The sequence below is a fragment of the Paraburkholderia sp. D15 genome (assembly GCF_029910215.1).
Taxonomy (GTDB): Bacteria; Pseudomonadota; Gammaproteobacteria; order Burkholderiales; family Burkholderiaceae; genus Paraburkholderia.
On the sequence record NZ_CP110395.1, the window covers coordinates 2871350 to 2929020 of the forward strand.

The 57671-nt window shown below is 63.4% G+C and carries 46 protein-coding genes and 1 tRNA gene (2 of these 47 running past the window's edge); 15 read left to right on the top strand and 32 right to left on the bottom strand.

Annotated features, from left to right (window positions below; translation table 11 throughout):
• The 4 genes from recJ to LFL96_RS12340 form a co-directional block, all read left to right on the top strand.
• A protein-coding gene (recJ, locus tag LFL96_RS12325; RefSeq protein WP_280995521.1) for a single-stranded-DNA-specific exonuclease RecJ crosses the window boundary here: on the top strand, positions 1–1179 show its 3' portion. The gene continues 528 nt to the left of window position 1, outside the view; the window shows 1179 of its 1707 coding nt (coding positions 529–1707); its start codon lies off the left edge, out of view; the stop codon is at positions 1177–1179.
• A gap of 65 nt (positions 1180–1244) precedes the next feature.
• A protein-coding gene (prfB, locus tag LFL96_RS12330) for a peptide chain release factor 2 (RefSeq protein WP_280995522.1) occupies positions 1245–2349 on the top strand; the annotation gives its coding sequence in 2 pieces (ribosomal slippage) (positions 1245–1325 and positions 1327–2349; 1104 coding nt in all).
• Between the two features lie 186 nt (positions 2350–2535).
• On the top strand, positions 2536–4092 hold the full coding sequence (lysS, locus tag LFL96_RS12335) for a lysine--tRNA ligase (RefSeq protein WP_280995523.1): 1557 nt from the start codon (positions 2536–2538) through the stop codon (positions 4090–4092).
• Positions 4093–4428: 336 nt separating this feature from the next.
• Positions 4429–5175: a glycine zipper 2TM domain-containing protein gene (locus LFL96_RS12340; RefSeq protein WP_280995524.1), complete on the top strand. Its 747-nt coding sequence runs from the start codon at positions 4429–4431 to the stop codon at positions 5173–5175.
• Between the two features lie 181 nt (positions 5176–5356).
• Here LFL96_RS12340 and iscX read toward each other — a convergent pair whose 3' ends face one another.
• The 10 genes from iscX to LFL96_RS12390 form a co-directional block, all read right to left on the bottom strand.
• Entirely contained in the window at positions 5357–5554 is a 198-nt protein-coding gene (gene iscX, locus LFL96_RS12345) for a Fe-S cluster assembly protein IscX (protein WP_280995525.1), read from the bottom strand.
• Positions 5555–5569: 15 nt separating this feature from the next.
• Entirely contained in the window at positions 5570–5911 is a 342-nt protein-coding gene (fdx, locus tag LFL96_RS12350; protein WP_280995526.1) for an ISC system 2Fe-2S type ferredoxin, read from the bottom strand.
• A gap of 188 nt (positions 5912–6099) precedes the next feature.
• Positions 6100–7971, bottom strand: coding sequence for a Fe-S protein assembly chaperone HscA (gene hscA, locus LFL96_RS12355; RefSeq protein ID WP_280995527.1), 1872 nt, complete (start codon positions 7969–7971; stop codon positions 6100–6102).
• A 168-nt stretch (positions 7972–8139) separates the two neighbouring features.
• On the bottom strand, positions 8140–8667 hold the full coding sequence (gene hscB / locus LFL96_RS12360) for a Fe-S protein assembly co-chaperone HscB (protein WP_280995528.1): 528 nt from the start codon (positions 8665–8667) through the stop codon (positions 8140–8142).
• A 197-nt stretch (positions 8668–8864) separates the two neighbouring features.
• Entirely contained in the window at positions 8865–9188 is a 324-nt protein-coding gene (gene iscA / locus LFL96_RS12365) for an iron-sulfur cluster assembly protein IscA (RefSeq protein WP_280995529.1), read from the bottom strand.
• A gap of 64 nt (positions 9189–9252) precedes the next feature.
• Entirely contained in the window at positions 9253–9666 is a 414-nt protein-coding gene (gene iscU / locus LFL96_RS12370) for a Fe-S cluster assembly scaffold IscU (RefSeq protein ID WP_280995530.1), read from the bottom strand.
• A gap of 74 nt (positions 9667–9740) precedes the next feature.
• Positions 9741–10964, bottom strand: a complete 1224-nt coding sequence (locus LFL96_RS12375) for an IscS subfamily cysteine desulfurase (RefSeq protein ID WP_280995531.1) — start codon at positions 10962–10964, stop codon at positions 9741–9743.
• Between the two features lie 102 nt (positions 10965–11066).
• On the bottom strand, positions 11067–11597 hold the full coding sequence (gene iscR, locus LFL96_RS12380; RefSeq protein WP_280995532.1) for a Fe-S cluster assembly transcriptional regulator IscR: 531 nt from the start codon (positions 11595–11597) through the stop codon (positions 11067–11069).
• A gap of 161 nt (positions 11598–11758) precedes the next feature.
• A complete protein-coding gene (locus tag LFL96_RS12385) occupies positions 11759–12256 on the bottom strand; it encodes a low molecular weight protein-tyrosine-phosphatase (RefSeq protein ID WP_280995533.1) in 498 nt (165 codons plus the stop codon).
• A gap of 148 nt (positions 12257–12404) precedes the next feature.
• Positions 12405–12644 carry a hypothetical protein gene (locus tag LFL96_RS12390; RefSeq protein ID WP_280995534.1) on the bottom strand — a complete coding sequence of 80 codons (240 nt, stop codon included), beginning with the start codon at positions 12642–12644 and terminating at the stop codon, positions 12405–12407.
• Positions 12645–12921: 277 nt separating this feature from the next.
• Between LFL96_RS12390 and LFL96_RS12395 the strand changes: the two genes are divergently transcribed.
• Positions 12922–13473 (top strand): hypothetical protein, encoded by a 552-nt coding sequence (locus LFL96_RS12395; RefSeq protein WP_280995535.1) that lies wholly within the window; start codon positions 12922–12924, stop codon positions 13471–13473.
• A 19-nt stretch (positions 13474–13492) separates the two neighbouring features.
• Here the strand turns inward: LFL96_RS12395 and LFL96_RS12400 are convergent, their stop codons facing one another.
• Together LFL96_RS12400 and LFL96_RS12405 are read right to left on the bottom strand one after the other, a co-directional pair.
• Entirely contained in the window at positions 13493–14908 is a 1416-nt protein-coding gene (locus LFL96_RS12400; RefSeq protein WP_280995536.1) for a lactate utilization protein B, read from the bottom strand.
• A 159-nt stretch (positions 14909–15067) separates the two neighbouring features.
• A complete protein-coding gene (locus LFL96_RS12405) occupies positions 15068–15790 on the bottom strand; it encodes a (Fe-S)-binding protein (RefSeq protein ID WP_280995537.1) in 723 nt (240 codons plus the stop codon).
• A gap of 180 nt (positions 15791–15970) precedes the next feature.
• On the opposite strand from LFL96_RS12405, the gene LFL96_RS12410 reads away from it, so the two are divergent.
• On the top strand, positions 15971–16777 hold the full coding sequence (locus LFL96_RS12410) for an IclR family transcriptional regulator (protein WP_280995538.1): 807 nt from the start codon (positions 15971–15973) through the stop codon (positions 16775–16777).
• A gap of 165 nt (positions 16778–16942) precedes the next feature.
• On the opposite strand, the gene pbpG is transcribed toward LFL96_RS12410, so the two are convergent.
• Positions 16943–18127, bottom strand: coding sequence for a D-alanyl-D-alanine endopeptidase (gene pbpG, locus LFL96_RS12415; protein ID WP_280995539.1), 1185 nt, complete (start codon positions 18125–18127; stop codon positions 16943–16945).
• 776 nt (positions 18128–18903) lie between these two features.
• Between pbpG and LFL96_RS12420 the strand changes: the two genes are divergently transcribed.
• Positions 18904–19476, top strand: a complete 573-nt coding sequence (locus LFL96_RS12420) for a phasin family protein (protein ID WP_280995540.1) — start codon at positions 18904–18906, stop codon at positions 19474–19476.
• A gap of 348 nt (positions 19477–19824) precedes the next feature.
• On the opposite strand, the gene lpdA is transcribed toward LFL96_RS12420, so the two are convergent.
• From lpdA to aceE, 3 genes are all read right to left on the bottom strand, one after another.
• On the bottom strand, positions 19825–21624 hold the full coding sequence (lpdA, locus tag LFL96_RS12425; RefSeq protein ID WP_280995541.1) for a dihydrolipoyl dehydrogenase: 1800 nt from the start codon (positions 21622–21624) through the stop codon (positions 19825–19827).
• 272 nt (positions 21625–21896) lie between these two features.
• The gene (gene aceF / locus LFL96_RS12430) at positions 21897–23567 is read right to left on the bottom strand and encodes a dihydrolipoyllysine-residue acetyltransferase (RefSeq protein WP_280995542.1); all 1671 of its coding nucleotides are present in this window, start codon (positions 23565–23567) and stop codon (positions 21897–21899) included.
• Positions 23568–23653: 86 nt separating this feature from the next.
• Entirely contained in the window at positions 23654–26350 is a 2697-nt protein-coding gene (gene aceE, locus LFL96_RS12435) for a pyruvate dehydrogenase (acetyl-transferring), homodimeric type (protein ID WP_280995543.1), read from the bottom strand.
• A gap of 275 nt (positions 26351–26625) precedes the next feature.
• Here aceE and fixL point away from each other — a divergent pair, with 275 nt between their 5' ends.
• The 4 genes from fixL (at position 26626) to LFL96_RS12455 (ending at position 33601) form a co-directional block, all read left to right on the top strand.
• Complete coding sequence (fixL, locus tag LFL96_RS12440; protein ID WP_280995544.1) at positions 26626–29142, top strand: oxygen sensor histidine kinase FixL; 2517 nt, start codon at positions 26626–26628, stop codon at positions 29140–29142.
• Positions 29139–29783: an oxygen response regulator transcription factor FixJ gene (gene fixJ, locus LFL96_RS12445; protein ID WP_233830921.1), complete on the top strand. Its 645-nt coding sequence runs from the start codon at positions 29139–29141 to the stop codon at positions 29781–29783. The genes fixL and fixJ overlap by 4 nt, the downstream gene beginning before the upstream one ends.
• A 506-nt stretch (positions 29784–30289) precedes the next feature.
• On the top strand, positions 30290–31153 hold the full coding sequence (gene folD / locus LFL96_RS12450; RefSeq protein ID WP_280995545.1) for a bifunctional methylenetetrahydrofolate dehydrogenase/methenyltetrahydrofolate cyclohydrolase FolD: 864 nt from the start codon (positions 30290–30292) through the stop codon (positions 31151–31153).
• Between the two features lie 339 nt (positions 31154–31492).
• Positions 31493–33601, top strand: coding sequence for a M3 family metallopeptidase (locus LFL96_RS12455; protein ID WP_280995546.1), 2109 nt, complete (start codon positions 31493–31495; stop codon positions 33599–33601).
• Between the two features lie 121 nt (positions 33602–33722).
• On the opposite strand, the gene LFL96_RS12460 is transcribed toward LFL96_RS12455, so the two are convergent.
• Positions 33723–35015 (bottom strand): amidohydrolase family protein, encoded by a 1293-nt coding sequence (locus tag LFL96_RS12460; protein ID WP_280995547.1) that lies wholly within the window; start codon positions 35013–35015, stop codon positions 33723–33725.
• A gap of 298 nt (positions 35016–35313) precedes the next feature.
• Here LFL96_RS12460 and LFL96_RS12465 point away from each other — a divergent pair, with 298 nt between their 5' ends.
• Positions 35314–36012: an aspartate/glutamate racemase family protein gene (locus tag LFL96_RS12465; protein WP_280995548.1), complete on the top strand. Its 699-nt coding sequence runs from the start codon at positions 35314–35316 to the stop codon at positions 36010–36012.
• Between the two features lie 93 nt (positions 36013–36105).
• Here LFL96_RS12465 and LFL96_RS12470 read toward each other — a convergent pair whose 3' ends face one another.
• From LFL96_RS12470 to LFL96_RS12495, 6 genes are all read right to left on the bottom strand, one after another.
• Entirely contained in the window at positions 36106–36732 is a 627-nt protein-coding gene (locus LFL96_RS12470; protein WP_280995549.1) for a hypothetical protein, read from the bottom strand.
• Positions 36729–37346 (bottom strand): type VI secretion system amidase effector protein Tae4, encoded by a 618-nt coding sequence (locus LFL96_RS12475; protein WP_280995550.1) that lies wholly within the window; start codon positions 37344–37346, stop codon positions 36729–36731. The genes LFL96_RS12470 and LFL96_RS12475 overlap by 4 nt, the downstream gene beginning before the upstream one ends.
• Positions 37336–37908, bottom strand: a complete 573-nt coding sequence (locus tag LFL96_RS12480; protein ID WP_280995551.1) for a hypothetical protein — start codon at positions 37906–37908, stop codon at positions 37336–37338. Before LFL96_RS12480 ends, LFL96_RS12475 begins: the two co-directional genes overlap by 11 nt.
• A 547-nt stretch (positions 37909–38455) precedes the next feature.
• Complete coding sequence (locus LFL96_RS12485; RefSeq protein ID WP_280995552.1) at positions 38456–39148, bottom strand: hypothetical protein; 693 nt, start codon at positions 39146–39148, stop codon at positions 38456–38458.
• Between the two features lie 420 nt (positions 39149–39568).
• Positions 39569–39645, bottom strand: a tRNA-Met gene (locus LFL96_RS12490).
• A gap of 92 nt (positions 39646–39737) precedes the next feature.
• A complete protein-coding gene (locus LFL96_RS12495; protein WP_280995553.1) occupies positions 39738–40025 on the bottom strand; it encodes a hypothetical protein in 288 nt (95 codons plus the stop codon).
• 205 nt (positions 40026–40230) lie between these two features.
• Here LFL96_RS12495 and xth point away from each other — a divergent pair, with 205 nt between their 5' ends.
• Complete coding sequence (gene xth / locus LFL96_RS12500) at positions 40231–41007, top strand: exodeoxyribonuclease III (protein ID WP_280995554.1); 777 nt, start codon at positions 40231–40233, stop codon at positions 41005–41007.
• Between the two features lie 4 nt (positions 41008–41011).
• Here xth and LFL96_RS12505 read toward each other — a convergent pair whose 3' ends face one another.
• The 4 genes from LFL96_RS12505 to glnA form a co-directional block, all read right to left on the bottom strand.
• Positions 41012–43144: a prolyl oligopeptidase family serine peptidase gene (locus tag LFL96_RS12505; RefSeq protein ID WP_280995555.1), complete on the bottom strand. Its 2133-nt coding sequence runs from the start codon at positions 43142–43144 to the stop codon at positions 41012–41014.
• Positions 43145–43386: 242 nt separating this feature from the next.
• Positions 43387–44907, bottom strand: coding sequence for a nitrogen regulation protein NR(I) (ntrC, locus tag LFL96_RS12510; RefSeq protein ID WP_280995556.1), 1521 nt, complete (start codon positions 44905–44907; stop codon positions 43387–43389).
• Between the two features lie 45 nt (positions 44908–44952).
• On the bottom strand, positions 44953–46095 hold the full coding sequence (gene glnL, locus LFL96_RS12515; protein ID WP_280995557.1) for a nitrogen regulation protein NR(II): 1143 nt from the start codon (positions 46093–46095) through the stop codon (positions 44953–44955).
• A gap of 188 nt (positions 46096–46283) precedes the next feature.
• On the bottom strand, positions 46284–47699 hold the full coding sequence (gene glnA, locus LFL96_RS12520; protein ID WP_280995558.1) for a type I glutamate--ammonia ligase: 1416 nt from the start codon (positions 47697–47699) through the stop codon (positions 46284–46286).
• Positions 47700–48150: 451 nt separating this feature from the next.
• Between glnA and LFL96_RS12525 the strand changes: the two genes are divergently transcribed.
• Positions 48151–48615 (top strand): rhodanese-like domain-containing protein, encoded by a 465-nt coding sequence (locus LFL96_RS12525; RefSeq protein ID WP_280995559.1) that lies wholly within the window; start codon positions 48151–48153, stop codon positions 48613–48615.
• A 245-nt stretch (positions 48616–48860) separates the two neighbouring features.
• Here the strand turns inward: LFL96_RS12525 and LFL96_RS12530 are convergent, their stop codons facing one another.
• The 4 genes from LFL96_RS12530 to LFL96_RS12545 all read right to left on the bottom strand — a co-directional run bounded on the left by LFL96_RS12530 (position 48861) and on the right by LFL96_RS12545 (position 52767).
• Positions 48861–49712, bottom strand: coding sequence for a molybdopterin-binding protein (locus tag LFL96_RS12530; RefSeq protein WP_280995560.1), 852 nt, complete (start codon positions 49710–49712; stop codon positions 48861–48863).
• 31 nt (positions 49713–49743) lie between these two features.
• A complete protein-coding gene (locus LFL96_RS12535) occupies positions 49744–50577 on the bottom strand; it encodes an EI24 domain-containing protein (RefSeq protein ID WP_280995561.1) in 834 nt (277 codons plus the stop codon).
• A 141-nt stretch (positions 50578–50718) separates the two neighbouring features.
• Positions 50719–51738, bottom strand: coding sequence for a sterol desaturase family protein (locus LFL96_RS12540; protein WP_280995562.1), 1020 nt, complete (start codon positions 51736–51738; stop codon positions 50719–50721).
• A 42-nt stretch (positions 51739–51780) separates the two neighbouring features.
• The gene (locus LFL96_RS12545) at positions 51781–52767 is read right to left on the bottom strand and encodes a beta-propeller fold lactonase family protein (protein WP_281000720.1); all 987 of its coding nucleotides are present in this window, start codon (positions 52765–52767) and stop codon (positions 51781–51783) included.
• Between the two features lie 579 nt (positions 52768–53346).
• Here LFL96_RS12545 and LFL96_RS12550 point away from each other — a divergent pair.
• The gene (locus LFL96_RS12550) at positions 53347–55155 is read left to right on the top strand and encodes a YadA-like family protein (protein WP_280995563.1); all 1809 of its coding nucleotides are present in this window, start codon (positions 53347–53349) and stop codon (positions 55153–55155) included.
• 48 nt (positions 55156–55203) lie between these two features.
• Here the strand turns inward: LFL96_RS12550 and hrpA are convergent, their stop codons facing one another.
• Positions 55204–57671, bottom strand: partial view of an ATP-dependent RNA helicase HrpA gene (gene hrpA, locus LFL96_RS12555; RefSeq protein WP_280995564.1) — the 3' portion only. Its footprint extends 1825 nt past the window's final position; the window shows 2468 of its 4293 coding nt (coding positions 1826–4293); its start codon lies off the right edge, out of view; it ends in the stop codon at positions 55204–55206.

Genomic DNA, 57671 nt, shown 5'->3' on the forward strand with positions numbered 1-57671 from the left:
GTCAATCCGAACCAGCCCGGCTGCACGTTTCCGAGCAAGTGCATCGCCGGGGTCGGCGTGATGTTTTATGTGCTGCTCGCGTTGCGCGCGGAATTGCGCCGCCGCGGCGCGTTCGGCGACGACTTTCCGGAACCGCGCCTGGACGGCCTGCTCGATCTCGTCGCGCTCGGCACGGTCGCCGATGTCGTCAAGCTCGACGGCAACAACCGCGTGCTGGTCGCGCAAGGCCTGCAGCGCATCCGCAAGGGCAAGATGCAGCCGGGCATCGCCGCGCTGTTTCGCGCCGCCGCGCGCGAGGCCCGCAGCGCGTCCGGCTTCGATCTCGGCTTCGCGCTCGGTCCGCGGCTGAACGCGGCGGGCCGGCTGTCCGACATGTCGCTCGGGATCGAATGCCTGACCACCGACGACATCGGCCGCGCATGGGAACTCGCGCAGCAACTGGACACGATGAACCGCGAGCGCCGCGAGATCGAAGCCGGCATGCAGCAACAGGCGCTCGACGATCTGTCGACGATCGACCCGGCCGGCGCGACCACCATCACGCTGTTCAACCCGAGCTGGCATCAGGGCGTGATCGGCATCGTCGCCGGACGTCTGAAGGAGAAATTCCACCGGCCCTCGTTCACCTTCGCGCTGGCCGACGACAGCGGCGCGACCGTCAAGGGCTCGGGCCGCTCGATCGCGGGGTTCCATCTACGCGACGCGCTCGATCTGATCTCGAAGCGCGACCCCGGCCTGATCGTCAAATTCGGCGGCCATGCGATGGCCGCCGGCCTGACGCTCGCCGCCGCCGACGTGCCGCGCTTCACGGCCGCGTTCGAGGCGGTGGGCCGCGAATGGCTATCCGCCGAAGCGCTGTCGCGCACCGTCGAAACCGACGGCGAACTGGAGGACGCGTATTTCACGCCGCAGTTCGTCGAAATGCTCGACGCGGCCGTGTGGGGCCAGGGCTTCCCGGCGCCGGTGTTTTCCGGCGAATTCGAGGTCGCGTCGCAGGCGCTGGTGAAGGACAAGCACCTGAAGCTGCAATTGATCCGCGGCCGCCAGCGTTTCAACGCGATCTGGTTCAACCACACCGACACGCTGCCCGCGCGCACCACGGTCGCCTACCGGCTCGCGAGCGATACGTGGAACGGGGTGTCGCGCGTGCAGTTGATCGTCGAGCACGCAGCGAGCTAGAACGCCGGGCGCGCAGCCTCGATCGGCTATAATTTCCCCTTTTTACGAAGCTATAAAAGATCGACATGGAAGCGGAACGTCTCAACGCGATCGAAGCCTCTCTGGTGGACCTGCGCACGCGCGCGGCCGACCTACGGGGGTATCTTTGACTACGACGACAAAGCACTGCGTCTAATCGAAGTCAACCGGGAACTCGAAGACCCGAACGTCTGGAACGACTCGAAACACGCCCAGGCCCTCGGCCGGGAAAAGAAACTGCTCGACGACACGGTCGGCAAGCTCACGGCACTGCACGACGATCTGCGCGACGCGCTGGATCTGCTGGAAATGGCCCGTGAGGAAAACGACGACGACACGCTGATCGCCTGCGAGAGCGACGCGCAAGGCCTCGAATCGCGCGTCGCCGACATGGAATTCCGCCGCATGTTCGCGAACCCGGCGGATCCGAACAACGCGTTTCTCGACATCCAGGCCGGCGCCGGCGGCACCGAGGCGTGCGACTGGGCGTCCATGCTGCTGCGCCAGTACCTGCGCTACTGCGAACGCAAGGGCTTCAAGACCGAGGTGCTGGAACAGACCGACGGCGACGTCGCGGGCATCAAGAACGCCACGATCAAGATCGAAGGCGAATACGCGTACGGCTTCCTGCGCACCGAAACGGGCGTGCACCGGCTGGTGCGCAAGTCGCCGTTCGACTCGTCGGGCGGCCGTCATACGTCGTTCTCGTCGGTGTTCGTGTACCCGGAAATCGACGATTCGATCGAAGTGGACATCAACCCGGCCGATCTGCGCATCGACACGTACCGCGCGTCCGGCGCGGGCGGTCAGCACATCAACAAGACCGACTCCGCGGTGCGGATCACGCACATGCCGTCGGGCATCGTCGTGCAGTGCCAGAACGACCGTTCGCAGCACCGTAACCGCGCCGAAGCGATGGCCATGCTGAAATCGCGTCTGTACGAAGCGGAAATCCGCAAGCGTCAGGAAGAACAGGACAAGCTCGAAGCCGGCAAAACCGACGTGGGCTGGGGTCATCAAATCCGTTCGTACGTGCTGGACAACAGCCGTATCAAGGATTTGCGCACGAACGTCGAAATCAGCAATACCAAGAGCGTGCTCGACGGCGACCTCGATCCGTTCATCAGCGCCAGCCTGAAACAGGGCGTTTAAGCGCGGCGCGCGCCTGGGCCCCGGGCTCGGCGCGGGCAGAATCGGGTGCGACGAACGTTGCGGAGCACCATCGGCGCGGCGTGTTTTTCACGGCCGCGCCGCCTGTTTTTCACCGCCTGAGGTTTTTACACCGACTGGCCACCCGCACCGGGGTCGTCCCCGCGGGCTACCGAACACCACATCACCATGACCGAACCGACCCAGCCGAACGCGGCTCAGCCTAATGCGGCCCAGCCGACCACCGCCCCCGAGGTGGACGACAACAAGATCATGACCGAGCGCCGCGAGAAGCTGCGCGAGCTGCGCGAGCATGGCGTCGCCTATCCGAACGACTTCCGTCCCACGCATCACGCGGCCGATCTGCAAACGCAGTTCGCCGACACCGACAAGGAAGCGCTCGAAGCGAATCCGCTCGACGTCGCCCTCGCCGGCCGCATGATGCTCAAGCGCGTGATGGGCAAGGCCAGCTTCGCGACCGTGCGCGACGGTTCGGGTCAGATCCAGTTCTTCATCACGCCCGCCGACGTCGGTCAGGAAACCTACGACGCATTCAAGAAGTGGGACATGGGCGACATCGTCGCGGCGCGCGGCGTGCTGTTCCGCACCAACAAGGGCGAGCTGTCGGTGCGCTGTACCGAACTGCGTCTGCTGTCCAAGTCGCTGCGTCCGCTGCCGGACAAGTTCCACGGCCTCGCCGACCAGGAAATGAAGTACCGCCAGCGCTACGTCGACCTGATCGTCACGCCGGAAACGCGCAAGACTTTCGTCGCGCGCACCAAGGCGATTTCGTCGATCCGCAAGTTCATGGCCGACGCCGACTTCATGGAAGTCGAAACGCCGATGCTGCACCCGATCCCGGGCGGCGCGGCGGCCAAGCCGTTCACCACGCACCACAACGCGCTGGACATGCAGATGTTCCTGCGCATCGCGCCGGAGCTGTACCTGAAGCGCCTCGTGGTCGGCGGCTTCGAGCGCGTGTTCGAGATCAACCGTAACTTCCGCAACGAGGGCGTGTCGGTCCGCCACAACCCGGAATTCACGATGATCGAGTTCTACGCGGCCTACACCGACTACAAGTGGCTGATGGACTTCGTCGAGCAACTGATCCGCCAGGCGGCGATCGATTCGCTCGGCACCGCCACGATCACCTATCAGGGTCGCGAACTGGATCTGGCCAAGCCGTTCCACCGTCTGACGATCACCCAGGCGATCCAGAAGTACGCGCCGCAATACACGAACGAGCAACTGGCCGACGGCGCGTTCCTGCGCACCGAGCTGAAGAAGTTCGGCGTGGACGCGTCGCAGCCGCAGTTCCTGAACGCCGGCGTGGGCTCGCTGCAACTCGCGCTGTTCGAGGAAACCGCCGAGTCGCAATTATGGGAGCCGACGTACATCATCGACTACCCGGTCGAAGTGTCGCCGCTCGCGCGCGCGTCGGATTCGGCGCCGGGCATCACCGAGCGTTTCGAGCTGTTCATCACCGGCCGCGAAATCGCCAACGGCTTCTCGGAACTGAACGACCCCGAAGACCAGGCGGCCCGCTTCAAGAAGCAGGTCGACCAGAAAGATGCCGGCGACGAAGAAGCGATGTTCTACGACGCCGACTACATCCGCGCGCTCGAATACGGGATGCCGCCGGCGGGCGGCTGCGGGATCGGCATCGACCGTCTGGTGATGATGCTGACCGACAGCCCGAGCATCCGCGACGTGATCCTGTTCCCGCATCTGCGCCGCGAAGACTGATCCGATCGCGCGCGCGGTTTTGCGCTAGACACGATGCCCGGCTCGATGCCGGGCATTTTTTTTCCCGTCGCTCCCGGAGAGGATGGCTGGCCGGCGCGACGCGCCGCGCTTTGTTGTAACGATCGGTAAAAGCTGCATAACGCCCGCCCCGCCGCTCTTTCGCGCAAATCCTGCGGACGCTGAACAATCAAGGCGCCGCGCCGGTCGCGCCCGGCTTCGACGTCTTTTGGGTACGAAGATTGCTGCCAGTTGGTTACAAATTGAAACCCTGACGGAATCGATTTGCCCGACACTGAGTCTCAATAACAGTCGACTCTGCTTGAGACGGAGGCCAATATGGACAACCCGAACCCAACCACGCAATCACGCCGTATTCACCCGCTCGTCGCGACCGCGGCGGGCGCCGTCATCATCGCCAGTCTGGTCGCCACCGCGGCGGTGACGGGCGTATTTCCGAAAGCGTCGAGCAGCGGCGCGCAAAACGATCAGACGCAGAGCGCGCAGGTGACGGCGCAGCCGAACGTCGTCGATTCGGCCGCGCCTGCCAGCCCCACGCCGAATTCGGCGAGCGCCCAGCAGGCTGCCCAGCAGCAGGCTCAGACCGAAGCCACGCAGCAGCAAGCGGCACAGCAGCAACAGGCAACGATGTCGGCCGCGCAACAGCAGCAATACGCTCAACAACAGCAAGCCCAGGCGCAAGCTCAACCCGCGCCGCAATACGCGCAGCAAGCGCCGGCCCAACCGGCTTACTGCTCGACATGCGGTACGGTCGTGGGGATTTCCGCCGTGCGTCAGGAAGGTCACGGCACCGGGATCGGCGCGGTCGGCGGTGCGGTGGCGGGCGGTCTGGTCGGTAACCAGTTCGGCGCCGGCGGCGGCCGTGCGGCAATGACGGTGCTCGGCGCGCTCGGCGGCGGCCTGGCCGGCAACTCGGTCGAGAAGCACATCCGCAGCACCACGGCTTACTCGGTGCGCGTGCACATGGAAAGCGGCAAGACGCGCTATTTCACTTACCACGAAGCGCCGCCGTTCCAGCAAGGCGAACGCGTGCGGATCGAGAACGGCACGCTCGTCGCGGGCTAGGCGCCCGGCATCTCTGCCCCGCTTTTTCGCGGGCGATAAAAAAGGCGATTCCGGATGGAATCGCCTTTTGCATTTTTGGCGGCGGCTGGCCGGCGGTACGGCGTGACACGGTTGCCGCGCCACATCGTTCACATCGCTTCGCTGCCGCCAGTGGCGCGAACGCCATGACCACGAACCACGATCAATAATCCGCGTCTTCGATCCATGCAGCCTGAATCGCCTCGAGGATCTTTTCGTTCGACCGCTCGGGGTCGTCGTCGAAACCTTCCAGCTCGGTTATCCAGCGGTGCAGGTCGGTGAAGCGCACCTGCTGCGGATCGATGTCCTGGTGCTTGTCAGTCAGGGCCATCGCGATGTCTTGCGTATCGGTCCACTTCATGGCTGCAACCTCCTGTTAGTGGTTTTCCTTCGCGTGATTGATCGTGTAGCGCGGGATCTCGACGACCAGATCCTGCTCGGCCGGCACCATCGCCTGGCACGACAGACGCGAGGCCGGTTCGAGCCCCCACGCCTTGTCCAGCAGATCGTCCTCGTCTTCCCCGGACGGCGTCAAGGCGGCGAAACCCTCACGCACGATCACGTGGCAGGTCGTGCACGCACAGGACTTCTCGCACGCGTGCTCGATTTCAATGCCGTGTTCGAGCAGGCTGTCACAGATGCTCTTGCCGGGCTCGGCATCGATCACCGCGCCTTCCGGGCACAGTTCGACGTGAGGCAGCACAACGATTTGAGGCATACATTTTCCGTTTGGTTCTGCGGCACGGCGGCGGCCGACAGGCTCCGTGCCATTTTACTGGCGTCGCGCGGGGTTTTTAAGTCCGCGCGACGCGCATCGGTTTTCGACGAGTGATGAACGACGCGTGTTACGACGCGTGGAACGCCGGCGGACCGATCCGTGCCGGCCCTGGGCGCCCGGCGCCCCGCTCAGATCTCGTCGAGCTTGCGGCCCGCGAGCGCGCGGCGAATGCCCTTGTTCATGCGGCGGGCCGCGAATTCGTCGGTGCCTTCGGCGAGCGTTTTCGTGGCGGCTTCGATCGCGTCGGCGTCATCGCTTTGCTGCAGATCGCGCAGCGCGTTCAGCAGCGTGTCGAGTTCGGCGCGCTCGGCTTCGTCGAGCAATTCGGCGTCGGCGGCGAGCGCGGCGTCCGTCGCCTCGACGAGGCGGCGCGCCTCGACCTGCGCCTCGCGCAACGCACGTGCGCGCATGTCGACTTCGGCGGTCGAGAAACTGTCTTCGAGCATGCGGGCGATGTCGTCATCGGCGAGACCGTACGACGGCTTGACCACCACCGACGCTTCCACGCCCGAACCCTGCTCGCGCGCGAACACGGACAGCAGACCATCGGCGTCGACCTGATACGTGACGCGGATGCGCGCCGCGCCGGCCGCCATCGGCGGAATGCCGCGCAGCTCGAAACGCGCGAGCGAACGGCAGTCGCTGACGAGCTCGCGCTCGCCTTGCACGACGTGGATCGCCATCGCCGTCTGGCCGTCCTTGAAGGTGGTGAAGTCCTGCGCGCGCGCGACCGGAATCGTCGAGTTGCGCGGAATGATCTTCTCGGTCAGCCCGCCCATCGTCTCGACGCCGAGCGACAGCGGAATCACGTCGAGCAGCAGCCACTCGTCGCCGTCCTCACCGCGGTTGCCGGCCAGCAGATCGGCCTGGATCGCCGCGCCGAGCGCGACCACCTGATCCGGGTCGAGATTGACGAGCGGCGGCTGGCCGAAAAACGACTCGACCGCGCGGCGGATCACCGGCATGCGCGTCGCGCCGCCGACCAGCACCACGCCGTTGATCTCTTTGGTCGTGACCCGGGCGTCGCGCAGCGCCTTTTTCGTCGGGCCGAACGTGCGTTGCACGAGCGCCTGGGTGATCGACTCGAAGGTGGCTTCGTCGATCGTCAGATCGATGCGTGCGCCGCTCGCGAGCGTGACCGCGAGGGTTGCATAGGACGCGCTCGACAGCGCCTCCTTGGCCTCGCGTACGCTGTCCAGCAGCAGCCGCACGTCTTCGGGCGCGAGCGTTTGCGGCGCGATGCCCGCCTGCTCCAGCACGTGGCGGTACAGCGCGTGATCGAAATCATCGCCGCCGAGCGCGGAATCGCCGCCGGCCGCCAGCACTTCGAACACGCCCTTGGTGAGCTTGAGAATGGACAGGTCGAAGGTGCCGCCGCCGAGGTCGTACACGGCGAACAGGCCTTCCGAGCCGTTGTCGAGGCCATACGCGATCGCGGCCGCGGTCGGCTCGTTCAGCAGACGCAGCACGTTCAGACCGGCGAGCCGCGCGGCGTCCTTGGTCGCCTGGCGCTGCGCTTCGTCGAAGTACGCGGGCACCGTGATGACCGCCCCGACCAGCTCGTCGCCGAGCGTGTCCTCGGCGCGCTGACGCAGCGTCGCGAGAATTTCCGCCGACACTTCGACCGGGCTTTTCACGCCGTCGATGGTACGGATCTGCACCATGCCGGGCGCATCGACGAAATCGTAGGGCGCGTTTTCGGCGCCCTCCACTTCCGCCTTGCCGCGGCCCATGAAGCGCTTGACGGAGACGATCGTGTTGCGCGGATCGCTCGCCGCCTCGGCTTTCGCGGCGCGGCCGATCCGGCGGCCGCCCCTGGCCAGATAGCGCACCACCGACGGCAGCAGCGCATGGCCGTCCTCGTCGGGCAGCACGTCGGGCACGCCGCTGCGCACCGCGGCGACGAGGGAGTTGGTGGTGCCGAGGTCGATGCCGACCGCGAGACGCCGCTGATGGGGCGCCGGCGCCATGCCGGGTTCGGAGATTTGCAGTAGGGCCATCTGGATCTTCTCGGGGCCGTTTCGCCCCGTCCTGAATTTTTTCGCGTTACTGAATGTGGTGCCGCGCGTGGTGCCGCATGTGTTGCCGCGGCTAAACGACTGAACGACTGAACGACCGAACGACGCTGCGACTGCGCGGCCATGCGATGCCGGCGCGCGCGCCGGCGGCTAGTTGTCGAGCCGCTCGATCTGCGTGCCGATTTCCGACGCCACCCGCTCGATGAACATCAACTGCCGCACCGCCTCGCCCGCCGCCTGGTCCGCGCCGCTGTCGAGCAGCGCGCCGAGCTTCGTGAAACGTACGCGTTCCTCGTCGCGCAGCTCGGTGAGCAACGCGTCGAGCGCGTCGACGTTCCTCGCCGCGGCCGCGTCCTCGATCCCCTCGCGCCATTCCATCTGCTGCATCAGGAACGCCGGCTCCATCGCCGTGTTGTTCTCAGCGCCGACATCGACGCCGCGCAACGACAGCAGATACGTGGCGCGCTTCAGCGGATCGCGCAGCGTCTGATACGCCTCGTTCGTGCGCGTCGCCCATTGCATCGCGATGCGCTTCTGCGCGTCGCCGGCCGCGGCGAAGCGGTCCGGATGCACCTGCGCCTGCACGGTGCGGTACGCGTGATCGAGTGCGTTCGCGTCGAGCGCGAAGCGCGCCGGAAGATCGAACAGGGCGAAGTGGCTGTCGTTCAGCGAGGCCATCAGGTAGAGGGAATCCGTTCAGGAAAGCGCACCGCGGCGCGGTCTATAAAAAGCGGTTCGAAGGAGCCGTACGACTGCGCTCGAAAACCGGGCACGCCGAACATAACAACGCCGCGCTTGCGACACAGCAGCCGCCAGGCAAACTAAAAAGGCGGCACGCGCCGCCTTTAGTCCGCTGCACGCGGCAATGCCCGGATTTACACCCGGAACGACTCGCCGCAACCGCATTCGTCCTTCACGTTCGGGTTGTTGAACTTGAAGCCTTCGTTCAACCCTTCGCGCGCGAAGTCGAGTTCCGTGCCGTCGATATAAGCGAGGCTCTTCGGATCGACAACGACTTTCACGCCGTTGCATTCGAACACGGCGTCTTCAGGCGCGAGCTCATCCACGTACTCGAGCTTGTAGGCGAGCCCCGAGCAACCGGTGGTGCGCACGCCCACGCGCAAACCGACGCCCTTACCGCGCCGGGTCAGATACTTCTGGACGTGCTGTGCTGCTTTGTCGGTCAACGTAATTGCCATCGCTTTTCTCTTCGATTCACATCGTCGGCGCGGACAGCTGGACTGCGCCCGCGCCGGTCGGCCATTAGGCGTGTTGCTGGTCGCCCGCGACCGCCGCTTCGCCGTGACGCTGCTTGTAGTCGGCGACCGCTGCCTTGATCGCGTCTTCCGCGAGGATTGAGCAGTGGATCTTCACCGGCGGCAACGCCAGTTCCTCGGCGATCTGGGTGTTCTTGATCGACATCGCTTCGTCGAGCGTCTTGCCCTTCACCCATTCGGTGACGAGCGAGCTCGACGCGATCGCCGAACCGCAGCCGTAGGTCTTGAACTTCGCGTCTTCGATGATGCCGTCCGCACCCACGCGAATCTGCAGCTTCATCACGTCGCCGCAGGCCGGCGCGCCAACCATGCCGGTGCCGACCGCGTCGTCGTCTTTCGCGAACGAACCGACGTTGCGCGGGTTTTCGTAATGGTCCAGCACCTTTTCGCTATAAGCCATGATTACACTCCTTGATCCGTTTCAACCTGCAATTTGCAATTCGATAAAGCCGACGTTTTCCAGCCGATGGCGCGTCAGTGCGCGGCCCACTGGATCGTCGAAATATCGATCCCGTCCTTGTGCATTTCCCACAGCGGCGACAAATCGCGCAGCTTGGAAATCTTGGTCTTCAGCAGGTTGATCACGTAGTCGACGTCCTGCTCCGTCGTGAAGCGGCCCACCGTGAAGCGGATCGAGCTGTGCGCCAGCTCGTCGTTGCGACCCAGCGCGCGCAGCACGTACGACGGCTCCAGCGAAGCCGACGTGCACGCCGAACCCGACGACACCGCGACGTCCTTGACCGCCATGATCAGCGACTCGCCTTCGACGAAATTGAAGCTGATGTTCAGGTTGTGCGGCACACGCTTTTCCATGTCGCCGTTCACGTAGGTTTCTTCCATTTCCGACAGGCCGCGCAGCAGACGGTCGCGCAGCATGCGGATGCGTTCGTTTTCCGTGGCCATTTCCTCGCGCGCGATGCGGAACGCCTCGCCCATGCCGACGATCTGGTGCGTGGCCAGCGTGCCCGAACGCATGCCGCGCTCGTGACCGCCGCCGTGCATCTGCGCCTCGATGCGGATACGCGGCTTGCGACGCACGTACAACGCGCCGATGCCCTTCGGACCGTAAGTCTTGTGTGCGGAGAACGACATCAGGTCGACCTTCAACTTCTGCAGGTCGATCGCGATCTTGCCGGTGGCCTGGGCCGCGTCGACGTGAAAAATGATGCCCTTTTCGCGGGTGATTTCGCCGATCGCCTCGACGTCCTGAATCACGCCGATTTCATTGTTCACCGACATGACCGACACCAGAATCGTGTCCGGGCGGATCGCCGCCTTGAACGCGTCGAGGTCGATCAAACCGTCGTCCTTCACATCCAGATACGTGAGCTCGAAACCTTCACGTTCGAGTTCGCGGCAGGTATCCAGCACGGCCTTGTGCTCGGTCTTCACCGTGATGATGTGCTTGCCCTTGCTCTTGTAGAAGTGCGCGGCGCCCTTGATGGCCAGGTTGTCCGACTCCGTCGCGCCCGACGTCCAGATGATTTCGCGCGGATCGGCGTTCACCAGCGCGGCGACGTTCTCACGCGCTTCCTCGACCGCACGCTCCGCGTCCCAGCCATACGAGTGGCTGCGCGATGCGGGATTGCCGAACTGCTCGCGCAGGTAAGGAATCATCTTGTCCACCACGCGCGGATCGATCGGCGTCGTCGCGCTGTAATCCATGTAGATGGGCAGATGGAGAGAGTCGTTGTTCATCAATTGCTCCGGGGACGTCATGTGCTCTGGCTTCTTGGGTTCGTTCTGCGTGGCGGCTGCGCTTCGTGGCGCGTCATCTTCGTGATACGGCACGGCGCCGCGCTACGAACCGGCCATGTTGAAAACTGAGTTGGGCCCTTTCGGCGCGACGCGGACGGGTTCCGCCGCGGGCGCTTCGTTGCGCCGGTCGCGCAGCACCGCCGGCGCGCCTTCGCGCGAACGCTGCTGATCGACCAGATCCTTGAGCGAGACCGAATCCAGGTACTCGACCATCTTCTGGTTCAGCGTCGACCACAATTCATGCGTCATGCAGTGGCCGTCGTGCTGCTTGGTGCCCTCGCACGAGCCCTTGCCGCCGCACTGGGTGGCGTCGAGCGGCTCGTCGACCGCGATGATGATGTCCGCCACGGTCACGTCTTCGGCGCGGCGGGCCAGATTGTAGCCGCCGCCCGGCCCGCGTACGGACTCGACGATTTCATGACGACGCAGCTTGCCAAACAGCTGCTCGAGGTAGGACAGGGAGATATGTTGGCGCTGGCTGATACCCGCAAGCGTCACCGGGCCCTGCTCCTGGCGCAGCGCCAGGTCAATCATCGCCGTGACGGCGAAACGGCCTTTCGTGGTGAGTCTCATATGGTGTGGGGACCGCAATTCTCGACAAGTTTTGTCAAGTATAAATACATGAGCGATTTAGTCAAGTATCCCTATCGTGATTTGGGTCATTTGCTTAATTGCTGAAAATGGCGCGGCGCCTTGTCGGGCGGGGTCGCGCGGCCTGCTCGCGACGGCTCGCCTTAGTCGAGCAACTGGGGACGCAACGTCGCGATAAGCGCGCGGCACGCCGTCTCGCATTGATCCAGCACCTGCTCGAAGCCCTCCGCGCCGCCGAAGTACGGATCGACGACCTCGCGCGCGCCGCCCCACCGCGCATCCGTCTCGGGGACAAACTCCATCAGCAGACGGATCTTGTCGCGCTGCGCGGGCGGGCTGATCTGCCGAAGCGCGGCGACGTTCTTGTCGTCCATCGCGATCAGCAGGTCGAAACGCTCGAAATCCTCGGCGGCGATCTGGCGGCCGCGCAATGCGGTCAGGTCGTAGCCACGATTTGCGGCGGCCTGTTGCGCGCGCTCGTCGGGCGTCGCGCCGATGTGCCAATCGCCCGTGCCGGCCGAGTCGATCAGGATGCGGTCCGCCAGCTTTGCCTGCGCGACCAGGTGGCGCATCACGCCTTCCGCGGTCGGCGAACGACAGATGTTCCCGAGGCAGACGAAGCAGATGGACACGGTTTTCATCGGCGGCTTTTCAGGCGCTTGCGGGCGCGGTTGGTACGACGTGGAACGGCGGGCTGCCGGGTGGCCGGCGAACGGTGCCGCGATTATACAAAGCTGGCGAAAATCTCGCCGGAGGCGGCTCAGGGGCTTGCCTGCCTGCCCGTCGCGCTTACGACGCCTGCGCCGACGGCATCGTCACGACGGCACGCAGCGGCTTCGCGGGCAACGCCGACGCGTCGTCGATCATGCCGTACGAGACGGCGCGCGCCAGTTCGGCGGTCAGCTGATCCGCCGCGAGCGGCGCCTGCGATGCGCGCGACGCGACATCGCCGCAAATATGCAAATACGCTGCCGCTGCAAGCGTGACGACGACGGCAAGCGGCCAGTACACCAATATTGTCTTTTTCATGATGGGTTTCTTCCGCAATTCTTTCTGATTAGGGCGCCGGAGCTTGTGACCCACTATGCCCAGTCGAAATCCTATAGAAATTCACAATCGGGAAAAACCCATCGGGACGAGATACAGCGTTGCTTCAGATGGAACAGTGCGCGAAATGTCGCGCGGGTGGTGGATGACCTGATATGCCGCAGAAGAGAGACGTCCTTACAAACACATACAAAGCTGTTGCGACGCCGGGCGATAATGGCTGTCTTACAAACATGAAAACCTTCCGCCGGACGTTCACATGAAACTCGTCACTCCCATCGCTGGTCTCGCGCTCGTCGCTTTGCTCGGCGGCTGCGCGGTTTATCCGGACGGAACGCCGATGTACGGCAACGGTTATGGCGGCAGCTACGACGGCAATTATGGTTACGACGGCTACGCGCCGGGCGCCCCGGTCGCGCCGCAAACCAATGTGTATCTCGGCTATGGCGGCTACTCGGGCCCGCGTTACTACGACGGACCGGGCCGCTATTACGGGCCGGGGCCGGGCTATCCGGGATACAGAGGGGATGGGCCGAATAACGGCAATCGTGGACCGGGTGGCGGCTGGCATGGTCAGCCGAACGGTGGCGGACCCGGCGGCGCAGGTGGACCGCCCCCTCGGGGAGCCGCGGGCGGTCCCGGTGGACCGAGTGGTTCAGGCGCGCCCCGGCCGGGCGCTGGCGGACCCCCGCCTTCGCCGCCGCCTCAGCAGGCGGGCAACGGTGGCGGCCGCGGTTACGGAAATGGTGCAAGACCCGCCGGAGTCGGCAGACCAGCCGGTCGCGATCCGTCGGACATGACGAATCACTAGATAGCGTCACCGCCCCCACTCACCCGATATGACTGCGCTGCGCGGCGTACAACTCCCTGAACGTACGCCCCACCGGCGCCGGCATATCGCGCGTATCGGTCCAGCCCGCGCCGTCCAGCGGCAGCTTCGCGATCGACCGGTTGCGTCCACCCATCCGCTCCAGCACGCGAACGGTCAGCTTGGTGAACAGCGCATAAAGGTCGGGATGCAAGGCGAGAAATCCCCACACGGCCAGCCCCGCCCGCTCCTTCCACGGACGCAGCCGCCGCTCCACCTGCTTCTCGCGCAACTTGCGCAGGAGGTCGGACAACGGAATACCCACCGGACACACGCTGTTGCATTCGCCGCATAAGGTCGCCGCCTGCGGCAGATCGAGCGCCTTGTCGATGCCGACATAACTCGGCGTGAGCACCGAGCCCATCGGACCGGGATACACCCAGCCATACGCATGACCGCCGACCTTCTGATAAACCGGACAGTGGTTCATGCAGGCGCCGCAGCGGATACAGCGCAGCATCTCCTGAAAATCGCCACCGATCAGCCCGGTTCGCCCGCCATCCACCAGCACCACGTACATGTGCTCGGGCCCGTCCTGATCGCCTTCGCCACGCGGCCCGGTCAGCACGGAAAAATAGTTCGACGTGGCCTGACCGGTCGCGGAACGCGGCAACAGACGCATCGCCGTCGCCAGGTCCTCCAGCGTCGGCAGAACTTTTTCGATGCCCGTGACGGCGACGTGCACGCGCGGCATCACCGTGCACATGCCTTCGTTGCCCTCGTTCGTGACCAGCACGACCGAACCCGTTTCCGCCACGAGGAAGTTGCCGCCGGTCACGCCCATGTCGGCGGTCATGAAATGCGGGCGCAACACTTCGCGCGCTTCCCGCGTCATGTCGGTGATTTCCGTCAGACGCGGCCGGCCATGGGTTTGCGCGAACAGATCGGCGATCTCGTCCTTATCCTTGTGGACCACCGGCGCGATGATGTGGCTCGGCGGTTCGCCGCCGTTGATCTGCAGGATGTATTCGCCGAGGTCGGTTTCGATCGACTGCACGCCCATCTGACCGAGCACCTCGTTCAGACGCATTTCCTCCGTGACCATCGACTTGGTCTTGATCACTTTCTTCACGTCGTGCCGGCGCGCGATGTCGCCGACGAGCCTCGCCGCCTCCTGCGTCGTTTCCGCGAACAGCACGGTGACGCCGCGCCGGCTCGCCTCGCGCTCGAACGCTTCGAGCCACACGTCGAGGTTATCCAGCGCGCGGTTGCGGCGCTCCTTGAGCGCGGCGCGCGTGGCCGGAAAGTCGATCGCGTTCATCGCCGAGGCGCGCGCCGACACGAACTTGGTCGACAGTTTGGTCAGATTCTGCTGCAGACGCTGATCGGCCAGCTTCTGGCCCGCGCGCGCCTTGAATTGCATCGATTGGACTTGCATGGCGGCCTTGTGCGTAATCGGATAGGACTCGCGCGCGGCGAAGCGGGCGGGGTCAAAGTACGTGGGAATTCAACAACCAGGCGATGGCCGCGAACTGAGCGGCCGGACGGCCTTGAGCTGCCACTTCGAGCCGTTCACAACCGGCCGCGCTCGCGTCGCTCAAACGTCGCCCGCCAATACCTGCGCGATATGCAGCACGCGCGTGGTTGAGTCGCCGGTGCGCCGCAGGCGCCCTTCTATATTGAGCATGCAGCCGAGGTCGCCGAGCACCACGGTACCGGCGCCGCTCGCGCCGATGTTCGCGCATTTTTCGTCGACGATCGCGGTGGAAATATTGCCGTACTTGACCGCGAACGTGCCGCCGAAGCCGCAGCAATGCTCGCAGTCCTTCATCTCGGTGACGGCCACGCCGACCTGTTTGAGCAAGGCGCGCGGCTGGGCCTTGACGCCAAGTTCACGCAGACCGGAACAGGAATCGTGATAGGTGACCTCGCCGGCGAATTCGCCCGGCTTCAGCTCGACTTTCGCGACGTTGACGAGGAAATCGGTGAGCTCGAACACCTTGGCCCGCAGCCGGCCGAAGCGATTCATCATTTCCGGATCGTCGCCGAAAAGATCGCCGTAATGCGCGCGGATCATGCCGCCACAGGACCCGGAGGGGACGACCACGTAATCGAACTGCTCGAATTCGCGCAGCGTTTTCTCAGCCAGATCGCGCGCGAGACGCCGGTCGCCCGGGTTGTAAGCCGGTTGGCCGCAGCAGGTTTGCGCGGGCGGCACGATCACTTCGTAGCCGGCGTTTTCGATCAGCTTGATCGCCGAAAAACCGATTTCGGGCCGCATCAGGTCGATCAGACAGGTGACGAACAATCCGACTCGCATGAGCCCTCCTCCGGAAAAACGTCCCTGATTATCCGACGTTTTGCGCACAATACCAACGGCTAGAAGCCATCGGACGAGTTGCGCATAAAATTGGAATAGGTTTTCCAACCGCGTTCGCTTTTTTCACCATACGAGATACAATCAGTTTCCGCTGTTTGACGCGTCAACTGATTTCTTCCCATGAGCGACACGAACCCGGATCCCAAAACTTCGATCCAGGTGATCGAACGTATGATGCGCTTGCTCGACGCCCTCGCCGCGCATAGCGACCCGGTCAGCCTGAAAGAACTCGCTATCCGCACGGAACTCCATCCGTCCACCGCGCACCGCATCCTGAACGACATGGTGATGTGCCGGCTGGTCGACCGCTCGGACCCAGGCACGTACCGCCTCGGCATGCGGCTGCTCGAACTCGGCAATCTGGTGAAGGCGCGTCTGTCGGTGCGCGACGCGGCGCTCACGCCGATGCGCGAACTGCATCGCCAGACCGGGCAAACGGTCAATCTGTCGGTGCGTCAGGGCGATGAGATCGTCTACATCGAACGTGCGTATTCGGAACGCTCGGGCATGCAGGTGGTGCGGGCGATCGGCGGACGGGCGCCGCTGCATCTGACCTCGGTGGGCAAACTCTTTCTCGCCGCCGACGAATCCACCCGCGTGCGGGCCTACGCGACGCGCACCGGCCTGTCGGGTCACACGCAGAACAGCATTACCGATCTCACGAAGCTGGAGCGCGAACTGTCGATCGTGCGTGCGCAAGCCTGTGCGCGCGACAACGAGGAACTGGAACTCGGTGTGCGCTGCATCGCCGCCGGCATTTACGACGACACCGGCAAGCTGGTCGCGGGTCTGTCGCTGTCGGCACCGGCGGACCGCCTGCAGGATTCGTGGCTCGGGCAGTTGAGCCAGACCGCGCTGATGATTTCGACGTCGCTCGGCTATCGCCCGCAGTTGACGCAGGATCATTCGCATAACCATCACGCGTGAACGGCATGGGGCTTTAGTCGAACTCGATCGAGTCCTTGCCCGTCCGGTCGTGCCGCCGTCCGGCAAGCCGCAACCGCCAAAACAAAAAGCCTCGCGACATATGCATGTCGCGAGGCTTTTTCAATGGCGCGGCCGGATCAGGAAACCCGGCCTCCGTCGACCCTATCAGGTCCCCGCGCCGCCGGCATCCGCGCTGGTGATACGCGCCTGATCGCCACCGTTGTCCAGCCACGTGCGCAGACGCGTCGCATCCGCGAACCGCGAATACTTACCCGACGAGTCGAGCAGCACCATGATCATCGGACGGCCATGAATGGTCGCCTGCATCACCAGGCACTCGCCCGCTTCGTTGATGAAGCCGGTCTTCTGCAGACCGATGTCCCACGTCGGATTACGCACCAGCGCATTCGTGCTGTTGTATGCCAGCGAGCGCTTGCCGGTGTACACCTCGTAGCTGTGATCCGTCGAGAACTTGCGGATCAGCGGATACTGGTACGCCGCGTTGACCATCTTCACGAGATCGCGCGCGCTCGACACGTTCTGGCTCGTCAAACCCGTCGGGTTCTCGAAGTGCGTGTCGGTCATGCCGAGTTGCTTCGCCTTCGCGTTCATCGCCGCGAGGAAGGCCGGACGGCCGCCCGGGAAATAGCGCGACAGCGCGGCCGCGGCACGGTTTTCCGACGCCATCAGCGCGATGTGCAGCATGTCTTCACGCGACAGCACCGAGCCCACCGACAGACGCGAGCCCGTGTTCTTCTCGTAATCGCGGTCTTCGTCGGTGACTTCGATCTGATCGGTCATCGGCTCTTTCGAATCGAGCACGACCATCGAGGTCATCAGCTTGGTGATCGACGCGATCGGCACCACGGCGCGCGAGTTCTTGTCGAACAGCGATTCGCCCGAGTTCTGATCGATCACGTACGCGACGCTCGAACGCAGCATCAGCGCGTCCGGCGTTTCGTGCAGGCCGAATGCCTGGCCGACGGTCGGCTGACGCGGTTCGTACGCGACGCGGCGCACCACCGTGTGGCGGCGGCCGTTCATCGTATACGTCACGCGCTTGCGTTTGACGCCGGCGCGCGGCGCGTCGTCAGCGGCGGCCACGGCTTTGACGGCCGCGCCCTTGCTGGCCTTGGCCGACTTGCTCGCGACCTTGGCGGTCGCGGCAGCGGGCTTCTTGCCGGCTTTTGCGTGTTTGGTGGTTTTTGCAGGTGCTGCGGGCGTGGCGGCAAAAGCGCTCACGGGCGTGGCGAACGCCGCCGCGATGACCATGGAGGCGGCCACCGACAGAGCGGTGCTGCGGGCCGCGCCGTGGATCACTTTTAGCGACGAAAACATGTCGGTTTTCATGGGTGTTCGGTAGGGAGCGGCGAGAGGTTTCCGCAAGTGTAGTAAAACAACGAAAAATTAGCAATTTGAAGCACTTATACGCGCTCCTTAAACCGGCTTGTAAGCTCCGATCGCAAAAACACAAATAAGTGCCGCCGGTCGATCGAAAAAATCGATCGCGACCGCTCATCGCCTCGTCGTTGCCGTCACACGCCCGAATCGAGATGATTCTTTCAGCATAACGGCAAAATCGAGACAACCTTGATCAGGGGAAATACGGTCAGAGCACGGATGGGCCACGCATCGCCCGTGCCATGAGACGTCGCCGGGGCTCGACGCGGCGTTGTTAAACGCCTGCTGGAAACCGCCGACGCGCATTCGACTCGCATAGCGCATTAACGTTCCATGACAGTTTCCGGTTTACATCGAATGGATCGGGCGCCATTTTTTGATATGCCGGGTATTACCGCCTCGCAGCATTCGCGTCGGCGCGCGGTCAAAACATCTCATGATATCGGTAACAAATGCGGATTTTCCGCGCACCAGCACGGTGCGCCGGTTAATTCGACTTGCGTCATACGCGCGTCATGCCGAGTGCATAACGTATTGTTTTATCAGCAATTTCTTAATATTGTGCGACGCACAAAAAGCGCTTGACATTCATCGCAGTCATCCTAAAATAGGAACCATTGCTGCGATGCACCATACATCGCGGTCCGGGGGGACGAGCTTCAAGGCGTCTCGCCACTTACCCAAAGCGGTCCGCACAGACAGACCGCAACCCAGGAGCGTAAACCATGACTCTGCTGACCCCTGAGCAATTCGCTGCAGCCCAGAAAGCCAACTTTGAAACGCTGTTCGGCCTGACGACCAAGGCATTCGAAGGCGTCGAAAAGCTGGTTGAGCTGAACCTGCAAGTCGTGAAGTCGACGATCGCGGAAAGCCAGGAAAATGCCCAACGCGCACTGTCCGTGAAGGACGCGCAGGAACTGCTGGCCCTGCAAGCGAGCCTCGCGCAACCGGTCGCCGAAAAGGCGCTGTCGTACGGCCGTCACGTATATGAAATCGTCTCGGCAACGCAAGGTGAATTCACCCGCGTCGCTGAAGCGCAGTTCGAAGAACAGAATCGCAAGGTGCAGTCGCTCGTCGAAAACGTGGCGAAGAACGCACCGGCTGGTTCGGAAACCGCCGTCGCCGTGATCAAGTCGGCAATCACCGCCGCGAACACGACGTACGAAACGGTTCACAAGGCAACCAAGCAAGCCGTCGAAATCGCCGAAAGCAACTTCAACGCGGCAGCAACGGCTGCTTCGAAGGCTGCTTCGCAAGCCGCCGCGCAAGCATCGCGCTCGGCCAAGAAGGCTGTCTAAGTTTCAGCAGCAGGCAGGATCGGCAGCACAATGCGCCGGCATCGCTTAACGGTGGTGCCGGCGTTTTCGCAAGCAACAGCGTCGCGCCGTTGCCGCCCAAACGGCGCGAACAGGCCGGACGCTCCGATACGTTGAATGGCGTATCGTTTGCCCGGCGTAGCGCCGGGATTTTTTTATCCGCGCGCTGATGCGTTTTGCTTGGCCGGATTTCTCGGCCGACACACGAATTCGATGGTTGCGGAATATGCGCTCGAAAGAAAAACGGCGCGCCCTTTTCGGGGCGCGCCGTTTTTTATTGGCTCGCGCAGTCGCGAACCTGCTTGCGTCATGCAGGCAGGTTGCGCGCTCTTACTTCTTTTTCTGCGGCGGCAGGTCGGTACAGACGCCTTCGTACAACTCGGCGGCCATGCCGATCGATTCGCCGAGCGTCGGATGCGGATGGATCGTCTTGCCGATATCCGTTGCGTCCGCACCCATTTCGATCGCGAGACAGACTTCGCTGATCAGGTCGCCCGCATTCAGACCGACGATCCCGCCGCCGATCACGCGATGCGTTTCCTCGTCGAACAGCAGCTTCGTGAAGCCTTCGTCGCGGCCGTTGGCGATCGCGCGGCCCGATGCGGCCCACGGGAACACCGCCTTGCCGAACTTGATGCCGGCGGCCTTCAACTGGTCTTCCGTCTTGCCGGCCCACGCCACTTCCGGATCGGTGTACGCCACCGACGGAATCTGCAGCGCGTCGAAGTAAGCCTTCTCGCCATGCGCGACTTCCGCGGCGACGTGGCCTTCGTGCACGGCCTTGTGCGCGAGCATCGGCTGACCGACGATGTCGCCGATCGCGAAGATGTGCGGCACGTTGGTGCGCATCTGCTTGTCGACGTCGATGAAGCCACGCTCGGTCACCGCGACGCCGGCCTTATCCGCACCGATCTTCTTGCCGTTCGGCGTACGGCCGACGGCGACCAGCACGAGGTCGTAGCGTTGCGCTTCGGCCGGCGCCTTTTCGCCTTCGAACGACACGTAGATGCCGTCGTCCTTCGCTTCGGCCGCGGTGGTTTTGGTCTTCAGCATGACGTTGGCGAAACGCTTGCTGTTGTACTTTTCCCAGACCTTGACCAGATCGCGATCCGCGCCGGCCATCAGACCGTCGAGCATTTCGACGACGTCGATCTTCGCGCCGAGCGTCGCGTACACCGTGGCCATTTCCAGGCCGATGATGCCGCCGCCGATCACGAGCATGCGTTGCGGGATCTGACGCAGTTCGAGCGCGCCGGTCGAGTCGACCACGCGCGGGTCTTCCGGAATGAACGGCAGCTTCACCGCTTCCGAGCCTGCGGCGATGATGGCCTGCTTGAACTTGACGACTTTCTTGCCGCCTTCGGTCTGCACTTCCATGTGGTTCGGATCGACGAACGAGCCCGTACCGGTGACGACTTCGACCTTACGCGCCTTGGCCATGCCGGCGAGACCGCCGGTGAGCTTCTTGACGACGCTGGACTTGAAGTCACGCAGTTTGTCGAGATCGATCTGCGGCTTGCCGAACGTGATGCCGTGCGAGCCGAGCGCTTCGGCTTCGTCGATGACGAGCGCGGTATGCAGCAGCGCCTTCGACGGAATGCAGCCGACGTTCAGACACACGCCGCCGAGCGTCGAATAGCGTTCGACGAGCACGGTCTTCATGCCGAGGTCGGCCGAGCGGAACGCGGCGGAGTAGCCGCCGGGGCCCGAACCGAGCACGAGCATGTCGCATTCGATATCGGCGCTACCGGAGAAGCTACCTGCTTGCGGCGCGGACGCGGCGGCCTTGGGCGCGGCGGCGGGAGCAGCCGCTTGCGGCTTCGCTTCAGCCGGTGCCTTGACCGGTTCGCTGGCAGGTGCCTTGGGGGCATCTTTAGCGGCCGGTGCATCGGCGGCGGATTCGACTAGCGCGATGACGGTACCTTGCGAGACTTTGTCACCGGCTTTGACGCGAACTTCCTTGACAGTGCCGGCGATGTCGCTGGGCACTTCGATGGAGGCCTTATCGGACTCGAGGGTCATGAGAGCTTGTTCGTTCTCGATGACGTCGCCCGGTTTGATGTTGACTTCAATGACATCGACGTCCTTGAAGTCACCGATATCCGGCACTTTTACTTCGACGAGACTCATGGTGTCCCCTTCTCGTATTGATCGATGATGAAGAAAGAACCTGAAAAAGCAGCCTAAAAGCAGCCCCAAAGCTGGCAGCGCGACGGACAGAATCATCCTTTGCCGTCCGCCCAAGGACGCGCCTTTCTTTTGCCTACTTTTCTTTGGAAGACAAAGAAAAGTAGGTGCCGCCCCGCACAGGGGCGACGCTAATAGACCACTAACAAATCAGGTTCTACAGAGAGCCGCGAGATAACAGAAAAAAAAACCCCGCGCCCCCGCCCATCAAAAGATCACAGAATCACACGCCGAAAATCGGCAAGAATCGCACCCAGATAAGCATTAAACCGAGCCGCCGCAGCCCCATCAATCACCCGATGGTCATACGACAACGACAACGGCAACGTCAACCGCGGCACGAACTGCTTCCCATCCCAAACCGGCTTCATCGCGCCGCGCGACAGCCCCAGAATGGCGACTTCAGGCGCATTGATAATCGGCGTGAAGTTGGTGCCGCCAATCCCGCCCAGCGACGAAATCGAGAAGCACCCACCTTGCATCTGATCCGGCTTCAGCTTGCCGTCACGAGCCAGCTTGGACAGTTCAGCCATTTCCTTCGCGATCTCGATAAGACCTTTCTTGTCCGCATCGCGAATCACAGGAACGACCAACCCATTCGGCGTATCGGCAGCAAACCCGATATGGAAGTACTGCTTGAACACCAGGTTATCGCCGTCGAGGCTGGCATTGAACGTCGGGAACTGCTTCAACGCGGAAACCACCGCCTTGATCACGAACGCCAGCATCGTGACCTTCACGCCGGACTTCTCGTTTTCCTTGTTCAACTGCACGCGCAGCGCTTCGAGATCGGTGATATCCGCTTCGTCGTTATTGGTGACGTGCGGAATCATGACCCAGTTGCGATGCAGGTTCGCGCCCGATATCTTCTTGATGCGCGACAACGGCTTCGCATCGACCGGACCGAACTTGGTGAAATCGACCTTCGGCCACGGCAGCAGATTCAGCTCGCCGCCGCCTGCGGCCGCCGGCGCCGCGGCACCGGCCGGCGCGGCACGCTGGCCGCTCATCACGCCCTTGACGAACGCGGTCACGTCGGCCTGGGTAATACGGCCCTTCGGACCCGTACCCGGCACCTGCGCGACGTCGACCCCGAGTTCGCGCGCGAACTTGCGTACCGACGGCGACGCGTGGCTCGCCTGACGCGCACCACCCTCGCCTGCCTGAATCACCGGCGCCTGAGCGAGCGCCGACGGCTGCGCGGGCGCGGGCGACGGCGTGGCCGGTGCGTCGGACGGCTTCTCGGCGGCCTGCTTCGGCGCGGGCGCCGGAGCCGGAGCAGCGGCGCCGCCTTCGGCTTCCACCACCACGATCACCGAGCCTTCCGACACGTTGTCGCCGACCTTGACCTTCACTTCCTTGACGACGCCGGCGACGGAGCTCGGCACGTCCATGGTCGCCTTGTCCGATTCGAGCGTGACCAGCGACTGTTCCTTCTCGACGCGGTCGCCGACCTTCACCGACACTTCGATCACCGGAATGTCTTTGTAGTCGCCGATATCGGGAACCTTCACGTCCTGCAGACCGCCGCCGCTCGCGGCGGGCGCCGCGGCAGGGGCCGGTGCCGGCGCGGGCGCCGCGGCAGGAGCCGGTGCGGGCGCTGCCGCCGGTGCGGGCGCCGGAGCCGGCGCAGCCGCGCCGCCTTCAGCCGCTTCCAGCACGACGATCAGCACGCCTTCCGACACGTTGTCGCCGACCTTGACCTTCACTTCCTTGACGACGCCGGCGGCCGAGCTCGGCACGTCCATGGTCGCCTTGTCGGATTCCAGCGTAACGAGCGACTGCTCTTTCTCGACGGTATCACCCGCCTTCACCAGCACCTCGATCACAGGAATGTCCTTGTAATCGCCGATGTCCGGCACCTTGACTTCGATCGCTTGACTCATTGTTAGTGTCTCCTGGGCCGCGCACGCGGCCCGCCCCTGCCGATCAGGAGCGGGCGCGCACGCCGTGGCACACGGGGAATGATGCCTTAGACGGTCATCGGGTTGGGTTTGGCGGGATCAAGGTTGTACTTCTTGAGCGCCTCGGCGACGACCTTGCGTTCGATCGTGCCTTCATCTGCCAGTGCATTCAACGCGGCAACCGTGACCCAGTAGCGGTCGACTTCGAAGAAGTGACGCAGCTTCTCGCGGGTGTCCGAACGGCCATAGCCGTCCGTGCCCAGCACGACGAATTTCTGCGGCACGAACGCGCGGATCTGTTCGGTCAGCGCGCGCACGTAGTCGGTCGATGCGATGACCGGACCTTGCGCGTCCTTCAGCAGCTTCTCGACGTGCGAGAGCTTCTTCTCTTCGGTCGGGTGCAGCAGGTTCCAGCGCTGCACTTCGTGGCCTTCGCGCGCCAGCTCGGTGAAGCTCGGCACGCTCCAGAGGTCGGCAGCGACGCCCCAGTCGTTCTTCAGCAGGTCGGCGGCGGCGATCACTTCGTTGAAGATCGTGCCCGCGCCCAGCAGTTGCACGCGCGGCGCCTTCTTGTCGGCCTCTGCCTTGCGGAACGCGTACATGCCCTTGATGATGTCGGCCGCTACGGCATCGCCCTGCGGAATCGCCGGGTGCTCGTAGTTTTCGTTCATCACCGTGATGTAGTAGTACACGTCTTCCTGATCCGCGACCATGCGGCGCAGACCGTCCTGCATGATGACGGCGAGTTCGTAACCGAACGTCGGGTCGTAGCTGATGCAGTTCGGCACCGAAGCCGCCCACAGCAGCGAGTGACCGTCTTCGTGCTGCAGGCCTTCGCCGTTCAGCGTCGTACGGCCGGCCGTGCCGCCCAGCAGGAAGCCGCGCGAACGCATGTCGCCCGCGGCCCAGCACAGGTCGCCGATACGCTGGAAGCCGAACATCGAGTAGAAGATGTAGAACGGGATCATCGTCTCGCCGTGCGTCGAGTACGACGTCGCGGCGGCGATCCAGTCGGCCATGCCGCCGGCTTCGTTGATGCCTTCCTGCAGGATCTGGCCGCTTTCCGATTCGCGGTAGAACATCAGCTGGTCGGAATCTTCCGGCACGTACTTCTGGCCGTCCTGATTCCAGATACCGATCTGACGGAACAGACCTTCCATGCCGAAGGTACGCGATTCGTCCGGCACGATCGGCACGATACGCTTGCCGAGCGCCTTGTCTTTCAGCAGGATGTTCAGGATCCGCACGAACGCCATCGTCGTGGAGATCTCGCGGCCTTCGCCCGTGCCCTTGAGCAGCGGCTCGAATGCCGTCAGTGCCGGCACCGGCAGCGACTCGGCCTTCTGACGGCGCGCCGGCAGATAGCCGCCGAGGTCCTGGCGGCGAGCACGCATGTACTCGAGTTCCTTCGAACCTTCCTCGAACTTCAGGTACGGCACGTCGACGATTTCTTCGTCGGTGATCGGCAGACGGAACTGGTCGCGGAAATTCTTCAGCTGCTCCACCTGCATCTTCTTCTGCTGGTGGGTGATGTTCATCGCCTGGCCGGCTTCGCCCATGCCGTAGCCCTTGATCGTCTTCGCGAGGATGACGGTCGGCTGGCCCTGCGAATTCGACGCTTCCGTGAACGCAGCGTAGATCTTGTGCGGATCGTGGCCGCCGCGGTTCAGATTCCAGATGTCGTCGTCGGACCAGTCGGCGACCAGCGCCTTCAGTTCCGGCGTATTGAAGAAGTGCTCGCGCACGAACGCGCCCGACTCCGACTTGTACGTCTGGTATTCGCCGTCGACGACTTCCATCATGCGGCGCATCAGCGCGCCCGACTTGTCGCGCTGGAACAGTGCGTCCCAGCGGCTGCCCCAGATCACCTTGACGACGTTCCAGCCGGCGCCGCGGAATTCGCTTTCGAGTTCCTGGATGATCTTGCCGTTACCGCGCACCGGGCCGTCCAGGCGCTGCAGGTTACAGTTGATCACGAACACCAGGTTGTCCAGGCGTTCGCGGCCGGCCATGCCGATCGCGCCGAGCGATTCCGGCTCGTCCGTTTCGCCGTCGCCGAGGAAGGCCCAGACCTTGCGGCCGTCGGTCTTCGCGATGCCGCGCGCCTGCATGTACTTCATGAAGCGCGCCTGGTAGATCGCCATGATCGGGCCGAGGCCCATCGACACGGTCGGGAACTGCCAGAAGTCCGGCATCAGCCACGGGTGCGGATACGACGAGATGCCCTCGCCGCCCACTTCCTGACGGAAGTTGTCGAGTTGCTTTTCGGTCAGACGGCCGAGCAGGAACGCGCGCGAGTAGACGCCCGGCGACGAGTGGCCCTGCACGAACACGAGATCGCCGCCATGTTCGGCGGACGGTGCGTGCCAGAAATGGTTGTAGCCGACGTCATACAGCGTGGCTGCCGACGCGAACGACGCGATGTGGCCGCCGACGTTGGTTTCCTTGCCGGCGCGCAGCACCATCGCCATTGCGTTCCAGCGGGTGTACGAACGGATACGGTGCTCGAGATCCTGGTCGCCCGGGTTCTTCGCCTGGCGCGCGACCGGAATCGTATTGATGTACGGGGTGTTAGCGGAGAACGGCAGATGTTCGCCATGCACGCGGGCGAATTCGATCTGTTTCTCGATCAGATAGTGGGCGCGATCGGGGCCCACAGCAGAAATCACGCCATCCAGCGCTTCCAGCCATTCGCCGGTTTCCTGGGGATCGTCGTCTTTTTCGGCGGCGACATATTTCATGACTTCGTCGGGTACAGCGGACATGCTCGTCTCCTGGATATAGAGGAACGCTCTTTGAACAGACGACGCGGACGAGGCACGGCCGCGGCAGCTTCGGCCGATTGTAAAAGGGGTCCCGACGTCCGCGCAACAAAATTTTCGAATTGCGAGATCAATTCTCATAATGCGGAAAATTGCTGCGGCGCAACCTGGATTGACTGCCGTTCGACGGATACGCCGGCTAGTTTGCGCCCGTTAACATGACTTTCAGCGCTTTTTTGCGCCATTTGCTAGCGAGCTGCTGCGCTACAATGCGACGCATGTTGACCGAACGGCTTTTCGCTCGCTCGGCGCGTAACGCCGGTTCCCCGGCCGATTCGACGCCGTCCTCCCGCTGGCACCATGGACCATGGTGGTCGAATTCCTATTTGCTGACGCCGCTGCTGTCGATCCTGGTGTTCCTGGTCGTCATGAGCCTGATTCTGTGGAGCCTGAACCGGCGCGAACAGCAACAGCAGGAAGACACGCTTTACCGTAACGTCGCGTGGGCGCAGCAGCAGATCCGCCTGTCCATGACCGGCGCGCAGGAACAGATTCAGGCGCTGGCGCGCGATCTGGTCGCCGGCCATGCCGATCCGCATTCGTTCCAGGTGTCCACCACGGACATCATGCAGGGGCATCCCGAGATCCTCTACATGAACTGGTACACGAGCCAGCAGCAGCCGCGCTGGCCGAATACCGCGCTGCCCGTGTTCGGCCAGCGGCTCGCCAAACCGAACGACGCGCAAATGGACGAGGCGGTCAAGGCCGCCTTCGCGGAAGCGCGCAGCACGCGCCGCCAGGTGTATTCGCCGCTGATCTACGACGACGTCGGCAACGGTTACATCACGCTGCAGACGCCGGTGTTCCGCGATCGTGACTTCCTCGGCACGATCGCCGCGGTGTTCTCGGTGGAAGGCATCCTGAAGCACGACATTCCGCCCGAACTGTCGGCCAAATACAAAATCTCGATCATCGACGTGAACAACCGCGAGTTGACCACCACGTCGACCCGCCCGCGCCTGCCGCGCGACATGTTCTACGACCTGCCGCTCGATCCGCCGGGCCAGGGCGTCTCGGTCCGCGTGTACGCGTTCCCGCAGATGACCAACTTCACCAACAACACGCTCGTCTGGCTGGTGGCCGGTCTGTCGTGCTTCGTGCTGTGGAGTCTGTGGAGTCTGTGGAAGCACACGCGGCAGCGCTTCGAGGCGCAGCAGGCGCTGTATGCCGAAGCCTTCTTCCGCCGCGCGATGGAAAACTCGGTGCTGATCGGCATGCGCGTGCTCGACATGCACGGCCGCATCACCCACGTGAATCCGGCGTTCTGCCGGATGACCGGCTGGGACGAAAGCGACCTGGTCGGCAAGAACGCGCCGTTCGCCTACTGGCCGCGCGACTCCTATCCCGAGATGCAGCGTCAGCTCGACATGACGCTGCGCGGCAAGGCGCCGTCCTCGGGCTTCGAGCTGCGGGTGCGCCGCAAGGACGGCTCGCTGTTCCATGCGCGTCTCTATGTGTCGCCGCTGATCGACAGCTCGGGCCGCCAGACCGGCTGGATGTCGTCGATGACGGACATCACCGAGCCGAAACGCGCGCGCGAGGAACTCGCCGCCGCGCACGAGCGCTTCACCACCGTCCTCGAAAGCCTCGACGCGGCCGTGTCCGTGCTCGCCGCCGACGAAGCCGAACTGCTGTTCGCGAACCGCTATTACCGCCATCTGTTCGGCATTCGTCCGGACGGTCATCTGGAACTGGCGGGCGGCGGCTTCGACAGCTCGCAGGCCTCGTCCGATTCGATCGATATGGTGGACACCTACGCGGGCCTGCCCGCCGCCGCGCTGACCGAAAGCACCGCGGACGCGCAGGAAATCTACGTGCAGAGCATCCAGAAATGGTTCGAAGTGCGCCGTCAGTACATTCAGTGGGTGGACGGCCACCTCGCGCAGATGCAGATCGCGACCGACATCACCACGCGCAAGCAGGCGCAGGAACTGTCGCGTCAACAGGACGAGAAACTGCAATTCACCAGCCGCCTGATGACGATGGGAGAAATGGCCTCGTCGCTCGCGCACGAGCTGAATCAGCCGCTCGCCGCGATCAATAACTATTGCTCCGGAACCGTGGCGCTGGTTAAATCCGGTCGAACCACGCCCGACAATCTGCTGCCGGTGCTCGAAAAGACCGCTCAGCAGGCGGTGCGCGCGGGCATGATCATCAAGCGGATTCGCGAGTTCGTGAAGCGCAGCGAGCCGAAGCGGCAGGCCACGCGCGTCGCGGATATCGTCGCGGACGCGGTCGGGCTGGCCGAGATCGAGGTGCGCAAGCGGCGCATTCGCATCGTCACCGATCTGCGCTCGCGTTTGCCGGTGATTTACGTCGACCCGGTGCTGATCGAGCAGGTGCTGGTCAACCTGCTGAAGAACGGCGCCGAGGCGATGGCCGAAGCGCGGCCGAACGCGGTCGATCCGGTAATCCGCGTGGTCGTGCGGCTGGAGAGCGGGTTTGTCTGCATCAGCGTCGTCGACCAGGGTCCGGGCGTCGACGAAGCGACAGCCGAGCGGCTGTTCGAACCGTTTTACAGCACCAAGTCCGATGGCATGGGCATGGGGCTGAACATTTGCCGTTCGATTATCGAATCGCACCGCGGTCGTCTGTGGGTGGTGAACAACGTCGAAGCCGACGGCCACATCACGGGCGCCACGTTCCATTGCAGTCTGCCTATTGGAGAGCCTGACGGCCCGAGCAACGGCGGGTCCGAGGCGCCGACACCACAAACCGTTACGGGAGAGCTATGAACAGCCCAGTCACCACACAGGAAACCGTCTTTGTCGTCGACGACGACGAGGCCGTACGAGATTCGCTGCGCTGGCTGCTGGAGGCGAACGGCTATCGCGTGCAATGCTTCTCCAGCGCCGAGCAGTTCATCGACGCGTGGCAGCCGCATCAGCACCCGGGCCAGATCGCCTGTCTGATTCTCGATGTGCGGATGTCCGGCATGAGCGGACTGGAGTTGCAGGAACGCCTGATCGCCGACAACGCGTCGCTGCCGATCATCTTCGTGACGGGCCACGGCGATGTGCCGATGGCGGTGTCGACGATGAAAAAAGGCGCGATGGATTTCATCGAAAAACCGTTCGACGAAGCCGAACTGCGCAAGCTGGTCGAACGCATGCTCGACAAGGCGCGTAGCGAAAGCAGCAGCGTGCAGCAGCAGCGCGCCGCCGCGGAGCGTCTGGGCAAGCTGACCGCGCGCGAGCATCAGGTGCTGGAGCGCATCATCGCCGGCCGCCTGAACAAGCAGATCGCCGACGACCTCGGCATCAGCATCAAGACGGTCGAAGCGCACCGCGCGAACATCATGGAAAAACTGAACGTCAACACGGTCGCCGACCTGCTGCGACTGGCGCTGTCGAACAAGCCGCAACCGGCGCAGTAAACGGAGCGGAGTCGGCGTTCGCTGGTTCGACGCCGATCCGCGCAGCAGTAGATCACCGGGACACGGCCGGACCGGCGCTAACGCGGTTCGGCTTGCAACGCCCGCTTTTCGGCCCATCTTGCGGGCCCCTGTGTTCGGTCCATGTTCCTGGCCGCCGCTTTTCGACTCCCGCATTTCGGCTTTTGTTTTCGGCCTTTGCTTCCCGGCCTTCTTTTAGGCCTTCTTCCAGGCCTTCCTCCCGGCCCACCTCCCCCGGCCGCCACGCATTCCGCATCGCCTTCAGTCTCTCCCGCGCCACCGGCGCCTCGCCGTTCGCGACCCGCAATCCCTACCTGCCGCGTCATGCTTGCCCGGTATAATGTCCGACTTTGCAGCGGCGCCTATCCCCGATTCGCGCGGTGCGCTTTTCACGCGGCGACCCGCGCCCGCTGAAATGCGCCATCGCGTGGTGCGCTCCCTCACCCGCGCCCTGCTCCGCTTTCCAAACAGCCCATCTCGACCCGACCATGACAGCCAAACTGATCGACGGCCTCGCCCTTTCCCAGACCTTGCGCGCCGACGTCGCCGCGCGCGCTGCCGCGCTGACCGCCCGCGGCCATCAGCCGGGTCTCGCCGTGGTGCTGGTCGGCGAAAACCCGGCCAGCGAGGTGTATGTGCGCAACAAGGTCAAGGCCTGTCACGACAACGGCCTCGGCTCCTCGTTCGACCGTTATCCGTCCGACCTGCCGGAAGAAGAGCTGCTTGCGCGCATCGACGAACTGAACCGCGATCCGCGCATCCACGGGATTCTGGTGCAACTGCCGCTGCCGCCGCACATCGACAGCCACAAGGTGATCGAGGCCATCGCACCGGAGAAGGACGTGGACGGCTTCCACGTCGCCAATGCCGGCGCGTTGATGACCGGGCGCCCGCTGTTCCGTCCGTGCACGCCGTACGGCGTGATGAAAATGCTCGCTGCTTACGAGATCCCGCTGCAAGGCGCGAACGCGGTGGTGATCGGCCGCTCGAACATCGTCGGCAAGCCGATGGCGCTGCTGCTGCTCGAAGCCGGCGCAACCGTCACGATCTGCCACAGCAAGACGCGCGATCTGGCCGCCCACACCCGTCACGCTGATGTCGTGGTCGCCGCCACCGGCCTGCGCAACATCCTGACCGCCGACATGGTGAAGCCGGGTGCGGCGGTGATCGACGTCGGCATGAATCGCGACGAGGCCGGCAAGCTGTGCGGCGACGTCGACTTCGCGGGCGTCAAGGAAGTGGCCGGCTACATCACGCCGGTGCCGGGCGGCGTCGGTCCGATGACCATCACGATGCTGCTGGTCAATACGATCGAAGCGGCCGAGCGCGAAGCGAACGCGGCGAACGCTTAAGGCTGGCGCCAGAGCCGGACCGGGGCCTGGGCGCGCACGGAATGCGCGCCCACCCTGCACGCGGCGCACGTGGCCGGCCGCAACGCGGCGGCAAGCGCGGCGACAAGCGCACCGGCGCGCGACATCTGATACTTTGTGGTTCGACGGATTGGAATCGGCGCGTCCTGCCCCAATAATGTCCATACCGGTCGTTGATTGAGGCGCGCGAGGCACGCGACGCATGCGATACGTAGGGCCCGCGTCCCGAACGCTCGCGCTACCGCCAGATGCCGCGTCCATTCATCGCGACGCCCGTCACGTCACCGACTACCCGTTCACCCGCGTCAGACAGGAAGCCTTATGTCCACTACCTCTTCGCATCACGACAATCCGCTCCTCGATTTCTCCGACCTGCCGCGCTTTGGCGACATCCGCCCTGAACACGTCACACCTGCGCTCGACGTGCTGCTCGCCGACGCGAGCGCCGCCGTCGAGCGCGCCGCGCTGCCGGCCGCGCCCGCGTCGTGGGCTGACGTGGTCGAACCGGTCGAGCGCGCCACCGAACCGCTGGCGCGCGCCTGGGGCGTGGTCGGCCATCTGAACGCAGTCGCCGACACGCCGGAGCTGCGTGCCGTGTACGGCGAGAATCTGCCGCGCGTCACCGAGTTCTGGTCGAGCGTCGGCCAGAACCTCGCGCTCTACGAAAAATACAAGACCTTGCATGCGAGCGGCGACTTCGCGTCGCTGACCGGCGAGCGCCAGAAGATCCTCGGCAATGCGCTGCGCGATTTTCGTCTGTCCGGCGCCGAGTTGCCGGAAGACCAGAAGCCGCATTTCGCCGAGTTGCAGGAACGCCAGGCCGCGCTGTCGAAAGCATTTTCGGATCATGTGCTCGACGCGACCAACGCGTATGCCTATCTGGTCGACGAAGGCGCCACCGATCAACTGGCCGGCCTGCCGGAAGACGTGATCGAAGCCGCCCGCGAAGCCGCCGAACGCGACGGCAAGACCGGCTACAAATTCACGCTGCATTTCCCTTCGTATTTCCCGGTGATGCAGTACTCGGAAAACCGCGCGATGCGCGAAACGATGTACCGCGCATACGTCACGCGCGCGTCGGAACTCGGTCCGCAATACGGCGGCGGCAAGGCCGAATGGGACAACACGGCGGTGCTCGCCGATCAGTTGAAGCTGCGCGCCGAAGAAGCGCACATGCTCGGCTACCACAACTTCGCGGAAGTCTCGCTCGCGCCGAAGATGGCCGAGTCGCCCGCGCAGGTGATGAGCTTCCTCGAAGACCTCGCCACGCGCGCGCGTCCGCATGCCGAGCAGGACTGGAAGGAGCTGCGCGAATTCGCCGCCACCGAACTCGGCATGAGCGAATTGCAGCCTTGGGACATGACGTTCGCCGCCGAGCGTCTGCGTCAGAACCGTTATTCGTTCTCCGAGAACGAGGTCAAGCAGTACTTCCCGGAAGACGCGGCGCTCAAGGGTCTGTTCAAGGTTACGGAGACGCTGTTCGGCGTGCGCATCCGTCGCGACGAAGCGACCGTGTGGCATCCGGACGTGCGTTTTTTCCGCGTCGAGAATCAGGACGGCGGCCTCGTCGCGCAGTTCTACCTCGATCTGTATGCACGCGAAGGCAAACGCGGCGGCGCCTGGATGGACGACGCGCGCGGCCGTCACAAGCTCGCGCACGGTGCGTTGCAGACGCCGGTCGCGTATCTGACCTGCAACTTCTCGGCACCGGTCGGCGGCAAGCCCGCCTGCTTCACGCACGACGAAGTGATCACGCTGTTCCATGAGTTCGGCCACGGGTTGCATCACATGCTCACGCGCGTCGACGAACTCGGCGTGTCGGGCATCAACGGCGTGGAGTGGGACGCGGTCGAACTGCCGTCGCAGTTCATGGAGAACTTCTGCTGGGAGTGGGACGTGATGAGCGACATGACCTCGCACGTCGATACGGCCAGGCCGCTGCCGCGCGATCTGTTCGACAAGATGCTCGCCGCGAAGAACTTCCAGAGTGGTCTGGGCACGTTGCGCCAGATCGTGTTCTCGATGTTCGACATGCAACTGCATACCGGTTTCGACGCGTCCGGCACGAAGAACGCCACCGAACTCGCGAGCGAAATCAACGAGCGCTTCCACGTGGTGCCGCAGGCCGCGTTCTCGCGTTGGCCGAACACGTTCAGCCATATTTTCGCGGGCGGTTACGCGGCCGGTTACTACAGCTACAAGTGGGCCGAAGTGCTGTCCGCCGATGCGTACGCCGCGTTCGAGGAAGCCGCGCAGGCGGCGAGCGGCAGCGTGCTCGATCAGACCACCGGCATGCGGTATCGCAAGGAGATTCTGGAAGTGGGCGGCAGCCGCCCGGCGATGGAATCGTTCAAGGCGTTCCGCGGCCGCGAGCCGAATATCGATGCACTGCTGCGGCATAGCGGCATGGCGCCCGGCGCCGCGCATTGAGTGTTTCGAGTGCACTGAGTGCTATGCCCGGTCGCCCGGGCAGTTGAAAAAAAAAAACGGTGATCTGCTTTCGCACATCACCGTTTTTTTCGCCGGTACGCCGACGCTGTCAAACCCCGCATCAAGTCCGATGCAGCTTGAAATCCACCTGCGCCGGCCGCCCGTCGAGCGATAACGTGGCGCGCGCCGCCGGCGCCCGGCTCACCACTTTGCCGCGGCTCACCACCGCGAGCCGCGCGGCACGCAAACGGATCGCTTCGACCGGATCGCGCGCATCGAGCACCACCAGATTCGCCGCGCAGCCCGGCGCGATGCCGTAGCCTTCCAGACCCAGGATGCGTGCGGCGTTCACCGTCACCGCGTCGAAGCATTGATGCATACCTTCGACGCCCGTCATCTGCGCGACATGCAGGCCCATGTGCGCGACTTCGAGCATGTCGCCCGAGCCGAGGCTGTACCACGGGTCCATCACGCAATCGTGGCCGAACGCGACCGTGATGCCCGCGGCCATCATCTCCGGTACGCGGGTCATGCCGCGCCGTTTCGGATACGTGTCGCTGCGGCCTTGCAGCGTGATGTTGATCAGCGGATTCGCGATCGCCGCGACGCCGGACTCGCGCATCAGCGGCAGGAGTTTGCTGACGTAGTAGTTGTCCATCGAATGCATCGACGTCAGATGCGAGCCGGTCACGCGGCCGTGCAGGCCGAGCCGGTGCGTTTCGGCGGCGAGCGTTTCGATGTGCCGCGACAGCGGGTCGTCCGATTCGTCGCAATGCATGTCGACGCGCAGGCCCTGCTCCGCCGCGAACTCGCACAATAGCCGCACCGATTGCGCGCCGTCGGCCATCGTGCGTTCGAAATGCGGGATGCCGCCGACCACGTCGACGCCCATCGCAATTGCCCGCTTCAGGTTCTCGAATGCGCCGGAGCTGCGCAGTACGCCGTCCTGCGGAAACGCGACCAGTTGCAGGTCGAGATACGGCGCGACGCGGCGCTTCACTTCGAGCAGCGCCTCGACGGCCAGCAGACGGGGATCGCAGACATCGACGTGACTGCGGATGGCCAGCAGCCCACGCGCGACGGCCCAGTCGCAATACTGCAGCGCGCGTTCGATCAACGCTTCCTGCGTGAGGTCCGGCTTCAGTTCGCCCCACAGCGCGATGCCTTCGAGCAAGGTGCCCGATGCGTTCACGCGCGGCAAACCGTAGGACAGCGTCGCGTCCATGTGGAAATGCGGGTCGACGAAGGGCGGCGTGACGAGCGAGCCGGCGGCGTCGATTTCCTCGTTCGCGCGCGCGGCCAGATTCGGCTCGACGGCGACGATGCGACCCGCGTCGATACCGATGTCGACCGGTTGACGATGCTGCGGCGTGACGCCCGGCGGCAGCGTCGCGCGGCGAATGATCAAGTCCATGTAGCGCTCTCCCCTTGCAACGTTTTCGCGGCGGTGTGGTTGCCGAGTGTGTCGTGATCCGGTTGGCGATGGGTTATCGACCGGTTGGCGACCGGTTGGCGACCGGTTATCGATCGCTACGATTTTATCGGCGTCAGAAACCCCGTGCCGATGTTTTATCCACTTGCCGTACCGGCGTGCGGCGCGCAAGGCGTACCGGCGGCCCACGCCGCGCGCCGCCTATACTCGGCGAACCAGACGGCGCTCGCGACGCGCGAGCACGCGAAGCCGTCATCTACTCTACTCGCGGGAGCGCTTCATGAAGACGATCGGTGTGATTGGCGGGATGAGTTGGGAATCGTCCGCCGAGTACTACAAGCTGTTGAACCGGTACGCGAAGGCGCGTCTGGGTGGCCATCACAATGCGCGCAGTCTGCTGCTCACGGTCGACTTCGCCGACGTCGAAGCGCTGCAACGCGCGGGCGCTTGGGATGCGCTCGGCGAACAGATGGCCGATGCCGCGCGCCGCCTCGAACGCGGCGGCGCCGACGTGGTGATGCTCGCGACGAACACGATGCATCGCGTGTACGAAGCGATCGAGCAGGCGATCGACGTGCCGTTCCTGCACATCGCCGATCCGACCGGTCAAGCGTTACGCGCGGCGGGCGTCGAACGGGTCGGGTTGTTGGGCACGCGATATACGATGGAGCAGACGTTTTACACGGGACGTCTGCGCGAGCGTCATGATCTGGAGACGCTCGTGCCGGACGAAGCCGAACGCGCGGATGTGCATCGGATCATTTACGACGAACTGTGTCATGGGAACGTGCGCGACGAATCGCGTGCCGTGTACCAGAGGGTGATCGAAGGGCTCGCCGCGCGTGGCGCGCAAGCGGTGATTCTTGGGTGTACGGAGATTACGCTGTTGATCAAGCCGGAGGATTCGGCGTTGCCGGTGTTCGATACGACCGCGTTGCATGCGCAGGCGGCGGTGGAGTGGGCGATTGATTCCGAGTAGCGGATGATGGACGACGCTCGTCCGCTTCGGGGTGGAATTAAGGAAGCCCGCTGGCTGACGCCAGCGGGCTTCCTGTTTTCCAACTTCGGGAGTTTAATCAGGCACGTTACCCGGCGCGCACAGGTTCATCGATTTCATGGCAACGGCGCCCCTGAGATTCTCTCGGGGAATGAGAGAGAAAGCTTGCCAATCTGATTCGTCGACGAACACAGTGCCAGTTTGACAACGCATATGCGCTTGTCTGCGTCCTGCTTCACATCGCGCGCCGTCGATGGCGCAGCGTTGCCACTGCGGGATGACACCCGCAGGTTGAGCCGCCCCGCCCTCAGCCTTCGTGTACGCTCGCACGTCGCGCGTTGCGATTGCCATGTACATGAAGTTCATATCGGCCGACACGGGCATCGCTGATTGCGCGTCCTGATACCGGTCGCGCAATTCGACGACGTAGTGCCCGCAGGCTGCCGCTATGGCAAGAATCGCCAGCGACGCCGACCCCGCGAGAATACGAAACCACGTCACGAATCCTTTGCGCGTGAACGCGTAGCCGAGTAACAGAAATGCGAGGGTGCATCCCGCCACGGAAAGGACGGCGACGCCGAAAGCGCGGTTCTCGCATTCGTATCCACAACGCGGCGCGAATGCAAGAAGCAGAGCCGCGACGGGTATGCCGGTCGTGAAACCCGCTACGCCGAACAAAGCGAGCGACGCAAGTCTTCTCACCGAATCTCCCAGAAAAGTATCTGCCTGGCGTTACGCAGATCCGAAAATCCGAACGAATAACCGGCAAAGAACGAATTCATACCAAACATCCGCCCGATTGTTGCGATCGAACCTATTGGTCCGCTTATCGTTAGCCGCGATCCATTCCATAAGTCGATGTGACCGCCACTTGCGCTACCGGCATCTTCGCCTTCACGGCGCCAGTAATGCGAAAATAGAAGAATACCTGTGCGCCCCTTGACCTTCGGCTGCCAGTCGGGACCAGTTATGTCTTCAGCGACCGGCAAACCGGCGAACGGACGAAGATTGAGCCACTGCCCCAGCTCATCAGCTCTCGTTGCAGTTGGTTTTCCGTCAAGCAGGATACGGCCGATGGACTCCTGCCCAGAAGCCGGACGCACCAACCGGGACGAAAAAGATTTCATGCCGATTCCAACACGATGGAACATTATGCTCATGCGGATTGCACACTGATCCTTGTAGTCCGGGTTGTCATAAGGGTTTCCGCGTGGGTAACTAGCCCAAAATTCGCCAAACTTGACAACCTTCAGAGCAACTTCCTTTATCGAATCGGGCGTGTTGTTTGTGCGAACCACAATTTTTCTATTCGGCATGGTTCCAATCCTTATGGCTCAATGCTTCATCGCCCCAGTAGACCGTGTAGGTTGTGTCACTGTCGGTACAGATACGTGGTAATAATCCATGCGCATCGACGCGTCCGCTAAAAAAAGAATCTGAAGATGCTTCGATAAAGTAGGGATAGCCAACGACAGCCGCCGCACTTGCGACAGCTTGAACCTGCTCGTCGTAGCCAATCGTGGGCAATATGTCGGACGATGCGACAGCAACCACACCGCCTGTCAAAACGGCCACTTCTTCGGCCGTGAAAACCATTCGCATGTTGCGCTCGGCATGAAAGACCGGCGGTGGCTCGCAACCACAAATGTTGATGTCGCCACTTAATGCCCATTGTTGGCCATTCGGCCCTGTGCCTGGCCAGCGCGGACCCGTGGGCGCAATGAAACCTTCCCGTTCGCAAGCCCCGCACCAGGTCTTCATGTATAGCGTTGCAATGTTCACTCGCGGCAACGGGTCCGCGCATGTGACGCAAGCCAGTCCCTCCGTGATCACGGCATCGCCGCCGCGGTCGCCAACGCCAAGAAAAGAGCGAATCATGCGAACTCTTCCGCCCGTAACACGTCGCAGGTCGCGCTCTCGTAATGTACTTTTTTCGACACGTCAGATGTCTCCCTTTAAGTTTCGAAACTGACTTAGAAAGCCGTTAATTCACAGCCAACGGCGGCGTCATAGCCAGCTCGAAATCCTCAATGAAAGCAGCAAGCGGTAGATATCAGACAGAGACTAAAAAGAGCGCGAGTTTTGCGGATCGCATACTTAGTTGCGCCCCCGAGTGCGTCGTCGAAAACAAACGACAGGACACGAGATGCGCCTACGCTGCCGAGTGAGCGCTTGATAAAGGAGCATGCAGCGACGCGGTGGAAGTCACGTGACCCGCTACCTGATCGCTGGAGTGACCAGAGCCAGGTGCGGAACGTAGATGCGCTTAACCGTGCCGGTTCAGTTACTAACGCGTCACTTCGTCAAGCAGAGTAACGCGTCGCGCGATGCGCGCATTGGCGACGCGAGCCGCCGCTCGCCGAACGCATTCGCTACGGTACAGCGGACCAGAAACCCGCAGGATGTGAAATATCGCGCTTACCCTTCATGGGTTGTTGGAAGACAGAGAGTCGCATATCCTGGAATCGCGAAATCCAAGCCTATCGACCCAGCCCTGCCATTCCTCGTCCGACATATAAGCCGTGCTTTCGAGTCGCTGTTTCTCAAGAAATTCCGTCTGCTCCACGAGACTGAGGCCGCCCCAGTATGGGTCCCAGAGTTGGCTATACCAATACGCCGCATTACCCTGCAACGACCCAACGAATGGACCAAGCTCGTAGAACGCAAGCCACGTGCCTGGTGGATTGAATCCGCTGTCGGCGAGACGGTGAACCAGTTCGGCATCGTTCGTCAGTAACCGCATGTTCGTTCCGGAAAGCGCTTCGTCGTGCTTGAGCAGTGTACGCAGTGCTCCTCTCTCGTACACCTGCCAGCTCGTTTCATCGCACTCGCCGCGAATAATCGAGATATAACGCGGAACCTGTGCGACCTCGATTGTTTGCCTTACGAGCAAGGCGTGTACGCCAATTGCCTCCAGTTCCCGCACTTCGATGTGAGGCGCCACGGTTAACGTACGCCTTTCCTCTCGATGCACCGGAAACAGCGTCTTCAGCTTACCGAGGTTCACGTCGTACGCGCGTTCAATCGCCTTTATCTGTCTTTCTCTATGACGCAAAGCAACGCGCCGCTCCTGTCGTTCAGGGCCTATTTCGTCGAGCATTTTTTGTAGTGAAAACACACACGCTCCCCGTCATTTCCGACATGTCGATATCTCCACGATACAGTCAAAAAACCGGCTCATACCGCGACCGGCAACTTATCGGAGCGGATACTTCTGCCCCGATCGGCGATCGCTTGCGCATCACCGCTGCGGAGCGATATGGACTCATCTGAAAAAAGGCTGAACGAGCAAGAAACCGTGACGCCAGAAACGGCAAAGCCCGCTCAAAGCGGGCCAGGCATTCCAACGCGACACCAAGCGAAATCAGAAGACGCAATTGACCATCGAGTGCATGACCGCAATGACCTTACGGGTGTGCACAGATTCAACGGACAACAAAAAACCCGCACGGGGCGGGTTTCAGTGTTGGACAACTCCGCACAACATGCATACGGATTGCCCTGAGAATGTCCTAACAGCTTCGAAGCATGAGGCTGTTGGTTGCGGGGGTAGGATTTGAACCTACGACCTTCGGGTTATGAGCCCGACGAGCTGCCAGACTGCTCCACCCCGCGTCAGAGAAAAAAGATTATATCGGCCTGTCACGCAAACGTCAAACAATCGCGCGAATTATTTCGAGTGCACGCACACTCCGACGCGCCCCAACTCAAAGATCCTGGACGGTCGCGCCTTCCACCTTGCCGTCGATGATGTCCGCGCCGTACTGACTCGCGCTACGCTTGGCGACACCGAAGTCGGCGATCGTCGCCGGCAACTCGAGACGAAATACGCGGCTCGCCTTCGACCCGCTGATCGCGCCCGGCCGGCACACGCGCACGGCCACGTCGTAGCCTTCCGCCTGCCGCTTGTGACCGTCGAATTTATCGAAGGTCCGCGAGAATACCAGCGGGTGCACTTCGAAGTCCTTATAAAGCGCTGGATACCGTTCCGCCATACTGCCTCCCGGTGCGCATCGAAGCGCGAATGTGGTGCCTCACTATACGCCACGCCACGAGTCGCCCAAGCTTTTATTTTCAAGCGCTTAGCGTCGATTTCTCGCGGGTCGGTTTTCGTGTCCGCTTCATCGCCCGCTTCACCGCCCGATCCGCCGCGCGATAAGATGCGGGACTATCCGAATCCCGCGGCAAAGTGAGCCCCATATGAAAATCGCCACCTGGAACGTCAATTCGCTAAAAGTGCGTCAGCAACACGTGATCGACTGGCTCGAAGCCAGCGGCGCCGACGTGCTGTGCCTGCAGGAACTCAAACTGACCGACGACAAATTCCCGCGCGCCGAACTCGAAGAGAAAGGCTACCGCAGCTGGTTCGCCGGTCAGAAGACCTATAACGGCGTCGGCATCGTGGTGCGTGCCGGACTGAACGTCGACGAAAGCAGTGTGGTGCGCAACATCCCCGGCTTCGAGGATCCGCAGCAACGCGTGATCGCCGCGACCATCGAAGGCGTGCGCATCGTCTCCGCCTACTTCCCGAACGGCCAGGCGCCGGGCACCGACAAGTTCGCGTACAAGCTGCGCTGGCTGGCCGCGCTATACGACTGGATCGCCGGCGAAATGGCGCTGCATCCGAAGCTCGCGCTGCTCGGCGACTACAACATCGCGCCGGACGACCGCGACGTGCACGATCCGAAAGCGTGGGAAGGCCAGAACCTCGTGTCGCCGGAAGAGCGCGCCGAATTCACGCGTCTGATCGCGCTCGGCCTGCTCGATGCGTTCCGCAAATTCGACCAGCCCGAGAAACTCTATTCGTGGTGGGACTACCGGATGATGGCGTTCCGCCGCAACGCGGGTCTGCGCATCGACCATATCCTGCTGTCGAAGGCGCTCGCGGACGTCTGCACCTCGTGCGATATCGACAAGGTGCCGCGTAAATGGGAACAGCCATCGGATCACGCACCGGTCGTCGCGGTGCTCGGCTAAAGCGCTATCCCGCGCGCGCCGCCGAGCCGCTCAACGTCCGCCACAAGAACTCGAACACCATTGCATCGTGCGCGGCTTGCTCCAGCTCATCGGAGCCGCCGTGGCCGCCTTCCGTATTCTCCCGGTACCACACGCGCTCGTGCCCCTGCGCCTGCATATGCGCGGCCATCTTGCGCGCGTGTCCCGGATGCACGCGATCGTCGGCCGTCGAAGTCGTGAACAGCGCCGGCGGATAAACCGCATCCGCCGACACGCGGTGATACGGCGAATACGCGGCCAGCACGCGCGCTTCGTCCGGCTCGTCGGGATCGCCGTACTCGTCGATCCACGACGCGCCCGCGTGCAGCAGGTGATAGCGACGCATATCGAGCAACGGCACTTCGCACACGACGGCGCCGAACAGTTCGGGGCGCTGCACCATGCACGCCGCGACCAGTAGCCCGCCGTTGCTGCCACCCTGAATGCCGAGTTGCGCGGCGCTCGTCACGCCGCTGTCGATCAACGCCTGAGCGACCGCGATGAAATCGTCGAACGCGCGTTGACGATGCGCGCCTTGCGCGCCGGTGTGCCAGCGCGTGCCGAACTCACCGCCGCCACGAATGTGCGCGACCACGTACACGCCGCCGCGCGCGAGCCAGCCGATGCCCTGCCCCGTCAGATAGCTCGGCAGCAGCGGAATCGCGAAACCGCCGTAGCCGCTCAGCAGACAGGGACGCGGCGTGGCATCGGTGGTTTGCATCGTCGCCTGCGCATCGGCGCGCGGGCCGATCACCGTGTACGGTACGCGCGTGCCATCGGCGGAAACGGCGTGGCCGCGCGTGAGCGCATAGTGCGTCGAGTCGAACTGCGTCGGCCAGCGATCGAGCAACTCCCATTCGCGCAGATCGTCGCGCGCGAGGTCGGTCAGCCAGTATGCCGGCGGCTGTAGATAGTCGTCGGTATCGACGAAGACCTCGTCGTTGAGCGTCGGTTCGATGGGCGAGACATCGGCCTGCGTGCCCTCCTGCGCGGGAAACACGCGCGGCTGCCATTGCCAGGTCTGGTCCGCGCGCTGTGACGGCGTCCACAGCAGCGTGCGGTTCTGCACGTCTTCCAGATACGACACGATCAGATGATGCCGGGTATGCGTCCACTCGCAGGCGGAAGTCGATGACGTCGGCGTGAACAGCGCGACGACATCGCGCTCGCCGCGCAGAAACGCATCCTCGCGAATCGCCAGCAACGAACCGCCCGGGTGATGTGCATCACCGACCGTCCAGTCGAGCCGTGGTTCGAGCAGCAGCCAGCCCTGCCAACCGCCTATCGCGACGTGCGACGGCACGTCGTAGCGATGCCACGCATCGGGCGCGCCGCCGCTGTCCAGGTAGTACGTATGGCCATCGAAGAAATCGACGCTGCACGCCACCGTGTGCCGATGTTCGACGGGATCGTAATGCGCTTCCACGCCGATGTCGCCGAACGCGGCCTTGAACACCACGGGCGCGTCGGCCAGCGACGTGCCACGTGTCCAGCGCCGCACTTCGCGCGGATAGCCGGAGCGCGTCAGCGTCTTGCGGCCATTGTCCCAGCCGACGTACAGCGTGTCCCGATCGATCCACGACGCCGTGTGCTTGCCGGCCTTCGCAATCGCGAAACCGTCGTCGACGAAACCTTGGGCGTCGATGTCGAACTCGCGCACCACGAGCGCATCCGAGCCGCCCGGCGACAGCGTGATCAACGCGCGGTCGCCATCGGGATAAAGAATGTCGAGTTCGACGCATACCCATGGCGTGCCTTCGGCGGCGCCGAGCGCGTCGAAATCGAGCAGCGTCTGCCAGACCGGCGCGCCGCTGCGCCATGCAGCCCACGGCGTACGCCGCCAGATGCCCTTCGGGTTGCGTTCGTCCTGCCACAGATCGTAGGCCCAGTCCTGCCAGCGATCGGGAATCACCGGACGCTCGCGCGGCAGATACGCGTCGGCGAGACGTTGCCGCAGCGATTCGAATTCGGCGCTGGCGCACCATGCAGCTTGCGTGCGCGCGTTCTGCCGCTCGACCCACGCAAGCGCGGCGGGATCGTCGAGCGCTTCGAGCGACTGATACGGATCGGGGGAAAGCGGCCAGGAGAAGGACGTGGAGGAAACGGAAGAAGCGGGCATCGTCGGCTGTCGGAGGAGAACAGCGGTGATTATGCCTTGGCGGGCAAGTCGGCCGATCAGGGCCGATCACGGCCGACCGCGACCGGCTACGCCAGGCGATGGCGAAGAACAGCGAACAACAGCGAACAACAGCGAACAACAGCGAGCAAAGGCAAGCGCCCGTCGTACAGCATGAATAACAAAGGGCGGCCCGCGAGCCGCCCTTCGTCACACACTTTGCTGCACCCTCGACCGCCCTCGCCTCACGGCTCCAGATTCAACTCCTGAATCTTGCGCGTGATCGTATTGCGCCCGATCCCCAGCCGCTCGGCGGCTTCGACCTTGCGTCCGCGCGTGAAATCCAGCGCTTCGCGAATCACCGCCGCCTCGAAACGCCGTGCGAGTTCGTCCATCACGTCCGCGGCGTTCTCGCGCAGCATCCGCGCGACTTCGGTCCGCAGCCCGCCCTCCCACGCGCTGACCGTGGTCGCGACCGCCGCGCCACCGACCAGCGCCGGGTGCGCGCTCACGCTGCCGCCATTGGCCGGCGCCGTGCCCGCCAGGCCGGTCAAGGCCGCATCGCCGGAAGCCATGCCTGCTCCGCCGGTCAGCTCCGACACGCCCGCTTGCGCCGGCCCGAGATCGGGCGGCAAGTCCTTGATCTCGATGGTCTGCGCCGGCGCCATCACCGTCAGCCAGTTGGCGAGATTCTCCAACTGCCGCACGTTGCCCGGAAACGGCAGCGACGCCATATAAGCCAGCGCTTCTTCCGACACGCGCTTCGGCTCGACGCCGAGATCGCGCGCGCTCTTCTGCAGAAAATGCCGCGTCAGCAACGGAATGTCTTCACTGCGTTCGCGCAACGCCGGCAAGCGCAAACGGATCACATTGAGACGGTGATACAAGTCCTCGCGGAACAGCCCTTGCCGCACGCGCGATTCGAGATTCTGGTGGGTAGCCGCGATCACGCGCACGTTGGCGCGCAACGGGTTATGTCCGCCGACCCGATAGAACTGCCCGTCGGAAAGCACACGCAGCAGCCGCGTCTGCAGATCGAACGGCATGTCGCCGATTTCGTCGAGAAACAGCGTGCCGTTCTCGGCCTGCTCGAAGCGCCCCTGGCGCATCGCCTGCGCGCCGGTGAACGCGCCGCGCTCGTGCCCGAACAGTTCGGATTCCAGAAGGTCCTTCGGAATCGCCGCGGTGTTCAACGCGATGAAGGGACCGTTCGCGCGTGGGCTATGCCGGTGCAACGCACGCGCGACCAGTTCCTTCCCGGTGCCTGATTCGCCGGTAATGAGCACGGTGGCCGCCGAATGCGACAGACGGCCGATCGCGCGGAACATGTCCTGCATGGCCGGCGCCTGGCCGAGCATTTCAGGCGCCTCGGCGACGCGGTCGTCCCACGTCTGTTCGCCGCGCATGCTTTCGTCCACCGCGCGGCGGATCAGCTCGACCGCCTTGTCGACGTCGAATGGCTTGGCGAGGTACTCGAACGCGCCGCCCTGAAACGCGGCGACCGCGCTGTCCAGATCCGAGAACGCGGTCATGATGATGACGGGCAGGCCCGGCACCTTGTCGCGCACGGTCTGCAGCAGTTCGAGGCCCGAGCCGCCCGGCATCCGGATGTCGGACACGAGCACCTGCGGACTCTCGTGATCGAGCGCCGCCGAGGCCTCGCGCACGTTCGCGAAGCTGCGGGTCGCGAAGTTTTCGCGTGCAAGCGCTTTTTCAAGCACCCAGCGAATCGATTGATCGTCGTCTACTATCCAGATCGGCTTCATATAGGTCGGTCAGAAGTCTTGGGATTACCTGCGATACATGGGGTACTAGCAGTCGAGCGGCAGCAGAATCTGAAACTCGGTGTGGCCGGGCCGGCTATCCACTTCGATCAGACCATCGTGCTGCTGCACGAACGTCTGCGCGAGCGTCAAACCGAGTCCGCTTCCATCCTCGCGCCCCGACACGAGCGGATAGAAAATCCGGTCGCGAATCTCTTCGGGAATGCCAGGGCCGTTGTCGGTGATATGCAAGTCCAGTGCCAACTTACATAAACGTTTCGACACCGTGATCTTGCGGGCGATACGGGTGCGCAATTCGATCCGCGCATCGCCTTGTGAAATACGTTCGCGCAACGCTTCGGCGGCATTGCGCACGATGTTCAGCAGCGCCTGGATCAACTGCTCCTTGTCGCCGCGCAAATCCGGCACGCTCACGTCGTAGTCGCGTTCGATCGTCAGGCCGCGCGGAAACTCCGCGAGAATCACCTGGCGCACGCGCTCGCACACTTCATGAATATTCACGTCGCCGACGATATGCGGATGCCGGTGCGGCTCCAGCAGCCGGTCGACCAGCGTCTGCAGCCGGTCCGACTCCTTGATGATGACCTGCGTGTATTCGCGCAGTTCGTCGCGCTGCCGCTCGCCGAGTTCGAACTCCAGCAATTGCGCCGCGCCGCGAATCCCGCCGAGCGGGTTCTTGATTTCGTGCGCGAGATTGCGGATCAGTTGTTTGTTGACCGCCGTGAGGTCGTTGATACGCTCCTCGCGGTCGGTGCGCAGATGCCGCTCGTTCTCGAACAGTTCGAGCAGCACATAGTCCTGCGCGCTTTCCAGAAAGCCGACGATCGCATGCACGTGCAGCGGCTCGTGGCCGGGACGCTCGAGCACGGCGTCCAGATGGGTCGCATGAAAACGGTGCGCGGCGATCGCGGAAATGGTCGCGACCAGTTCGTCCGCGTTCGAGAAGATGTCCGGCCACGCCATCTGCGTCAGTTGCTTGCGCGAGAGTTCGAGCATCGACTCCGCCGACGGATTCGCGAACGCGACGCGCAACGTGCGCTTCTCGAGCACCAGCACGACCGTGGGCAACGCCTCGAAGCCCGGCAACAACCCGGAAGCGACGAGCTGGACGTCGTCCGACAGCGACTGCTCGTGCCCTTTCCTTGCCTTGATCAGATTCTTGAGAACCATCTTGCAGTCTGGCCGATAGGAGAAGGAATGGTGATGACACGCGGTGACGCAACACGATGACAGAACGCGACGCCGCAAACGTTCTGCGCCCGGTAACGAAAAAGGGACGGCGCCGCCGTCCCTTCGTGACCGATCGCGAGCGTCGGACCAAGCGCTTCGCCGGGTGAAGGGCGAAGCGCCATGGCCGCTTACAGCGAGTAGTACATTTCGAATTCGATCGGGTGCACCGACTGACGATAGCGTTGCAGCTCGCCCGTCTTCAGTTCGATGTACGCGTCGAGCATCGAGTCCGTGAACACGCCGCCGCGCGTCAGGAATTCGCGGTCCGCGTCCAGCGCGTCCAGAGCCTGGTCGAGGCCGGCGCACACGGTCGGGATCTTTGCATCCTCTTCCGGCGGCAGGTCGTACAGGTTCTTGTCGGCAGCTTCGCCCGGGTGAATCTTGTTCTGCACGCCGTCCAGACCCGCCATCATCAGCGCGGAGAAGCACAGGTACGGATTCGCCATCGGATCCGGGAAACGCGTTTCGATACGGCGACCCTTCGGGTTCGACACGTGCGGAATACGGATCGATGCCGAACGGTTGCGTGCCGAGTAAGCCAGCTTCACCGGTGCTTCGAAGTGCGGCACGAGTCGCTTGTACGAGTTCGTCGACGGGTTCGTGATCGCGTTCAGCGCGCGAGCATGCTTGATGATGCCGCCGATGTAGAACAGCGCGAATTCCGACAGACCTGCGTAGCCATTGCCCGCGAACAGGTTGGTGCCGTCCTTCCAGATCGACTGGTGAACGTGCATGCCCGAACCGTTATCGCCGACGATCGGCTTCGGCATGAACGTTGCCGTCTTGCCGTACGTGTGCGCGACGTTGTGGATGATGTACTTCATTTGCTGCAGCCAGTCGGCGCGTTGCACCAGCGTCGAGAACTTGGTGCCGATTTCGTTCTGGCCCTGACCCGCGACTTCGTGGTGATGCACTTCGACCGGGATGCCGATCTGTTCGAGCAGCAGACACATTTCCGAACGGATGTCCTGGAACGTGTCGACCGGTGCGACCGGGAAGTAGCCGCCCTTCGTGCCCGGACGGTGGCCGGTGTTGCCGCCTTCGAATTCCTTCGACGACGACCACGGCGCTTCTTCCGAGCCGATCTTGATGAAGCAGCCCGACTGATCCGTATTCCACTGGACCGAGTCGAAAATGAAGAATTCCGGTTCCGGACCGAAGAAGGCCGTGTCGCCGAGGCCCGTGCTCTTCAGGTACGCTTCAGCGCGCTTGGCGAGCGAACGCGGGTCGCGCTCGTAGCCCTTGCCGTCCGCCGGTTCGACGACGTCGCAGGTCAGCACGAGGGTCGATTCTTCGAAGAACGGGTCGATGAAGGCCGTGTTCGCGTCCGGAATCAGCAACATGTCCGAGGCTTCGATGCCCTTCCAGCCGGCAATCGACGAACCGTCAAACGCATGGCCGCTTTCGAACTTGTCTTCATCGAATGCCGACACCGGCACCGAAACGTGTTGTTCCTTGCCGCGCGTGTCGGTGAAACGGAAGTCGACAAACTTGACGTCTTCGTCTTTGACGAGTTGCACGACGTCGGCCACGGATTTACTCATAACCTATCTCCTGATTAACGAATTCGGCGGATTCAGCCGCCGCCCAATCTAGCTGACCCGCCCCGGCACGTCCACCCCTCTATCGGTGAGGAGGATCATAAGAATCTGCCCGGGCAAATCGATCGGCACCAATAAAGCAGCTTCTGTGCCATGTATGCGCCAAGCCGGCGCAAAAGCTTGCGGCGCGCGCGTTTGCGGGGAATGGACGCACCGCGGGACGCAGCGGCGTGAAATCTTCATCTCAAACGACGCACCAAAAATGTGCGTCGTTTGAGATGAATTCCCTAGGCTTATCTATTTTGGTGCATAACGTCGAATTTGCACCACTTTTGCGCATGCGCACCGGTTGATCCGACACAGCGGCCGACGCTCGTTTCCTCGCCCGGTCGATCCCTGCACGCCACGCGGCCCGCGCTAGAATGGCCATTTGGCCCAAAGGAGACTGGCGCTCATGAGCACGCTCGAACAGTTGTACGCCCAGGCGGAAAAACGCCGCACAGAAAACCAGTTGCCCTACGCGGGCGCGATCTCGCCCGCCGAGGCGTTCGAGCTGCTGCAACTCGATCCGCGCACGCGCCTCGTCGACGTGCGCACGCGCGCCGAACTCGACTGGGTCGGCCGGCCGGTGATCGGTGATGGCCAGTACGCGCACGTCGAATGGACCCGTTATCCGGGTGCGGTGCCGAATCAGGAATTCATCCAGCAGTTGAGCCAGGTGGCGCAGGCCGATACGCCGGTGCTGTTCCTGTGCCGCAGCGCCGCGCGCTCCAAGCTCGCCGCGATCGCCGCGACTCAGGCTGGCTTCACCAAGGCGTACGACCTGCTGGAAGGCTTCGAAGGCGACAAGGACGGCCAGGGGCATCGGAAGACGGTGTCGGGCTGGTGCTTTCGTGGGTTGCCGTGGATCGGAGCTTGATCGAGCACCGGGTCGCAGACATCGTCGGCGCGCAATGTGACAGGCGGATGATCTGATCAGGTGGTGTGAGGTGGGGCTTCGGTGAGTTGATGGTGTGGTGGAGGAGTCCGGCGTGGAGGTTTGCGCTGTGGGCTGTGGGCTGTGGGCTGTGGGCTGTGGGCTGTGGGCTGTGAGCCAAAGCATAACGGGCGCCGTAGCGCCCGTTTTATTTCAACGCCGTCAGCTTTGTGACGGCCTGCCGCGAATCAGCCCGGCGGCTTCGCCTTCGCCGCGGCCACCGATGCCGCCGCCGCTTCCGGCTCGACGATGTCCCCGCCGAGCAGATGCACCCCCTCGCGCAGCTTCACGAATGCAGCCGCAACCGCTTCCGGCTCGCCCTTCACCCCCAGGTCGATGTGATGCCGCGCGTACACGCCACCGCGTTCGGCATCGCCGACGCTCGGCAGGCTGAACACCCGCACGCCCGGAAAATCGCTTTCGATTTTCTCCATCAACGGCGTCAGGCGCGATTCCGGCAACTCGAACACCAGCAGCGACTTTTCCGCGTGCGGCATGGCGTGATGCAGATGCGCGTAGTGCGTATCCAGCACCCACTCGATCATCGGCCACGCCATGACCGGGAAACCCGGCACGAAGTAATGCTGGTTGATCGAGAAGCCGGGGATCTTGTTGTAGCCGTTCGGCACGATCGCCGCGCCCTGCGGATACGTGCCCATGTTCAGACGATGCCGGTTCTCCGGCGAATCCAGATCGAGCGGCGTGGCCGCGTTCGCCGGATACATGTCGCGAATGCGCTCCTGAATCAGCTTCGCGGCTTCCGGATGCAGTTCGAGCGGCACGCCCAGCGCGGCGGCCGCGCATTGACGCGTATGGTCGTCCGGCGTGGCGCCGATGCCGCCCGTCGAGAACACGATGTCGCCCGATGCGAACGTCCGCCGCAACGTCGTGGTAATGCGTTCGGGGTCGTCGCCGACGTACTCCGCCCAGCCGAGCGACAACCCGCGCGCGCCCAGCAATTCGATGACCTTCGGCAGATGCTTGTCGACCCGACGGCCCGACAGGATTTCATCGCCGATGATGATGACGCCAAATGCCATTGCCGCCTCTTTCGCTTTAGTCAGTGAAACATCAATAAGGAACCGGCGCCGCCTGCCGCACGCCGCCGTGCTCTTCCGCGCGCATGCGTTGCAGCGCGCGCAGGCAGTAATAGCCGAACCACAGCGCCGAAAACACGAGGATGAACGCGTAGATCCAGATCGTCACCGCGGTCACGACCGGGAACAGCACGATCAGCCACACCGACGACGCCCACAGCAAGGTCGGCAGCGAACCGAGCAAACCGCTGGCCACGCCGATCAACAGCAACGGCAAGCGGAAACGCCGCACCAGCGCGCGTCGTTCGTCGCGCGTGGCATGCAGCGCGAGCGCGTCGTAGCTCATCACGCGATAGGTCAGCCAGCCCCACAACAGTGGCGGAATCAGCGCGAAGAACGGCGGCACCAGCCACAGCGGCAACGTCACCACGAGCAGCACCAGACACAGCAGTGTGGTCCACAACGCCTGGCCGAGGCTACCGTACCACGTTCCGCCGCGACGCATTTCGAGGCCGGCGAAATGGCGCGCCGCGAGAAAGCGGATCACGGCCGGCATCGACAGCGTGGCGATCAGCAGCAGCACGGTGACGACGATCAACGGTATCGCCATCGCGATCACGAGGAACGGCGCGACCGCGGTATGCAGCGCCGAAAAACCGAGCCAGTCGAACAGCCGGTACAGCGTCAACGTGAACGACCAGCTATCGAGCCAACCACGCGTGGCGCCGATCAGCGTCTGCCACGAGAACCACAGCATCACGCCCCACCCGACGGTCGCCGCGAAAAACGGCATGAAGGTCAGCCAGAGCATGCGCGGGTGGAGCGCGCTAGCCAGCGCGCGTCCAAACGAGCGCAACAGATCATTCATGCGAGCCAGTGCCGGTGAGCGAAACGATGGAAGAAGCCGGGCCGCGTCGCGCCCCACGACGCGCACGCTGGGCGGGATTCGGAACAGGATAAACCACGCGAGGCGCTGCCGGGGAGACCGGCGGCATGCAGGAAGGGCTGATCAAACCGCGCTGGCGTCGCCGTCGGCGCCGCGGCCGCCGGCGTGCTCATCGACGCGTTTGCGCGCAAGACGCTGCGCGATGCGCACGAACGCGAGCCCATGCTGGGCCCAGAAGCCTTCGCCGTAGCGACGGCCCTGCAACTGGTCGGCGATGCCGGTCGGCTCCATGTCGCGGCTCCAGGAAACGCTGCGGAACAGCATGTCCCACCACGGGAACAGCACGCCGAAGTTACAGCCGTACTTGAGCCCCTCATGGCCGTAGCCGATGGCATGATGGCGGCGATGGAAGGTCGGACTGACCAGCAAACGCTCGCCGAGCCAGCCGAAGTACAGACGGATGTTCGCGTGCTGCACGCTCTGCGCGAGATTCGTGATCGCGACCAGCACGACGAACTGCGAGGGCGGCACGCCGATCACCAGCGCGATCGCCGCGAAGAACGACGCCTGCATCAGATCGTCCAGCAGATGGTTGCGGTCGTCGGACCACAGCGACATCTGCCGCTGACTGTGGTGTACCGCGTGCAGCTCCCACCACACGCCGATGCGGTGCTGCCAGCGGTGATACCAGTAGCCGGCGAAGTCGAGCACCAGCAGGTACATCACGAACGTGACGAGCGGCCGGGTGGTGACGCCGGGCCACAGATTGTCGAGATCCAGATTCGCGATGCCGTTCAGCCGCAGCCACCCCTGCACGCTATCGAACAGCGGCTGGAACGCGAAGAAGAAAAACAGGTTGAGAATGCCGAGCTTGACGATCCACGTATAGATCACGTCGACGCGCACCGCCTTGCGATCCGGCCACCGCTCCACCGGACGCAGCGCTTCGAGCGGGCGCAGCACCGCGTACATGGCCAGCACCTCCAGCACGCCGACGATCACCCAGTAGAGCGCGTCGTACGTATCTTCGTCGTAACCCATCAGGTCGAAGCGGAACAGCAGCGGCTGCACCACGTCGACGTACAGCAGGGTCTGCACCGCCGAAACGAAGCTGTCGAGAGAAGCGAAAATCTGCTGAAACATGTGCTGGCCCGTTACTTCCCGCGTGTCGCGGCGCCCTGTGCGTCAGGCGCCGTTCGGCGCCGTGACCGGCGCGCGATTGAAGAAATAGATACCGTGCGGCGAACGGCCCACGGCAATCGTCTGGATCAGTTTGCGCGTGTTCAGGTCGATGATGCCGACGTGCTTCGCGAAGCGGAACGTGACCCATAGATAGCGTTTGTCCGCCGTCAGTTCCATGTCGTCCGGCCCCGGCATCAAGCCGGTGATGTCGCCGACATTGGTGAGCGTGTCTTCGTCGATGATGCTGATCGTGCTGGCGACCCGGTTCGACACCGCGACGTGCTTGCCGTCCGCCAGCGAGCGGAAGTTGTGCGCACCCTTCCCTGTCTGGATGGTCTTCACGATCTTCTGGTTGCGCCAGTCGACCACGGCCACGTAATCCGAGCCGGTCATGCCGATCAGCAGGTATTTTTCGCCCGGCGTCATCCACAGCCCGGCCGGCACCTTGCCGACCTTCATTTTCCACTTGACGGTTTGCGTGGCCAGATCGATCGCGGCCAGCTCACCCGACACCTGCAGCGTGACGAATACCGTCTTGCTGTCGTTGGTGAACGCCATGTGGCTCGGCATGACCGCGAGCGGCAGACGCGACGCGAGCGTCATCTGGTTCTTCTGGCTGTCGTAGTGATAGATGTCGAGCCGGTCAAGACGCAGGCCGGTGGTGACGAGCCACTTGCGGTCAGGCGAAAAACCGATCTGATACGGATCTTCGATGTTCTCGACCCAGCGCTGCACCTGCCCCGTTTTCGGGTCGACGAACATCAGATTGTTCGACACCGAATTCGCGACGATCAACGACGAGTTGTCCGGCGTGGACATCAGATGGTGCGGTTCCTTGCCGGTCGGTACCGTGCCGACGACCTGACGGGTGGCTTCGTCGATCAGGCTGAGCGTCGCTTCGCCGGAATTGAGCACGATGACGTTATTCGCGCGCGCCGCCGGAGAGAAAAAACCTGTTGCCGCGACGACTGCCGCGCCCGCCAGGACCATGCCGGTCAAGCCGGAGAAGGAAAAATTGCGCATGAAAACTCACTTCGGGAGAACGTTCGTCATTGTAGAACGTTTACTGTGATGCAAGGTTGACATGGCTCGGGGGTGAGCACGTTGGACCCGTTGAACGCCTGCCAGGAATTTCATGGAGTTTTCCTGGCCAATCCGACAAATGATTGCGTTTTTGCAAACGCTTTTAAATCTGCCGACGCGAAATGCATATTATCTCATTCAAAATAAATTGAATTAAATTAAGACGCCCATAAAAATATCAAAAATAAGAAATTAACCAGCGACTTTATTTTTATCAAGATCAATATTTCGGAATTATCCCATCACCGTCGCCACGCGAAATTCGCCAGAATGGCGGCTGCCGAGCGTCTTGTCAGACCATGCGTAGCCGGCCCGAAGCGTGTCCGGCATAGCCAGCCATCCATCAATGCTTTTAACGCACGAACAAAGACATCTCATCTATTTCCGGGCATACCAATAAATCGAAGACCCGCAACGTTCAATAACTTTTTCGGAGTTACGCAACATATGAAAATAAATATTGGATCCCCAAAACGGCACGCTGGCATGGAGAGAATGCGCCAGGCGCGCGCCGCGCGATCGAAGACGTCGTCCACGTCGCCTCGCAGGCTCGCCGCGGCGCGACTGGCCTTATCGGGCGCGGCGCTGGTCGGCGGGGCAAGTGCAGTCCATGCGGCCCTGCCTCCGGACACCGCGGAGTACTACCTCGACGTCGGCGCGCAACCCAGCGGCTTGAACGGCGCGATCGCGTCCGGCCGCAATGCGCTCGCCATCGGCCCGGGGGCCGGGGCCAGCGCCGAACTGGCGATTGCGATCGGTTACATGACCAACGCGTCGGGGCCGTTCGGTATCGCGCTCGGCTTCAACGCGATCGCCGCCGACAATGCGGCGTTGTCGCTCGGCGCCCATTCCGTGGCCGGCGCGAACCAGGCGACGGCTGCCGGCTACGCGGCACGTGCCGACGGACGAGCCGCCACGGCGGTCGGCGCGAATGCGGAGTCCAACGGGCTCGGCAGCATCGCTCTCGGCGCCAGTTCGGTTGCCGCGGCGAGCGGATCGATCGCGCTCGGCTACGGCGCCGGCGTCATCGGTAGCGGCAGCGGCGCGGCGATCGCCATCGGCCAGGGCGCGGTCGCCAGGGAGGCGAATAGCGTGGCGCTCGGCGCGGGATCCATGACCGCGCCGTCCGACGGCATCGCTTTCGTCCCAGCGGGCGCGAGCCTGTCGCTGATTCACGGCGTGAATGCCATCGGCCAGGTGTCGATCGGCTCCGTCGGCAGCGAGCGTCGGCTCACCCATGTCGCCGCCGGGGCAAACGACACGGACGCGGTCAACGTCAGTCAGTTGAAGGCAGCGCTGAGCGCATTGGACGGCACGGCATCTGCGCTTGACGCCGCCGTCACCTACGGGCGCGATGCGTCCGGTGACATTCAGCGCGGCAACGTGACGCTCGGCGATCCGGCCGTAGGCGGTACGGCGATCCATAACGTCGCGAACGGCGTCGATGCCGGCGACGCGGTCAACCTCGGGCAGTTGAATGCGGCCGTGAGCGCAGCCATTGGCGGGCTGGTGAACAACGTTGTGGTCAGCGATGGAAACGCGAATGCCTTTTTTAGCGCCGCGGGCGACCCGGCGAGCGAAAGCGCGGTAGCTTCAGGCGCACATGCGGTCGCTGCGGGGGCGAACGCGCAGGCAACCGGAAGCGGAGCGCTTGCGATTGGCGCGGCTTCCGGCGCGAGCGGCGTCAATTCGGTCGCGCTCGGCGTGGCTGCCGGCGCGGCGGGAGGCAGCGCCATTGCCGTGGGGGCGAACTCAAGTGGCAGCGGCGTCAGTGCAATCGCCCTCGGCACCGGCTCCAGCGCAAGCGCCGTCAACGCTTCCGCGTTTGGCGCCGCAGCGAACGCCGTCGCGGAAAACTCGGTGGCATTGGGCCAAGGTTCGGTGGCCGATAGAGCAAACACCGTGTCGGTCGGCTCATCAGGCCAGCAGCGTCAGCTCGCAAACGTCGCGGCGGGCACGCAGGGCACGGACGCGGTCAACGTCGAGCAGATGCAACAAAGCGTGAATGGCGCGGTTGGCGAAGCGCAGCGCTATACGAACGACGAGATTCGCTCGGCCCGTCGCGATGCTTACGGCGGCACGGCCGCGGCCTTCGCCGTGGCGGCATTGCCGCAGGCCGTGCTGCCGGGCCGGGGCATGATGGCGGTCGCCGGCGGCACCTATGGCGGACAGTCGGCGCTGGCGATCGGCGTATCGCAACTGTCCGTCAACGGCAAATGGGCTTACCGGATGCAAGGCACGACCGACTCGCGCGGTCAGTTGGGCGCGGCGCTCGGAGCCGGCATGCACTGGTGACGCGCGTCGGGTGGCTGATGTCGAGATCGGGGTGGAGATGCACACCGCTCAACGCTGCATCGACTCCCACACCTTGTACAAGCGCTTCACCGACACCGGCATCGGCGTACGCAATTCCTGGGCGAACAGCGAAATCCGCAATTCTTCCAGCAGCCAGCGGAATTCCGACAAACGCGTATCCAGCACGCCGCCACGCTGCGCCACCGTGCGCTGGTAGTTCTGCAGCAGCGGCGCGAATTCGGCGACCTGGCGCGCATCGCGGGCCGGGTCTGCCCGCAGCTTGTCGATGCGCAGCGCGATTCCCTTCAGATAGCGCGGGAAATGCGCCAACTGCGTGTACGGCGTGTCGACCACAAAACGCTTGCCGACCAGCGCATCGAGCTGATTCTGCATGTCGGCATGCGCGGCCGTGAACGAACGAGCCTGGACCAGTTTCTTCGTCACCGTCGCGTATTCGGCGAGGATCTGTCCGGCCAGCCGCGCAATCTCCTGCGCCAGCAGGGTCAGCCGGCTGCGGCCTTCGTCGCGGCGGGTGTGGAACGACACGTCGTCGTCGGGCAGCGGGTCTTGCAGACACGCGCGATCCAGCGCCGTATCGACGAGTTGATCGCGCAACTCTTCCTGCGTGCCGCGCGGCATGAACTGCATCGCCATTTCGCGCAAGCCCGGCAGGTTCTTTTCCAGATACTTGATCGGTTCCTTCAATTGCAGACCAAACAGACGCCGCAAACCCGCACGATGAATACGCGCCGCCTCTTCCGGCGAATCGAACACCTCGACATCGCAATGCGTACCGCGATCCACCAGCGCCGGATAGCCGAACAGGGTCTGGCCGCCTCGGCGGATTTCGAGCAATTCGGGCAGCTTGCCGAAATTCCACGTCGTCAGTTTTTCGTAGAGCGCGGTGCTTGCCGAGCCGCCTTGCGCGGCACCTTGCGTCGTCGTGGTCTGCGGACCGCTCCTGCCGCGCTGTGCACTAACGTTAGCCCCATTACCACCTGCCCCGCCCGCACCACCCGCCTGCGCGCCCGCCACACCACCGCCGCCCGCATCCGCCAACGCCGCACCCGCCGCACTGGACGCAATCTTCTGGAAATGCTGCTGTGCCTGCCCACCCAGCTCCGCGCGCAGTTGCGCGAGATTGCGGCCCATCGCGAGCTGACGGCCGTGCTCGTCGACGACCTTGAAGTTCATGAACAGATGAGCCGGCAAGGTTTCGAGCTTGAAGTCGGCCTGCTTCATGGCCACCTGCGTCTGCTCACGCACGTCGGCGATCAGCGATTCGAGCAAACCGCCCGCGCCAAAGCGCGGCGCGGCGTGCCGGTCGACGAACCCGGCCGCGAACTCCGGCAGCGGCACGCAGTGACGACGCAACTTCTGCGGCAAGGACTTCAGCAGCAGTTGTGCCTTCTCCTTCAGCATGCCCGGCACCAGCCATTCGCAGCGGCGCGCATCGACCTGGTTCAGCGCATACAGCGGCACGGCGAGCGTCACACCGTCGCGCGGCGTGCCCGGTTCGAAGTGATACGTCAGCGCCATCTCGACGCCGGACATCGTCATCCGTTTCGGGAACAGATCGGTCGTGACGCCGGCCGCTTCGTGGCGCATCAGATCATCGCGCGACAAGTACAGCAGTCGCAGCTTGTCTTCCTGCTGACCGCTCGCCTTCAGTTCGTCGCGATACCAGCGTTCGAAGGCCGCGCCGGTGTGAATACCCTGCGGCACCACCTGGTCGTAGAAGCCGAAGATCAGCTCGTCGTCGACCAGCACGTCCTGACGGCGCGACTTGTGTTCAAGCTGCTCGATGTCGGCGAGCAGCTTGCGGTTGTGGGCGAAAAACGCGAGCTTCGTGTCGAATTCGCCTTCCACCAGCGCGCCGCGAATGAAGAGTTCGCGCGCGCGCGCCGGGTCCTGTTTGCCGAAGCTCACACGCCGACGGTGATAAACCGGCAGCCCGTACAGCATCGCCCGCTCGAACGCCGAGACCTGCGCCGCGCGCTTCTCCCAGTGCGGCTCGGACAGCGATTTTTTCAGCAGATGCGCGCCGATCCGTTCGATCCACTCGGGCTCGATCTTCGCGATACAACGCGCGTACAGCCGGCTCGTTTCGACCAGTTCGGCGGCCATCACCCACTTGCCGGCCTTCTTCACCAGCGCGGAACCCGGCCACAGATAGAACTTGATGCCGCGCGCGCCGAGGTAATACGGTTCGTCGTCGGCTTTCAGGCCGATGTTGCCGAGCAGACCGGTCAGCAGTGCGAGATGGATCTGCTCGAAGGTCGCCTCGGCTTCGTTCAGACGCCAGCCGTGTTCGCGCACCACGGTCAGCAGTTGCGAATGCACGTCGCGCCATTCGCGCAGACGCAGTTGCGACAGGAAGTTCTTGCGGCACTCTTCATGCAACTGCTTGTTCGACTTCTTGTGCGCGATCGCTTCTTCGAACCACTGCCAGATTTTCAGCCACTGGAGGAATTCGGAGCGCTCGTCGGCGAACCGGCGGTGCGCCTGGTCCGCCT

Coding starts and splice junctions, on each gene's coding strand:
- LFL96_RS12340 (WP_280995524.1), top strand. CDS start 4,429: ATGGACAACCCGAACCCAACCACGCAATCACGCCGTATTCACCCGCTC.
- hscA (WP_280995527.1), bottom strand. CDS start 7,971: ATGGCCCTACTGCAAATCTCCGAACCCGGCATGGCGCCGGCGCCCCAT.
- LFL96_RS12505 (WP_280995555.1), bottom strand. CDS start 43,144: ATGCCCGCTTCTTCCGTTTCCTCCACGTCCTTCTCCTGGCCGCTTTCC.
- aceE (WP_280995543.1), bottom strand. CDS start 26,350: ATGTCCGCTGTACCCGACGAAGTCATGAAATATGTCGCCGCCGAAAAA.
- LFL96_RS12420 (WP_280995540.1), top strand. CDS start 18,904: ATGACTCTGCTGACCCCTGAGCAATTCGCTGCAGCCCAGAAAGCCAAC.
- LFL96_RS12550 (WP_280995563.1), top strand. CDS start 53,347: ATGGAGAGAATGCGCCAGGCGCGCGCCGCGCGATCGAAGACGTCGTCC.
- LFL96_RS12535 (WP_280995561.1), bottom strand. CDS start 50,577: ATGAATGATCTGTTGCGCTCGTTTGGACGCGCGCTGGCTAGCGCGCTC.
- LFL96_RS12455 (WP_280995546.1), top strand. CDS start 31,493: ATGTCCACTACCTCTTCGCATCACGACAATCCGCTCCTCGATTTCTCC.
- lysS (WP_280995523.1), top strand. CDS start 2,536: ATGACCGAACCGACCCAGCCGAACGCGGCTCAGCCTAATGCGGCCCAG.
- fixL (WP_280995544.1), top strand. CDS start 26,626: ATGTTGACCGAACGGCTTTTCGCTCGCTCGGCGCGTAACGCCGGTTCC.
- glnA (WP_280995558.1), bottom strand. CDS start 47,699: ATGAGTAAATCCGTGGCCGACGTCGTGCAACTCGTCAAAGACGAAGAC.
- LFL96_RS12540 (WP_280995562.1), bottom strand. CDS start 51,738: ATGTTTCAGCAGATTTTCGCTTCTCTCGACAGCTTCGTTTCGGCGGTG.
- LFL96_RS12475 (WP_280995550.1), bottom strand. CDS start 37,346: ATGCCGAATAGAAAAATTGTGGTTCGCACAAACAACACGCCCGATTCG.
- LFL96_RS12385 (WP_280995533.1), bottom strand. CDS start 12,256: ATGAAAACCGTGTCCATCTGCTTCGTCTGCCTCGGGAACATCTGTCGT.
- LFL96_RS12405 (WP_280995537.1), bottom strand. CDS start 15,790: ATGCGAGTCGGATTGTTCGTCACCTGTCTGATCGACCTGATGCGGCCC.
- pbpG (WP_280995539.1), bottom strand. CDS start 18,127: ATGAAAACCGACATGTTTTCGTCGCTAAAAGTGATCCACGGCGCGGCC.
- fixJ (WP_233830921.1), top strand. CDS start 29,139: ATGAACAGCCCAGTCACCACACAGGAAACCGTCTTTGTCGTCGACGAC.
- LFL96_RS12530 (WP_280995560.1), bottom strand. CDS start 49,712: ATGGCATTTGGCGTCATCATCATCGGCGATGAAATCCTGTCGGGCCGT.
- fdx (WP_280995526.1), bottom strand. CDS start 5,911: ATGCCTCAAATCGTTGTGCTGCCTCACGTCGAACTGTGCCCGGAAGGC.
- LFL96_RS12390 (WP_280995534.1), bottom strand. CDS start 12,644: ATGAAAAAGACAATATTGGTGTACTGGCCGCTTGCCGTCGTCGTCACG.
- LFL96_RS12410 (WP_280995538.1), top strand. CDS start 15,971: ATGAGCGACACGAACCCGGATCCCAAAACTTCGATCCAGGTGATCGAA.
- hscB (WP_280995528.1), bottom strand. CDS start 8,667: ATGGCCTCGCTGAACGACAGCCACTTCGCCCTGTTCGATCTTCCGGCG.
- iscR (WP_280995532.1), bottom strand. CDS start 11,597: ATGAGACTCACCACGAAAGGCCGTTTCGCCGTCACGGCGATGATTGAC.
- LFL96_RS12375 (WP_280995531.1), bottom strand. CDS start 10,964: ATGAACAACGACTCTCTCCATCTGCCCATCTACATGGATTACAGCGCG.
- glnL (WP_280995557.1), bottom strand. CDS start 46,095: ATGGTTCTCAAGAATCTGATCAAGGCAAGGAAAGGGCACGAGCAGTCG.
- LFL96_RS12465 (WP_280995548.1), top strand. CDS start 35,314: ATGAAGACGATCGGTGTGATTGGCGGGATGAGTTGGGAATCGTCCGCC.
- iscU (WP_280995530.1), bottom strand. CDS start 9,666: ATGGCTTATAGCGAAAAGGTGCTGGACCATTACGAAAACCCGCGCAAC.
- LFL96_RS12400 (WP_280995536.1), bottom strand. CDS start 14,908: ATGCAAGTCCAATCGATGCAATTCAAGGCGCGCGCGGGCCAGAAGCTG.
- lpdA (WP_280995541.1), bottom strand. CDS start 21,624: ATGAGTCTCGTCGAAGTAAAAGTGCCGGATATCGGTGACTTCAAGGAC.
- LFL96_RS12480 (WP_280995551.1), bottom strand. CDS start 37,908: ATGATTCGCTCTTTTCTTGGCGTTGGCGACCGCGGCGGCGATGCCGTG.
- LFL96_RS12460 (WP_280995547.1), bottom strand. CDS start 35,015: ATGGACTTGATCATTCGCCGCGCGACGCTGCCGCCGGGCGTCACGCCG.
- aceF (WP_280995542.1), bottom strand. CDS start 23,567: ATGAGTCAAGCGATCGAAGTCAAGGTGCCGGACATCGGCGATTACAAG.
- folD (WP_280995545.1), top strand. CDS start 30,290: ATGACAGCCAAACTGATCGACGGCCTCGCCCTTTCCCAGACCTTGCGC.
- LFL96_RS12395 (WP_280995535.1), top strand. CDS start 12,922: ATGAAACTCGTCACTCCCATCGCTGGTCTCGCGCTCGTCGCTTTGCTC.
- xth (WP_280995554.1), top strand. CDS start 40,231: ATGAAAATCGCCACCTGGAACGTCAATTCGCTAAAAGTGCGTCAGCAA.
- ntrC (WP_280995556.1), bottom strand. CDS start 44,907: ATGAAGCCGATCTGGATAGTAGACGACGATCAATCGATTCGCTGGGTG.
- LFL96_RS12495 (WP_280995553.1), bottom strand. CDS start 40,025: ATGGCGGAACGGTATCCAGCGCTTTATAAGGACTTCGAAGTGCACCCG.
- LFL96_RS12545 (WP_281000720.1), bottom strand. CDS start 52,767: ATGGTCCTGGCGGGCGCGGCAGTCGTCGCGGCAACAGGTTTTTTCTCT.
- LFL96_RS12525 (WP_280995559.1), top strand. CDS start 48,151: ATGAGCACGCTCGAACAGTTGTACGCCCAGGCGGAAAAACGCCGCACA.
- iscA (WP_280995529.1), bottom strand. CDS start 9,188: ATGGCAATTACGTTGACCGACAAAGCAGCACAGCACGTCCAGAAGTAT.
- iscX (WP_280995525.1), bottom strand. CDS start 5,554: ATGAAGTGGACCGATACGCAAGACATCGCGATGGCCCTGACTGACAAG.